Annotated in this window: 50 protein-coding genes; 5 read left to right on the top strand and 45 right to left on the bottom strand. The window is 42.9% G+C overall.

What is annotated here, in order from left to right; genetic code table 11:
* Positions 1–383: 383 nt before the first annotated feature.
* The 21 genes from OCT63_RS17260 to OCT63_RS17160 all read right to left on the bottom strand — a co-directional run bounded on the left by OCT63_RS17260 (position 384) and on the right by OCT63_RS17160 (position 23,852).
* Positions 384–3,566: a type III restriction-modification system endonuclease gene (locus OCT63_RS17260; RefSeq protein ID WP_269984158.1), complete on the bottom strand. Its 3,183-nt coding sequence runs from the start codon at positions 3,564–3,566 to the stop codon at positions 384–386.
* A 10-nt stretch (positions 3,567–3,576) separates the two neighbouring features.
* A complete protein-coding gene (locus tag OCT63_RS17255) occupies positions 3,577–5,460 on the bottom strand; it encodes a site-specific DNA-methyltransferase (RefSeq protein WP_269984157.1) in 1,884 nt (627 codons plus the stop codon).
* 88 nt (positions 5,461–5,548) lie between these two features.
* Entirely contained in the window at positions 5,549–6,475 is a 927-nt protein-coding gene (locus OCT63_RS17250; RefSeq protein WP_269984156.1) for a DUF4391 domain-containing protein, read from the bottom strand.
* 10 nt (positions 6,476–6,485) lie between these two features.
* Complete coding sequence (locus OCT63_RS17245; protein ID WP_269984155.1) at positions 6,486–9,800, bottom strand: helicase-related protein; 3,315 nt, start codon at positions 9,798–9,800, stop codon at positions 6,486–6,488.
* 5 nt (positions 9,801–9,805) lie between these two features.
* Positions 9,806–10,042 (bottom strand): HTH-like domain-containing protein, encoded by a 237-nt coding sequence (locus OCT63_RS17240; protein WP_050878465.1) that lies wholly within the window; start codon positions 10,040–10,042, stop codon positions 9,806–9,808.
* 642 nt (positions 10,043–10,684) lie between these two features.
* Positions 10,685–11,071, bottom strand: coding sequence for a hypothetical protein (locus tag OCT63_RS17235; RefSeq protein ID WP_269984154.1), 387 nt, complete (start codon positions 11,069–11,071; stop codon positions 10,685–10,687).
* 60 nt (positions 11,072–11,131) lie between these two features.
* Positions 11,132–11,839 carry a hypothetical protein gene (locus OCT63_RS17230; RefSeq protein ID WP_269984153.1) on the bottom strand — a complete coding sequence of 236 codons (708 nt, stop codon included), beginning with the start codon at positions 11,837–11,839 and terminating at the stop codon, positions 11,132–11,134.
* Positions 11,840–11,891: 52 nt separating this feature from the next.
* On the bottom strand, positions 11,892–12,419 hold the full coding sequence (locus OCT63_RS17225) for a hypothetical protein (protein ID WP_269984152.1): 528 nt from the start codon (positions 12,417–12,419) through the stop codon (positions 11,892–11,894).
* A 548-nt stretch (positions 12,420–12,967) separates the two neighbouring features.
* Positions 12,968–13,231 carry a hypothetical protein gene (locus OCT63_RS17220; protein WP_269984151.1) on the bottom strand — a complete coding sequence of 88 codons (264 nt, stop codon included), beginning with the start codon at positions 13,229–13,231 and terminating at the stop codon, positions 12,968–12,970.
* A 13-nt stretch (positions 13,232–13,244) separates the two neighbouring features.
* Positions 13,245–14,762, bottom strand: a complete 1,518-nt coding sequence (locus tag OCT63_RS17215; protein WP_269984150.1) for an LPD25 domain-containing protein — start codon at positions 14,760–14,762, stop codon at positions 13,245–13,247.
* A gap of 564 nt (positions 14,763–15,326) precedes the next feature.
* Positions 15,327–15,563, bottom strand: a complete 237-nt coding sequence (locus OCT63_RS17210) for a hypothetical protein (RefSeq protein ID WP_269984149.1) — start codon at positions 15,561–15,563, stop codon at positions 15,327–15,329.
* A 25-nt stretch (positions 15,564–15,588) separates the two neighbouring features.
* Complete coding sequence (locus OCT63_RS17205; RefSeq protein ID WP_269984148.1) at positions 15,589–16,248, bottom strand: hypothetical protein; 660 nt, start codon at positions 16,246–16,248, stop codon at positions 15,589–15,591.
* On the bottom strand, positions 16,220–16,654 hold the full coding sequence (locus tag OCT63_RS17200; RefSeq protein WP_269984147.1) for a hypothetical protein: 435 nt from the start codon (positions 16,652–16,654) through the stop codon (positions 16,220–16,222). The genes OCT63_RS17205 and OCT63_RS17200 overlap by 29 nt, the downstream gene beginning before the upstream one ends.
* A gap of 59 nt (positions 16,655–16,713) precedes the next feature.
* On the bottom strand, positions 16,714–17,976 hold the full coding sequence (locus tag OCT63_RS17195) for a hypothetical protein (RefSeq protein WP_269984146.1): 1,263 nt from the start codon (positions 17,974–17,976) through the stop codon (positions 16,714–16,716).
* A gap of 649 nt (positions 17,977–18,625) precedes the next feature.
* The gene (locus OCT63_RS17190) at positions 18,626–19,546 is read right to left on the bottom strand and encodes a hypothetical protein (RefSeq protein ID WP_269984145.1); all 921 of its coding nucleotides are present in this window, start codon (positions 19,544–19,546) and stop codon (positions 18,626–18,628) included.
* A 3-nt stretch (positions 19,547–19,549) separates the two neighbouring features.
* Positions 19,550–20,161, bottom strand: coding sequence for a 5'-deoxynucleotidase (yfbR, locus tag OCT63_RS17185; RefSeq protein WP_269984144.1), 612 nt, complete (start codon positions 20,159–20,161; stop codon positions 19,550–19,552).
* Complete coding sequence (locus OCT63_RS17180) at positions 20,158–20,661, bottom strand: hypothetical protein (RefSeq protein WP_269984143.1); 504 nt, start codon at positions 20,659–20,661, stop codon at positions 20,158–20,160. Before OCT63_RS17180 ends, yfbR begins: the two co-directional genes overlap by 4 nt.
* 520 nt (positions 20,662–21,181) lie before the next feature.
* Positions 21,182–21,565, bottom strand: coding sequence for a hypothetical protein (locus tag OCT63_RS17175; protein WP_269984142.1), 384 nt, complete (start codon positions 21,563–21,565; stop codon positions 21,182–21,184).
* 544 nt (positions 21,566–22,109) lie between these two features.
* Positions 22,110–22,367 carry a hypothetical protein gene (locus OCT63_RS17170; RefSeq protein ID WP_269984141.1) on the bottom strand — a complete coding sequence of 86 codons (258 nt, stop codon included), beginning with the start codon at positions 22,365–22,367 and terminating at the stop codon, positions 22,110–22,112.
* 575 nt (positions 22,368–22,942) lie between these two features.
* Entirely contained in the window at positions 22,943–23,647 is a 705-nt protein-coding gene (locus OCT63_RS17165) for a hypothetical protein (protein ID WP_269984140.1), read from the bottom strand.
* Positions 23,640–23,852 carry a hypothetical protein gene (locus OCT63_RS17160; RefSeq protein WP_269984139.1) on the bottom strand — a complete coding sequence of 71 codons (213 nt, stop codon included), beginning with the start codon at positions 23,850–23,852 and terminating at the stop codon, positions 23,640–23,642. Before OCT63_RS17160 ends, OCT63_RS17165 begins: the two co-directional genes overlap by 8 nt.
* Before the next feature lie 607 nt (positions 23,853–24,459).
* Here OCT63_RS17160 and OCT63_RS17155 point away from each other — a divergent pair.
* Positions 24,460–24,816 carry a hypothetical protein gene (locus OCT63_RS17155; RefSeq protein ID WP_269984138.1) on the top strand — a complete coding sequence of 119 codons (357 nt, stop codon included), beginning with the start codon at positions 24,460–24,462 and terminating at the stop codon, positions 24,814–24,816.
* Positions 24,817–24,872: 56 nt separating this feature from the next.
* Here the strand turns inward: OCT63_RS17155 and OCT63_RS17150 are convergent, their stop codons facing one another.
* The 13 genes from OCT63_RS17150 to OCT63_RS17090 form a co-directional block, all read right to left on the bottom strand.
* Entirely contained in the window at positions 24,873–25,178 is a 306-nt protein-coding gene (locus OCT63_RS17150) for a hypothetical protein (protein ID WP_269984137.1), read from the bottom strand.
* A gap of 45 nt (positions 25,179–25,223) precedes the next feature.
* Entirely contained in the window at positions 25,224–25,595 is a 372-nt protein-coding gene (locus OCT63_RS17145) for a hypothetical protein (protein ID WP_269984136.1), read from the bottom strand.
* A gap of 24 nt (positions 25,596–25,619) precedes the next feature.
* On the bottom strand, positions 25,620–27,074 hold the full coding sequence (locus tag OCT63_RS17140) for a hypothetical protein (RefSeq protein ID WP_269984135.1): 1,455 nt from the start codon (positions 27,072–27,074) through the stop codon (positions 25,620–25,622).
* Between the two features lie 50 nt (positions 27,075–27,124).
* Positions 27,125–27,604 (bottom strand): hypothetical protein, encoded by a 480-nt coding sequence (locus OCT63_RS17135; protein ID WP_269984134.1) that lies wholly within the window; start codon positions 27,602–27,604, stop codon positions 27,125–27,127.
* Positions 27,586–27,912: a hypothetical protein gene (locus OCT63_RS17130; protein WP_269984133.1), complete on the bottom strand. Its 327-nt coding sequence runs from the start codon at positions 27,910–27,912 to the stop codon at positions 27,586–27,588. Before OCT63_RS17130 ends, OCT63_RS17135 begins: the two co-directional genes overlap by 19 nt.
* 560 nt (positions 27,913–28,472) lie before the next feature.
* Positions 28,473–28,835 (bottom strand): hypothetical protein, encoded by a 363-nt coding sequence (locus OCT63_RS17125; RefSeq protein WP_269984132.1) that lies wholly within the window; start codon positions 28,833–28,835, stop codon positions 28,473–28,475.
* Between the two features lie 15 nt (positions 28,836–28,850).
* The gene (locus OCT63_RS17120; protein WP_269984131.1) at positions 28,851–30,608 is read right to left on the bottom strand and encodes a DUF6884 domain-containing protein; all 1,758 of its coding nucleotides are present in this window, start codon (positions 30,606–30,608) and stop codon (positions 28,851–28,853) included.
* Positions 30,609–30,638: 30 nt separating this feature from the next.
* On the bottom strand, positions 30,639–31,355 hold the full coding sequence (locus OCT63_RS17115) for a hypothetical protein (RefSeq protein ID WP_269984130.1): 717 nt from the start codon (positions 31,353–31,355) through the stop codon (positions 30,639–30,641).
* Between the two features lie 553 nt (positions 31,356–31,908).
* Positions 31,909–32,193 carry a hypothetical protein gene (locus OCT63_RS17110; RefSeq protein ID WP_269984129.1) on the bottom strand — a complete coding sequence of 95 codons (285 nt, stop codon included), beginning with the start codon at positions 32,191–32,193 and terminating at the stop codon, positions 31,909–31,911.
* A 561-nt stretch (positions 32,194–32,754) separates the two neighbouring features.
* Positions 32,755–33,255 (bottom strand): hypothetical protein, encoded by a 501-nt coding sequence (locus tag OCT63_RS17105; RefSeq protein ID WP_269984128.1) that lies wholly within the window; start codon positions 33,253–33,255, stop codon positions 32,755–32,757.
* Between the two features lie 10 nt (positions 33,256–33,265).
* Positions 33,266–35,125, bottom strand: coding sequence for a DNA cytosine methyltransferase (locus OCT63_RS17100; protein WP_269984127.1), 1,860 nt, complete (start codon positions 35,123–35,125; stop codon positions 33,266–33,268).
* A 225-nt stretch (positions 35,126–35,350) separates the two neighbouring features.
* Positions 35,351–35,599 (bottom strand): hypothetical protein, encoded by a 249-nt coding sequence (locus OCT63_RS17095; protein WP_269984126.1) that lies wholly within the window; start codon positions 35,597–35,599, stop codon positions 35,351–35,353.
* 565 nt (positions 35,600–36,164) lie between these two features.
* Complete coding sequence (locus OCT63_RS17090) at positions 36,165–37,316, bottom strand: hypothetical protein (protein ID WP_269984125.1); 1,152 nt, start codon at positions 37,314–37,316, stop codon at positions 36,165–36,167.
* A 182-nt stretch (positions 37,317–37,498) separates the two neighbouring features.
* Here OCT63_RS17090 and OCT63_RS17085 point away from each other — a divergent pair, with 182 nt between their 5' ends.
* Entirely contained in the window at positions 37,499–38,056 is a 558-nt protein-coding gene (locus OCT63_RS17085) for a hypothetical protein (protein ID WP_269984124.1), read from the top strand.
* Between the two features lie 80 nt (positions 38,057–38,136).
* On the opposite strand, the gene OCT63_RS17080 is transcribed toward OCT63_RS17085, so the two are convergent.
* The 4 genes from OCT63_RS17080 to OCT63_RS17065 form a co-directional block, all read right to left on the bottom strand.
* The gene (locus OCT63_RS17080) at positions 38,137–38,685 is read right to left on the bottom strand and encodes a hypothetical protein (RefSeq protein ID WP_269984123.1); all 549 of its coding nucleotides are present in this window, start codon (positions 38,683–38,685) and stop codon (positions 38,137–38,139) included.
* A gap of 521 nt (positions 38,686–39,206) precedes the next feature.
* Entirely contained in the window at positions 39,207–40,622 is a 1,416-nt protein-coding gene (locus tag OCT63_RS17075) for an Eco57I restriction-modification methylase domain-containing protein (RefSeq protein ID WP_269984122.1), read from the bottom strand.
* A gap of 28 nt (positions 40,623–40,650) precedes the next feature.
* Positions 40,651–41,295, bottom strand: coding sequence for a hypothetical protein (locus OCT63_RS17070; RefSeq protein WP_269984121.1), 645 nt, complete (start codon positions 41,293–41,295; stop codon positions 40,651–40,653).
* A gap of 1 nt (position 41,296) precedes the next feature.
* Positions 41,297–41,800 carry a hypothetical protein gene (locus OCT63_RS17065; protein WP_269984120.1) on the bottom strand — a complete coding sequence of 168 codons (504 nt, stop codon included), beginning with the start codon at positions 41,798–41,800 and terminating at the stop codon, positions 41,297–41,299.
* 594 nt (positions 41,801–42,394) lie between these two features.
* On the opposite strand from OCT63_RS17065, the gene OCT63_RS17060 reads away from it, so the two are divergent.
* From OCT63_RS17060 to OCT63_RS17050, 3 genes are all read left to right on the top strand, one after another.
* Positions 42,395–42,664, top strand: a complete 270-nt coding sequence (locus OCT63_RS17060; RefSeq protein ID WP_269984119.1) for a hypothetical protein — start codon at positions 42,395–42,397, stop codon at positions 42,662–42,664.
* Positions 42,661–42,795 carry a hypothetical protein gene (locus OCT63_RS17055; protein ID WP_269984118.1) on the top strand — a complete coding sequence of 45 codons (135 nt, stop codon included), beginning with the start codon at positions 42,661–42,663 and terminating at the stop codon, positions 42,793–42,795. Before OCT63_RS17060 ends, OCT63_RS17055 begins: the two co-directional genes overlap by 4 nt.
* Positions 42,796–42,894: 99 nt before the next feature.
* Positions 42,895–43,299, top strand: a complete 405-nt coding sequence (locus tag OCT63_RS17050; RefSeq protein ID WP_269984117.1) for a hypothetical protein — start codon at positions 42,895–42,897, stop codon at positions 43,297–43,299.
* Positions 43,300–43,383: 84 nt separating this feature from the next.
* Here OCT63_RS17050 and OCT63_RS17045 read toward each other — a convergent pair whose 3' ends face one another.
* The 7 genes from OCT63_RS17045 to OCT63_RS17015 form a co-directional block, all read right to left on the bottom strand.
* Positions 43,384–44,028, bottom strand: coding sequence for a hypothetical protein (locus OCT63_RS17045; protein WP_269984116.1), 645 nt, complete (start codon positions 44,026–44,028; stop codon positions 43,384–43,386).
* Between the two features lie 611 nt (positions 44,029–44,639).
* The gene (locus OCT63_RS17040; RefSeq protein WP_269984115.1) at positions 44,640–44,849 is read right to left on the bottom strand and encodes a hypothetical protein; all 210 of its coding nucleotides are present in this window, start codon (positions 44,847–44,849) and stop codon (positions 44,640–44,642) included.
* A gap of 94 nt (positions 44,850–44,943) precedes the next feature.
* Entirely contained in the window at positions 44,944–45,198 is a 255-nt protein-coding gene (locus OCT63_RS17035; protein ID WP_269984114.1) for a hypothetical protein, read from the bottom strand.
* A 13-nt stretch (positions 45,199–45,211) separates the two neighbouring features.
* The gene (locus OCT63_RS17030; RefSeq protein WP_269984113.1) at positions 45,212–45,898 is read right to left on the bottom strand and encodes a hypothetical protein; all 687 of its coding nucleotides are present in this window, start codon (positions 45,896–45,898) and stop codon (positions 45,212–45,214) included.
* Between the two features lie 510 nt (positions 45,899–46,408).
* On the bottom strand, positions 46,409–48,400 hold the full coding sequence (locus OCT63_RS17025; RefSeq protein ID WP_269984112.1) for a replication initiator protein RctB domain-containing protein: 1,992 nt from the start codon (positions 48,398–48,400) through the stop codon (positions 46,409–46,411).
* 2,374 nt (positions 48,401–50,774) lie between these two features.
* Positions 50,775–51,086 carry a hypothetical protein gene (locus OCT63_RS17020; RefSeq protein WP_269984111.1) on the bottom strand — a complete coding sequence of 104 codons (312 nt, stop codon included), beginning with the start codon at positions 51,084–51,086 and terminating at the stop codon, positions 50,775–50,777.
* Between the two features lie 3 nt (positions 51,087–51,089).
* The gene (locus tag OCT63_RS17015; RefSeq protein ID WP_269984110.1) at positions 51,090–52,250 is read right to left on the bottom strand and encodes a DGQHR domain-containing protein; all 1,161 of its coding nucleotides are present in this window, start codon (positions 52,248–52,250) and stop codon (positions 51,090–51,092) included.
* Positions 52,251–52,355: the final 105 nt, after the last annotated feature.

Below are 52,355 nucleotides of genomic sequence, written 5' to 3'. Positions count from 1 at the left end.
AAGCCGTCTCGTGGGAAGCGTTGAAAAGCTCCTGCTTGGCGAAGCCAATTCCTCTTGGCCACCAGAGATTCTGCACTTCCCTGTGACAATGCGCTCCATCATTGGCTGTGCAAGAGTAATAGAGTCTCATACTGAGTATTAAAGTGTAATACTAGGGGATAAAATATCATACTCAAAAGGCAGCGAAATTTGATCTAGCTGCCTTTAGTTTTTGGTCTATGACCTGTACACGTAGCTCATTTCTGGACAATTATTGCTTAGACTACATACTCTAACTTGCTATTTTATATGCGCTTAAAGTGATTTTTTATTCAATATTTTTATCTAATTGAAGAAAGTAAGAGATTGTCAGCCAGTGACAACCTCTTTGGCAGGCTTGTACGTTACTCTTCTAGATAAGTTGAAAAAGTATTATAAGAATCTGCCTTAACAAACTTAGCTGGATTAGCAATAGCATTACCATCTATATCTTTCGACAATGCTTCAAAGTGGGCGATACCGCAATTGATTTTGGCTTGTTCAGACGCTCTCAAATCATCAGAGAAGATACTAGATTTAGTTTCTACCACAAAGTAAAGCTGATCACCCATACCATCTTCTTTGTCAATTAGAACCGCCCAATCGGGGTTGTAACTGCCTAGAGGCGTATCGATCTTGAACCACCCAGGTAATTTCGCATACAACTTTACATCAGATGATGTTTCAAGTTTTTCAGCAAATTCAAACTCAGTATCAGAGTCACAAATGATATAGTCGTAAACTGACTTGTTCGCTTCGACCATATTCTTAAGATAGCCCGTGAGCTCCTCTTCTTGGAACAGCTCTTGTGCATAGTAATCTTCATCACCAATGCGGTGATAAGAGATTCCATCAACAATTGCAAGACGCATTTGTTTACGGATTACTTCACCTGCAAGCTCAATAAATCTTTGAGGATTATTTTTGAATGCTTCAAGCTTATCCCCTAGCCCTAGTAGGATTTGAACGACTGTCTTACGTGTTAGATTCGTATGAGATTCTAAGTACGTCACTACATCAGGCAATTGGAAATTTCTATTTCGGTAATATTGAATTTTTGACTCTTCATCAAAAGTTTCAAGCTCTGCTTCCGTTACTGCTACTTTGACCTTTTTGTATTCAAACTTAGCACTTGCTACGGCAACTGACGCTCGAATCTCATTGATACATTTATCAACCAATTCGCCAACACTAAAATCTACACGATAAGTTGTTTTGTACTTAATGCGATCCCAAAGAGCTTTAAAATCATCTCCTAGTACAACTTGTTTACCGTTATCCTCACGCAGTGATGCTGTCTTCTTCTCTTCGTGTTTTTTGATACTCAAACCTTTAGAAACTTTAGTTAAAGTAGCTAAAATTGCATCAGTATGTTCTTTAACACTTTCAGGAAGACTTACAGAGTTTTCAGCCAGATCGAGTTTTAGAGAATCCTGAATCTTACCTTTCTTGTCGATATAACCTTTATCAGCAAGATGTTGGTAGATTTCTTCTGATTTTTTAGCTCCAAGGAACTCTTTCTTATCGAGTTCATCAGAGACAACGATATTCGCAAATTGGTGCTTTTCAACTGCACCAAACTTGATACCTTCTTCTTTCTCAATCTCTTTTTGAAGTTCAGTTACAAACTGTTCGTATGATTCGTTCGCCATTACAGTAAGAGTATTCACCTCAAAACCGTAAGGCACACGCTCACCAGACTGATCTACAGCAAGGCGCAAACCACGACCAATCTCTTGACGTTTTTTCATCACTGAATTGGTTTCGTTTAACGTACAGATCTGGAATACGTTAGGGTTATCCCAACCTTCTTTTAGAGCAGAGTGACTAAAGATAAATCGTAGCTTTTCATCAATAGAAAGCAGTTTCTCTTTGTCTTTCATAATAAGGTTATATGCAGACTCATCAGCAGCAGTTTTACCACCTTCACCTTTTGCTGAAAGTTTTGATTCTGCAAATTGAGGATTACCAGAAGCATCTTTCTTCTTGTCTTGAGCAAAGTAGCCGTTGTGGACAGAGCTTGCGAGTTCTTTTAGGGCTTGTTCGTTCAAAACAGACTTACCAGAACTATCTTTATTCCATATAGAAGGGTAAAGAAGACGGTATTTTGGCTTTCTTAGTTGCTGCGTAAACTCTTCTTCAAACCACTGAGCAAACTTACCCTGTGTAGGTATGCCCTCTTTGGTATAACCTCGATAGTTCGCTACTTTGTCGATAAAGAACAAACTTAGAACTTTGATCCCTTTCTGGCTCATCACTTTTGAATAATCCATAGGATCAACACCAGTAGTTACTTTCTTGAAAAATTTGAGTTCTTTTTCAAGGTGCTCTTCTACCGTTTTAGAGATCTGTAAACGCTTATAAGTGTCTAGGTCAACTTCACCAATTGACTGTCCAAGCTCAATGATGTCATCACGGCTAGTGAAGTCGATGTATTCATTGCCTTCTTCACAATAAATATCATTGATCACATAACCTTCATAAACTGAACGTCCACCAGCCACTTCAAATAAGTCAGTACCACTCTTAACAGTGATACTCTTACGTGGTTGCAACTTACCCGTTTTAGTTTGTGCATCAATCTCAACCTTTGCTGTGATAGGTGATTTTTTATTGTCAACACTAATCAGCTTGATATACGCTTGGTTGTGGTTGTCTTGAACTTCTAGTGAAGCAACTTCAATCTGTTTTACCAATTTACGCTCATAAGCGTCAATTGAGTCCAGTTTATACAGCATATTAAAGCTTTCTGTGAGAGTCGCTGAGTAGCGGAAAGTACACAGTGGGTTCAAGCTTTCAATTGCCTTTTTTCGATTTACTGTAGATGCTACCGACTGAGGTTCATCAATCAAAACAACTGGATTGGTTGCCTGAATAAACTCAATAGGTTTCATACCGTTCAGTCGATCATCAGTACGGTGAATCAGGTTAGCTTTCGTTTCTTTTTCTGGATCAGTGAAAGACTTACTGAAAGCATCAATGTTGATAACCATTATTTGTATATAATCATTCGTAGCAAAGTTTCTGACTTGCTCACGCTTCGATGAATCATAGACAAAGTAATCATACTGAACGTTCTTGTACTCTTTTCTGAAATGCTCTTCTGTCATTTGAAGGGATTTATAAACACCCTCTTTGATTGCGACAGACGGTACAACGATGATGAACTTAGTAAGTCCATATCGTTGATTTAGCTCAAAAGCACTTCTCAGGTACACGTATGTTTTACCCGTACCTGTTTCCATCTCGATAGTAAAATCAAGACTAGGTAATGCTTGTTTTGACGTTTCAGTTTGCGGTAAACCATTAATGAGCTGAACGTTTCGTGTGTTTTCGTAAAGCTCTTCTGGCAATAAGCTAAGAGCATTAGCCACACCAATATCATTGTTCTTTGCAAATAATCCTAACTGCTCATTGCTCAACGCATTTTGTGAAACAGAAAAGTTCGATTGAAATGTTTCCTGTCCCTCAAATACACCAACAACTGTGTTAATCGCATCATTTTGGTGAGCTAAGTCAGGGTTAAACTTTATCTTCATTTCAGACATAATTTATCCCTTAAATGCTCTTAACATCATCAATAGCTGCTTGTTTCAAGATTTGGATAGCATTAGTCTTAACTCGATCATCTGCAAAACCTTCATCTTTGAATACTACTTGTGTCGTTTCAGGGTCGTATTCTTCTTTAAGCTTGGCGATTCCTTCAACAGTGTCGGTCGTAATTTCATCATCTAAACAAACAAATAATGCACCTGCACCAACAACAAACACGTTCTTTCCGCTAACAACTTCGGTTTCAACTGGTGTAGTTAGGTCATATCCGTATTTTAGGAAAATCTCATACAATACATCTTCACTTGAACGCCCGTCTTTGATTGACTTAGTGGCTTGTTGAAGCACTTGCTCTAAGTTTTCAAAATCAGCGTCCCAAGGTTTGATATTTGTTGTATCCAGAGTCATTACTTTTACACCTAGGTCAACATCATTATCTGGGTTATCTTGTGCCAATTTAGCAGCGGCTTTTTTTATTCGTGCAATACTTACTTCTGAAATTGTTTTAAAACCAGCACGAAAAGCCTCAGATTTTTCAGTACAAGGCTCTGGAAGCTGAACCATTATAAACTTCCTTTTACCATTATCATTTATATTTGAAACCATTGTAGCGTGTGCTGTCGTTGCCGAGCCTGCAAAAAAATCAAGCACAATATCTTGAGGTGAAGTAGCTATTTGTATACATCTATTGATTAAACCAACTGGTTTTGGAGTATCGAAAGCTTTACCATCAAAAAGTTCTTTAATGGTTAAAGATGCTTTTTTATTACCTTCAATTCCTGACCAAAGATTCGATGCTTGCTTCAATCGGCCTTCGAGATAGAACTTCTGATAAGGTTTCCATTCACCGTTACTAGATTTTTTCCATTGGATTCTATTTTCCGAAATTAGTTGGAAATATGAATCTTCACCACAACGCCATCTACTTTCATACCCAGTAGGCCCTACTGGATAAACAGTATTTCCATCAGGATCTTGGATACCATAGTGCATTGTAGGTCGATCTTCCTTACGATCTTCTCCCCCTGTTTTTCTCAAAGTTCTAGTCAAGAATTTCCCATACTCATCTTGTTGATCGTAGATTTTTTCATCTTCAGCCGAAAAAGGAAGACCTTTCAAAGCTGCAAATGAAGACTTTGAGTAAACCAAAACATAATCAATTTCATTTACAAGTATATCGTAACCTTGACCACTAGGAGTCCCTGTTGGACGTGAAACTATCCCTCTTCGGTTATCTGAACCAAAAATCTCATCGCAAACTTCTAATAAGTTTGCTAGCTCATTATCATCAATACTTATAAAAATCACTCCATCATCTCTTAGCAGATTTCGAGCTAGTTTTAACCGAGGGTAAATCATATTTAACCACGATGAGTGATACCGTCCTGATGCATCTGAATTTGTACTAATCTTATTTCCAGAAGAGTCAACTTGACCTGAGATTTCTAAATAATTTTTGATGTTATCGTGAAAATTATCTTTATATACAAAGTCTTTACCCGTGTTGTATGGCGGGTCGATATAGATCATTTTAACTTTTTTGTGGTAAGACTTTTGAAGTAGCTTCAATACCTCAAGGTTGTCACCCTCAATGAACAAGTTCTCGGTCGTATCCCAATTGACACTTTCATCTTTGCAAGGACGAAGCGTACCTGTAGATGGAGTTTGAGCGATTTGTCGAGCTTTAGTTTTACCATTCCAAGTAAAGTTGTAGCGTTCTTCTGAATCGTCAATCTCTTCTCCTAACACTGCTCTTAGTGCTTCAAAGTCGATTTTGCCCTCAGAAAACACATCAGGGAAAAGCTGTTTTAGTTGGTCGATGTTTTGGTTAGTAATGTCTAAGCTTTTTGCTTCTGGACTACTGCCCGTGATTTTTTCCATTTCACTCATTATGATAATTACCTATTTACAGTTGGGGATGATGCTAATCTGCTCTTCCACCTGAAATTTTCTTCAATCTTATGCGAATCAGCTCTTCTTATGCCAACTGAGAAGTGATTGCTGAAATCGCTTGTTTAACTTTTCTTGCTTGTACGTTAAGGCGCATTTTCTCATTCATTTGCACCTCTTTCTTTAACTTGTTTCTAATATTGGTCAACTCAGCCTCAAGAGAAGCTAACTCTTTCAAGAGATGAGATTTTTCTTCATTACTCATCTCATTAAACGTTTCGTGTGAAATGGAATCATCAGAGTGATCTACATTTTCCTCTTGTGATGAACCAAATTCACTTTTTGCTACGTTGCTGATTCGGCTGCTTTTGGTTGAATATGAGCCTGAAATGTAACTCGCCTCTAATGCGAGTAACATTGAGATGAAATCCTGATACAGCTCGTAATAGTTAACGCTTGATACATTTTTGAGCGTAAAGTCGTTCAAGAACTCTTTTTCATTGCGCTTCAAGCTGACAACTGAAAACCATTGGCTATTGTAGTAATGTTCAATAACCAGTTTTGAACTATCAGACTGATTGATTCGCTTATCCGCTAGACTGATCGCTAACTGTCCATCTAGCTCAATCATTAATATAACGGGATAAGGGATTAAGGTATGAAATAGCTTCGCCACCTTATTGATTAGAGAAAGCTTTAACTTACCAAGATTTGAATCGTCAGCTTTTAAAGTGACTTTGAGTACCGCTACCTCGGTGTACTCAACCATTTCAGTAACATACGTAGGAATGTTCAACGTCTCACGCTTAAGCGTGTTAACCCACTCTACTGATTGAACAACTTCATTGACCAACTTTTTGTCGCTTGATGATAAATCGTTGTTCTCTAGGATCATCTTTTTGGTGATTCGAGTACCAAGATACGTTGAATCAGGCAAAGCTAAATGTTCATATACAACGTCAAACAGGTCTTCGCTATTTGTATCAATTGAGTCAAAATCAATAACATTACTCATTGGTACGCCTCTACAGAATGACCATATAACTAACTACTTCAAAATCATTCACGTTTTGAGAGCTAGAAGCTGATAGAACAGTACCACCACGGCTAAATAGACTTGTTGCACCAATTTCTTCACTCTTTCCTGCAATGTTCTCTACCGCTTTGCTAAGAAGATTCTGGTAATAGTTCATCTTCATTCCCTTTTGAGTTCTCTTCTCAAACACCTGATATGCTTGAGAAGAATGTTCAATATCTTTGAACTCAGAGCCTAGTTTCTTGCATAGATCGAGTATCTGTTTTGACTGACTGAATGAAAGTAATACTTCCTCTTCGTCAGATACATAAACGAGGTAATAAGGCGCAAGTGAATAGCTCTCTTCTACCTGTACTTTGCCTTTAATGTCTTTCAAGCAGAAAATCACCCCTGATTGAATTTCGTCTTTCAAACCTGAAAATTGACTTGATTCTGATTCAAATGAATCTTTACTGATAATGACAGGGGAAAACAAACCGTAAGGTGTTTGTTCTAAGGTTTCGGTATTACTTTTTGACTTGTCACTTAAGAAGCTTGATAAGTCCATTCTGAAATCATTCAGTGTAAGATCGGTTATAGAAACCCCACCTGATATTTCTTCAAGATCCACAACAGCATTTTGCAGTTGTTCAAGCTGTTTTCTTCGGTACTCTAAATCGTTCATTCCTTTGTTAACTTTCGGATCTTGCTCTATGACGTTTTCTTCACCCGTAGCTGAAATATCGAGCAGTACCATACGCCCACTGACTCTTGCTTCAAGGTTGATATATTCGTCTAGCTCCATATTGGGCCAGAAGTTAACAAGTTGAATGGTATCGTTGGTTGAACCTAAACGGTCTATTCGTCCGAATCGTTGAATGATACGAACGGGATTCCAGTGAATATCGTAGTTAATAAGATAATCACAATCCTGTAGGTTTTGGCCTTCTGAGATACAGTCAGTAGCAATGAGAATGTCTACTTCTTCTTTAAAATCAGGATAGACCTTATCTCGCTCTTTAGAGCGTGGGGAGAAATGAGTCAGCAAACTGTTCAGGTCAGTTTTGAACTTCTTACCATCAGTACCACGTAAGGTCGTATCCGTTCGTTGCCCTGTAATAAGAGCTGAATGCAGCCCCAATTGCTTTGAAGCCCAATCAGACAAATTCTTGTATAGATATTCTGCTGTATCAGCGAAAGCCGTAAAGATAATCACTTTCTTGTTATTACCATTAAACGGGTTTTGGCACTTATCAAGATAAGCCTGTTTTAGCATATCTAGCTTCGCATCTCGTACTGCGTCAATGCTTTTCGAAACTCTAACAATTTCTTGGAGAAAAACTCTGTCTGCTTCGAGGTCTTGAGCAAACCTCACTAGGTCTAAGTCTTGAATCCTTACTTTTGTTTTATTGCCAATTAGGTAAGGTGCAAGCTCTGGTGATTCAAACTCAAGATCATCAATCTCTTCAATCGGTGGCGCAACAAACTCTTCTGTTAGATCACTTGTCAAAATTGGTTTGATATTGGCGTTAAAGTTATGAATTTTTGATAGTAATCCTTCGACTTGAGCCAAAACCTTTTCTGACGTAAGAGCAAACGAGTGAATAGAACTTTCCATTCGTTTAAGTAAGTTAATACGAATAAGATGGATCAGACTCTCTTCACGATCCACTTGCTTGAATACACTCTTACCGCCCTTAACCTCTTGGTCATAACGTCTAGCGTATTCGGCTTTCTTATCCATTCGCACGTATTTCATTGGTGAGTAAAACGCCAGAGAAAGCCTACGAATGGTCTTGTTCACTTCTTCCAATGGTGGAAACTGATCTTGTAGGTCGATTGATGATTTTAAGTTAATTGGTAAGAGTCGTGTCGGGAACTTACCAATATCTTCTGTACCATAATACTTCTCGATATGCTTACGAGAACGAGCTATTGTATAAATATCCAGTAGTTTAAAATAATCGAAGTTCATCGAGTCCAAAAGGTCTTTAGAAGTTCGTACATCTGGATCTTGTTCAGCCCAACGAGAAAAGCGTGATTGAGCTTGTCTTAACGTACTTTCGATGCTGTTAATACCGTGATCGATTAACGCTTGGTCATTCGCTTCTGTAATGAATGCGACTTGGTTTTTCATATCGTTCAAACGGTTATTTACGGGTGTAGCAGAAAGCATCAATACCTTCGTTTTAACCCCTGCTTGAATAATATCTTCTAGTAGGCGTTGGTAGCGGTTACGTCCATCTTTCTTTGGATTGTTGTTGCGGAAGTTGTGTGACTCATCGATCACAACGAGGTCATAGTTGCCCCAATTGATAGTCTCTAGATTGATATCACCTGAAAATCCGCTGTTTCGGCTCATATCAGTGTGATTCAACACATCATAGTTGAAACGATCATTTGCTAATAAATTACGTTTATCGTTCTGAGTATAAATAAGCCAGTTATCACGTAGCTTTTTAGGACAAAGCACAAGAACCTTGTCATTACGAAGTTCGTAGTATTTGATTACAGCTAGAGCTTCAAACGTCTTACCTAAACCGACACTATCAGCAATGATACAGCCGTTAAAATGCTCTAGCTTGTCGATTGCACCAAGTACACCATCACGTTGAAACTTATACAGTTTGTTCCAAACGATTGTATCTTTAAAACCCGTTTTGGTTTTTAAGATACTCTCTTCTTGTAGATCGCCTACAAAGTCTTTAAAAATATTATATAACGTGATGAAGTAGATGAACTGAGGTGTATTATCTGCGGTAAGCTTTGATAGTTCGGATTTTAATTGCTCTTTAGCATCAACTACTTGTCCTTTGCTGCTCCATACTCGGTTAAAGAATCCAAGTAGCTCTTTCGCTTGGTCAGAGTTAGCAAGGCTTATCATATCAAAGCCATTTGTCTCAGTTAGACCAATGCCTTGACCGTTGAACTGAGCACCATTTATAGCTATTGAATCCGAAGCTGACGAAACGTGTGTGATGTGTTGGTGAACTGCACCTGCTTGTTGCACCAATCGAACCGAAGCTTTCTCTTCCAACCAAAGAGCAAATTCTTTCGCAATCGCTTTTTGATTTAACTGATTTCTAAACTTATTTTCTAACTCTGAACCATTGAGCGATCCGAATGGTGATGCCACACCTAGCGAGTCAAAGCCTTTTGCTTGTGAGAAGAGAATTCGAGCTGAATCGACTTTGCTCAAAGACTCTTTCAAATGGTCAAAAGCATAGATAGAGAAAAGTCCCGTTAATACAGAGAGCTTATCATTCAGTTGAATCGTATCAGATAGCGTATCAGAAACTTTCGTTGTTACATTATCAATGAGCATAGCGATTAGATTTTCTCCGTAACAAGACCAGCAGCTTTTAGGCGAGTCGTTAGGTTTCTCATCTTGCTGAACTCTGTTCCATAGCTCGGCTTCAGACCCAATTCTTCACAAAACTCTCTCGCTGTGATGTTGCCCAATTCATCAGCATATTTAATCGACTGTAAGTGCAATTCAGCCATAAAACCGTTCCGTGGAGCTGAGGAGAGTGCTTGCTTGATTTTCTCTCTAATCACTTTGTTCATAATGTACCCAACACTATTCATACTATTTGCGAGAGATTTTAGCAAAATTAGCTAAAATAGCTAACTAGAAATGGGGATCGGGTGAACTTACTATATTGAATAATTATGTGTATTTGCTGAGGGGAGTTATCTAATGAGACTAGCTAATAATGGGGCATAAATGAGACAGGAATTACCCAAACATCACCTCTAACAGTATGAAACTTTATTACTCAGTTTCAGCTCCATTTTAGTCGTGGTGCTCATTTCAGTATGATACTTTGTTTTCTGAGGCGCTGTTCATCAATACAAAATCAATAAGTTAGATACCTGTGAGTATGCGACTTTATTACTCGTGTACATTGGCACCGGGAATGCTGCTGGTGGACAAACAGCCTTGAGCTAACAAATTCTCTTCCAATAGGGGCACTGCACAGCCGCGTGACAAGCGTCTTTTTGCTTGGCGCGGGGGTTTGCCCTATTGGCTTCATTATTGCGAGGTACGAGCACATCAGCTCTACGTGAGGCACGAGCGTTAGAGCGAGCAAAGGTAATCGTGGGCAGGGGTGGGCCTCGGCGTGCGTAGGAAATGCAATGGCCTGATAAGGGAGAGTTAGGGGTGGTGCCTACAAAAGTAGACACCAATGGCGAAAAGAGGACGGGTTAAAGAGGCGTCACGGTGCACCGAGTACACTTGACCTTGTCAAGGAAGCTGTGCCACACATTGGCAAGCAGATAATCACGCAAGCGTTCTGCGCTCTGGCGCGTTTTGGTGTGCATCGTCACAACAGACCCACTCTCACTGATCCCTTGAACTTGGTAATGGGCCGCTCTCACGTAGACACTGTGCTGGTTTTCCATCTCTGAACATTGAAAGTAAGGAATGCGCTCTGCATCAATGATATTGTTTTGAACCCATTCAGCCAAAGCATTCCCCTCTTCGCTCAACGTTAAGATGTGGGCATGGTGAAGGGTCTTTGACCCAAACAAGCCATTGGACTTGCCAAGCACAATGTTAATGCCGGTGCTGTGCTGTGCTGTGCGATGCACACAGAATCAATGGTATTGCCTTCAAAGCTGTCAGCGTTTGGCTTGAGCTTGAGAGAGTCTTTATAGAGCATGAAGAGCCCCCTTTTGTTCGAATGCGTTCACCCCTGTTTCTAGGAAATTGATAAGCTTATTAACGTCATCAAAGTTGAACGATAAGTTAGGTCCACCTGACTTGGTGCACATAAAATCCGAGCTGATATCCATAGCCAGAAGAGCAATGTAGGAAATACTTTCTGGTCTATAGCTCACGCTGTAGGTACCCGTCACTCCGTCAGGCATGAATACAATGCGTTTGATGTCGGCGACAAACTGATTCTGATTATCACTGTTGGCAACACCATCAAACAGTTCGATTGAAAACTGATGCGCTGGGTTGTATTGATTAACCATTGCGATGATGGACTCAAGATCATCAATCTTGATGGCTCGTAGCACTTTTTGAAAATCTGGCGTGTGCGCAAAGAGGTTCATAAAATGGGTTGCGCTGACTGATGGGTGGATGCGTCTCATTGTGTCATCCATGTAATTCCAACCTTCAAGCCAATCAAAGCGGCCATAGTCGCGCCACCCATCTGGCGTGTCCTCGTTAATAAGTTCAAGCAACTGGTCGAGCGTTTTGGGAATCGACTCTTCGTAATTCCCTTCATCGTCGTAATAGTGCACGTCGAGCTTTTTATGCAGATCATGGATACCTGTCGCCTTGATTCCTTCACAATCTTCGATCGAGACTTGATGCACGCATTCAAGCCAATTTTCTAATGTCTTCATGATTTTGCCCCCAAGCAAAAGTGGGCTAAGTCACCTTAGCCCGGTGGATAGATTAACGCTTACTGCTCGCAAGTAATTGACTGTGTAGCTGCATGCCACCCTTGAGTCGAAACGGCAGTTCTGCGGCTGCCGTAGTAACTGGATAAGTGCTTGGCTTAGCGCTGATGCAACGTTTTAGGATTTCATGGCTCTCTTTTAAGCTAACGAGCTTCAGTTGGATGGCTTGAAACAATAGCGTTGTGAATTTCATTTTTGTGGTTTTCAAGTGACCATTTCCACTCTGGTAGCTATCGGTTAACTCATTGGCAATGTTCAGGATGAAGCTCTTGCGCGACTCGCTTTTTGAAATCGACCCCAGGCTCACTGGAAGCTCTTTCATTGCACCCATTTTTGCCTGAAACTTCAGTTTTGGGTCAACGTCGAGCATATCGAGGACAAGGTGTGCTTGTCTGATAGTTCGCTCTATGCACCCATGGTCTCGAAACAAGTCTTCCAACTTATCGATGTCTTTCAGGTGATTGCGGCGTTTAAGCACACTCATTGCGCGTTGCCCAATCTGTTTACAATTCTCTAAGTTCATAATGGCCCCCAAGCCTCGTTTTGTTGGTAACCCACTGTTTCCCAACTGTTTTAAGTATAGCAAAACGCAGAATTAATACCATATATTAGCACCCAATATAGTTAAATATATCTCTTGCATTCTCGCGGACAAAAGCGACAAAATCGGGCTCGAAAGAGGGCCGCTCTTAGCTTTCCCAAGGCGAAGCCGTCTCGGGAAAAGCGTTGAAAAGCTCTTAAGCGAAGGCGAAGCCGCTCAACCTCTTGGCCACCAGCTGTTCTGCACTTCCCTGTGACAATGCGCTTCACCGTTGGCACTGGGAATGCGGCTGGTGGTCAAACAGCCTTGAGCTAACAAATTCTTTTCCAATGGGAAGCTCTGCTAAGCCCGTGACAACCGTCTTTTTGGTTGGCGCAAGGCTTTGCACCCCATTGGCTTCATTTGGCGAGGTACGAGCACCATACCTCTTAGTGAGGCACGAACTGTAGAGGTCGCGAAGGTAAAGCATGGGAGGGTGGGCCTCGGTATGCTTAGGAAATGCAATGGCCTGATAATGGAGAGTTGTCACCCTATACAGGGTGACTAATGATTAATCGAGCGTTCACTTTACTGATGATCGGCTTTTCCTTTTTTTTATCGTCCTTACGATAACGAGTGACGTCCATCACTACGGAAAAACTCGCAAAGTGGTTCCCCTTGGTCAGCAGCATAATTTTGTTATTTGAAAACATACGTTCCGCAGCTTCAATGCTTTTCTCTAAGCAAGGATCCAGCTCTATCGAGTCTCGATTAACGTGGTTACCGTCTTCATTAAAGAAAGTGGCGATCATCATGGTCTTATTCCTTTTAGTGCACGGTTGCGCTCATGTTCGATGCAAAATAGACGTTAAACACCGCACTTCTGTAACGCACGACCCCAACACCATCGACCATTTTTACCTCGTCCATTAAAAACAGGTTCGTAAACTTTAACAATGCTGCTCCGGTCAGCTCTTGCGGCTCTTCAGGGGTTTCAGTGTTTGTAAACACAACATTAAGCGCCGCTTCAGCCCAGCGTTTAAGGGTGGCGTCTTGCGCTTCTTTTCTGTCCATCATAGCTTGCATTGTGCTGGTTTTTTCATGTGCTTTCGGTTGTTCGTCAGATTGCGAGGGTTGATTATCCTGAGTCTCTTTTGAAAGGCTCGGTGTAGGTGGTGTAATCGTCGCTTCTTTGAATTGTCCGCCGATAGCAGCAATAAACGCCTTAGCATCATCTATAGATTTGAAATGAAACCCTGGGATCGCATCGTCGCGGTTATATTTGGAGTAGTGGCCATTGTAACACTTGGCAATGCCATGCACTCGGCCAAAGCCCTCACGGTCTAATCGCTGTTCAAGATTGACAACGTGTATCGTATGGCCCTTTTTGCTGTGCTGCATCTGCTCGACGGGCTTCACGGCATATTGGAGCTGCTCTGTTGTCTCAACGTCTGCCTGTTGCTCGGTAACTGGTTCAACACCTAGAGGCTTGTAGTTTGGGATGGCCATCTCACCGAAAGGAACGCGACACGCTTTTTCATCGCGTGTGTTTGAAGTGTAAAACGAGATTTTCTTAATCTTCAGGCCAAAACGGATGTAATCTGTTTCGGTAAGATAATTGCCAGCACCCATGCTATAGTTCTCTCTGTGCTCAGTTGACGTTTCTTTATCTGCGAGGTGCTTAGTATCTTCGTGGTTTTTAGCTGCTTTGCGCATTTCAGGGAACAGATTGCGGGTATGCTTAGACCACGCTAATACAATCACGCGGTCTGTTTGAGACTCATAATAATCGCTGTAAGGGTCTGAATGGTCAGACATCGACGTAAAGTAAGCGACGATCACCCCTTTCGCATCTTCAGGTATGTTCAGCGATTTTTTGAACTCTTCCGCCTCTTGGCGTCGCTTCGCCCTCGCGGCCTCTTTCCTCGCATAGGCGGCTTTCTCTTCTGCAATTTTGCGTTTTTCATCTTCTTCCACAGCAGCACGAAATTCATTGTGGTTGTCCGCATTATCAATCGAAGACAAATCAATATTTTCGATAAAGCCGTATTGCATTTTTTCTTCGGACGATAAACGCTCTTGCTGCGCAATGAGCATTTTTTTCAGCTCTTTGATTCGCTTTTCGATGCCCTTGTCATGGTCATCCGAGCGACCAACACAAAGGTGATCCTCAAATGAGTGGCCATTATCAAAGCCAATCAAGATATCGGTTTTTGCGCCACCAAGGCGCTCTGAAGCAGCTACTTTATATGCGATGGTTTCGAACTCAGCGACGGAATAGGTTTTATCAATTTCAAAGGATTTGCTTTCTGAATATCGAACTGTGACAGAAATTGGTTTAATCATGATACGTGCCCCCAAGCATGTGTAATATCAAACTGTTTGTATAAGTATATGCCAATTCACATTAAAATACCATAAACTAGCAATTAAAAAGTTCAATTAAATCAGTTGACTACCAACTGGACAAAGGAGACACAATAGGGCTCAAAAGAGGGTTGCCTGAGCTTCTCCAAGGCGAAGCCGTCTCGTGGGGAAGCGTTGAAAAATCTCTTAGTTTGGCGAAGCCAATTCCTCTTGGCCACCAGCTGACCAGCACTTCCCTGTGACAATGCGCTCCACCGTTGGCACTGGGAATGCAGCTGGTGGACAAACAGCCTTGAGCTAACGAATTCTTTTCCAATGGGGAAATCTGCTAAGCCCGTGACAACCGTTTTTTGGTTGGCGCGAGGATTTGCACCCCATTGGCTTCATTTGGCGAGGTACGAGCACCACACCTCTTAGCGAGGCACGAGCTGTAGAGGTTGCAAAGGTAAAGCATGGGCGGGTGGGCCTCGGTATGCTTAGGAAATGCAATGGCCTGATAACTGGAGAGCACTTGCCGATGATATATACCATCGACAAGGAAAATCAGCTTGCTCCTACAATCACTAATGGTTGCTGTGGCTTAACCCCCATGGGCTCGCAATCAAATCTTGATCCGAAGTAACTCAAGTCATTTGCACCGACTTTCTCCAGTACCTCTGACTCGGTCGCGTCATATGAGAAAAGTGTCTCTGTTGAGCCGTAATGGGCTTTATCTGTCATTGACTTGAAAATCGGGCGATTGAATGAATCGATACCCACAAATTGAACTTTTTTCATCATGTATTTCCTTCTAACATTGTGACAATCAAAAGCGATGATGGTCTAGAAATGCTTGTTTGTTTGAATCAACCTCCAGGCACTTGATGTTGTATTGGGCAAAAAAATCGCCCCATTCAGCCTGTGCTTCTGGATACTTCTCTTTATAGGCTCGCGAGTTCTTTCTGCTTTTTGATATCTGTTTCGCTCGTATCTCAACAAGGATCTTGACTGCATTGTCAGTAACTTTGTCACCGTTACAAACACTAGCCATAACATCAGCACCGAAATTGGTAGAACAAGCACTCTCATATAGCGCTTGATCTTCAATCCAATCCCGTAGAGCTCCTAAGCTAGTATCCCAAGCTGATTTGAGCTGCAGTCTCTTCTCCTCCCAGGTTAAACCACCATACATTTGCCGCTGATTTTGCTGCCTTGCTTGATGCTCTTCCTCTCTCTTTCGAGCCTTTTCCATCGCTTTTTGACGGTTAATGCCTTCGAGTAAACCAATATCACCTGTCTTTTTTAAACAGTCCACACCGACTACTGATACACGCCCCTCAGCTGACTTTACAAAATACCGGTTCTTTAGCATTGTTCCGCAATGTTCGCAGAAAAATGTAGGATTCCCCGGCTGCGCTTTAACAATGGTGAATGGAGCGCTACCCAGACCACTGAGTTCAAAGGTGTGTTGCGGTTTCTTGTCCATTTTCACTTCCTGTGTGTCTTTGGGTAAAAACATCAATGAGCGCCTTATTGGCGTGAATAAAGCGTGTATACATGTCAAAGTCATAATGATGTTTTGAAAGTAAGTTTTTCTTTTCTTCGTAAAAGGCAATATTCTCCCTTGCCGCTTTGACGGTTGGATCACGTAGCTGTGCAAACTTGGCCGTCAGCGCCTCTGCATTAGCCTGAAATTCTGACTCATCAATGAACCCAGCCAGCACCTTTAACTTTTGAGACTCAATACCGCGCATATGTAATAGCTCGTTTTCGTAAGCGCCTTTAAAAGTCATATATACGTCGTTGTGTTTGGCATAGTAGAAAAGTTCTAAAACAGGGAAATGTTTGGCAAGCATCTGCGCAAGTCGCGTAAAGTTCTTAATATTATTCATCTTAGAGATCTCCGAGTGAGCCCCTCCATCATCGGAGGGGCAAAGGCTTGGGGAGCCTGTTAAGCTTTTTGGATGTGGATCATCGTGGTTTTTACTGATGTACCCGACTCTTTGAACTCTTCTTCATCTAACTTTTCAATGCTGGCACCGACACTTGCAAGGAACTCTTTAAACGCTACCTGTTTTTTCTGGCTACCTATCAGCCAAGATTGACTCGCGAACGCCACCATCTCGCCGCCTGTCGCTAGATGATCCGTGTACATTTTCATAATGTGGTCTACGTCTTGATTATCTGTGAATGGTGGGTTAGCAATAATGCGGTCAAATTGTTGTGGCGGAAAAGCCATAAAGTCAGCTTGAATCGGGTCATACCCCTTATCACGTAGTGTTGCGATATTATCAGGATGAATCTCAACCAACGTCCCATTTGGCGAGATTTCAGAGGCTAAGTCCGCTAAGTTACCCGCTCCCGCTGATGGCTCAAACCATGTATGTTGAGGCTCAAGGTTGAGCTTTCGAATGGCTCTCTGACCAAGATTTGTAGGCGTCCAAAACATTTGAAACTGTTTCTTATCGTTGATCACTTCACCTTGCACTAGTGTCGCTTGAATAGTGGCCGCGCACTTCCCTTTGAAAACAAAGGTGCATTTTTTGTAGACGCCACCAGCTTTGAAAAGCAATGATTTGATCTGTGGGTAATACTCTAGCTGCTCTTTTGGCATGTGCAGCGTGTCGCCGTCTGCCGTAAACAAAGCTAACTCATCAAGCGCTGTTTTGCTTTCTGTCTTCTCTGGAGCTCCGTTTGTGGGTTCATCCCCCTTTGACCCTACTTCAGCTAGCTTCCCGTTGAACTTAAGATAGAAATATTGCTGATGAGCATAACGAAGGACGCGGGCTTGCTCTGAGGAAATTTTGTGGCGAACGCGATCATAGCCAATAGAGTCTAAAAATCCGTACAAGTCTTCTTTATAGATACCAGGTAGATTGAATTTCTTGTCTTCGCGTTCTAGCCAAATGAAGAACGGCACCTCATTGAACGGTGTTGAACCTGTTGTACAGCTCAATGTGAATACTTGACGCTCAAGACTTAAGTCAATGGGAGCGGAAACAATCGCAACGGTCGACATGCTCTCTTTGATTGAAGTCGCTCGGCAACCTTGTTTAAAAGTGTGTGTGCGGTAGCGATCTTTTGTACTATCGCCTTTTGTATCCGCAGTTGAACCGCAGTCATAAATCAATTCGGCAATCACATCCGCTGCGCGGATCTGCTTCATAACTTGATTAAACTCACTTCTGTTTTCTATTGGAAAATGAATACCCATAGCATTGCCCCCAAGCAATTGAAATAATGGTGAAGATTTCCTCACCGCACATAGTAATTATATAAAAAAACCAATTTATTACCATAAACTAGCACAAATTAAACACAATTATAGTTGTTGACTTTGGTGCGGACAAAGGCAGCACAATAGGGCTTGAAAGAGGGTTGCTCTTAGCTTGCTCCAGGCGAAGCCGTCTCGGGAGTAAGCGTTGAAAAGCGCTTAGCTTGGCGAAGCCAATTCCTCTTGACCACCAGCTGACCTGCACTTCCCTGTGACAACGCGCTCCACCGTTGGCACTGGGAATGCGGCTGGTGGACAAACAGCCTTGAGCAAACAGATTCTTTTCCAATGGGGAGCTCTGCTAAGCCCGTGACAACCGTCTTTTTGGTTGGCGCGAGGCTTTGCACCCCATTGGCTTCATTACGCGAGGTACGAGCTCATAGAGCCCTTCGTGAGATACGAGCGTTAGGGCTCTGCAAAGGTAAAGCATGGGCGGGTGGGCCTCGGTATGCTTAGGAAATGCAATGGCCTGATAACTGGAGAGCGCGATATCTACACCTTAATATCGTCGGGTTGAGAGACAAAAAAAGCCCGGAGCATTTGCTACGGGCTTTACCATTGTGGATGGGAATGTAAGCTTATTCAAACATCAAGCAGTCACAACCGGTATCGTATTTCGAAGTTTATAGATAGCGCGATACTGTTCAAGCAAGCCATCGAACCATTCAGAGAAATACGCAAGAGGAACGTTGAGTTTCAATTCGTCGCTGATCAACCAAACAAGTTCCTCGAACTCCAATTTTTTAGCCAGCTTGTGGACAGCCAATACATTGACCAACGCTTGATTATTCGGCATGTCATCATTCAAGACTACGTCGCCGAGTAAGTACGTCCAAACGGGGCAATCTAGTGCGTATTCACCGTCTTCACCTTTCGTCAAATTAGCCGTGTTAGCAGCAATGAATGTCATCATGTCATCAAAAGCAGCCCTTACTTCTTGGCGCTGTGGTTGAGTGACTCTGTGGTGTTGGTAAAGGAGTGGTATTAACTTTGTCACACCCTGCTCTAGCAGAGCTTTCTCAAACGCATCAATTTCGGGCACTGACCCCAGTTCCTGATCTTTGAATGTTCCGCCTTTGAAATTCTCAATGGCAAATTCAATGATCTCGTCCGTGAACTTGATCAGCTCCGTCTCATCTTCGCCAGGTTCGACATTCAGAGAGCGGTGGGTATGATATTCGCCAACGAACACGTATCCGCTGCTATGACGCTCTTCTACGACCTTGTGACCAAATTCGACCTCACCGATTCGAAATTCAAGATCAAATTCATCCTCACCATTCGTATTATTGTCGATAGCTTCATCTAAACCAGCCACGTAATACTCTTTAGACTCAAGGCTATTTAACCAATCAAGGATAGCTGGGCTAAAGCCATTATTGGTTGCGAATTCAATGATGGCTTGTTTGTTATGTGTCGCTCGGTTTTCGTTATCCAAAACGTTTAACAAACATTCGGCACCTTGCGAGAGGTAGTTCGATTTTTTAATAAGGGCGTGAAGAGCATCCATGGTTTATTCATCCTCTATCAGGTTATCTAATGATTGGTTACAAAGTTCAAAGTTAAGCTCAAAGAACTTCTCCACTTCAGGCAGCTTGGAGCGTGTCATATCAAGCTTTTTGCTCAATTTTGTAAACGCTTTTAAAAACTCGTCTGTATTACTCGCTAGCTCACGAGTACAAAACAGATAAGCGCAAATGTCATCGGCAGCTTTAACGATCGCTTTCTCTAATGGCGGTTGGGCTTCATGCACGACTAGCCTCTCAAACCGTCCATGCAACTCAGGAATAACGGTTTTACTCACTCTCACTTCAACGTCATGCTCAATCTCTTTGATTGCAGTGGTAAGCGCTGGGTTGCTGTATTTCAAAGGACTCGGTATATCGCCGACTCCACAAGCCTCGCTCAGCTCATGAAACAGTGCCATCATGCCGATTTCATTAGGGCAGTATTCGCGGTTGAATAGCGCCACACCGTAGGATGCGATCGTGTGTGCAATCACCGCCACTTCAAACGAATGTTCTGCATCATTGTCGCGATTTTCTGAACTCATGAGTGACCAACGCTGGATATTTTTCTGGCGGAGCATCCAGGCGGGTAAAGAGTTGGGTTTGAAATTGTTCATGCCGCCACCTCATCTGTGCCATTGTCGCGCATTGGGTCGATGACAAAGCCATCACCATCCAATGATTGCGCGTTATACGCATCAAGCGCGGATTGAAGCATTTGGAACTCATAACCGGAGCCGATGAAGTCATTGCCAACAAATCCACAAATCACGTTATCTTGAATGCCAGTTTGAGACTCCCATTCACGACCAGTCCAGTAAGAAGCTTCTACAAAGAAAACCCCTGCACGGCGGATCCGAGCCTTAAAATTGCGTTCTTCGCGTTTGAGTTGCTCTGGGCAACGATCGTGATTAACCTTTGGACAGAACACATCCCCTGCAAGGTCTTCATATCGCCAAAACGTATCGCTATGAGCCTCCACTTTAATTTTGCCTTGAAGTACCGCAATCGCGAGCGCCTCACAGCCCTCAACGTCAAGCTTTGTAGATTGGTCTAGCTGCTTCGCTAATGACTTAATCGCCGTTTTAGATAGCGCATTTACTCGATTATTTTTCATACATGCCCCCAAGCATTATTGAGTGATTAACTAACTGTTTTTCAACTATTTAAGTATAGCAGAACCCCAATTAATTACCATAAATTAGCACGCAATAAACGTGATTAATTCTGTTGACTTTTGCACGGACAAAGGTGACACAATAGGGCTCAAAAGAGGGTGCTCTTAGCTTTTTTAGGCGAAGCCGTTAATAAAAAGCGTTGAAAAGTTTTAGCTAAGGCGAAGCCGACTTCATTTGCTCAATCGATTTCTGCAGGAGGGATGCCAGCGTGTGTTTGCTGGCTGTCACTACTGCTTCGATTGAGCAGCAGTCTTGAACGAAACAAACAGAAGTGCAACATCGGCGCACGGAGCATAATGATGGTTTCCATCATCTATGCTCTGTGCGCGTTGCGCGTACTTATGGCAGGAGGAACGAGTGCCATAAGCCAAAGGGTATAGCACGGGTGGGTGGGTCACAGTGTGCGAAGGGTTCCCCTTTTAACGGAGTGTCAGACACCTCCCTTTCGGGAGGTGCTGTTTACTGCTCAGTGGGTACCAGCTCATCACTGCGCTGTTCATAATTCTCGATCAGGCGTTCAAGTTTCTTCGGTGTGAATTGGTCATACGGGATGAGGTTGAACTCTTCCTTTACTTTCAAGCGAATAGAGCGCTGAGTTAAGTTAGGCTCACGAATCGCAACTTGCTCAACGGCTTGAAAAAATTGTACTTGTCGCGCCAAGCGCAAAGTAAGCACGTCATTTTGCTTTTTCTCCTGCCATTTATTGAAAATCACATATCCAATAATGGATGGAATGATTGCGGCAAGGAGTACACATACCCCCTCAATGGTCGAACCTAACACATTTGGGTCAAGAAGCAGTGATGCCAAATCTTTTGCTTTTGTTGCGTTCTCAATATCCATAAATCCTCCTAAGTAACTTATTGTATTTTATCAATTTCAACCATTTAATACCATAAATTAGCACCAAATAAACGCAATTAAACTTGTTGACTTTGGTACGGACAAAGGAGGCACAATAGGGCTCGAAAGAGGGTCGCTCTGAGCTTTCCCAAGGCGAAGCCGTCTCGTGGGAAGCGTTGAAAAGCTTTTGCTTGGCGAAGCCAAATCCTTTTGGCCACCAGTGATTCTGCACTTCCCTGTGACAATGCGTACCATCGTTGGCACTGGGAATGCAGTTGGTGGACAAACAGCCTTGAGCTAACAGAATCTTTTCCAATAGGAATACTGCACAGCCGCGTGACAAGCGTCTTTTTGCTTGGCGCGAGGGTTTGCCCTATTGGCTTCATTATGGCGAGGTACGAGCATCACAGCTCTACGTGAGGCACGAGCGTTAGAGCGAGCAAAGGTAATCGTGGGCAGGGGTGGGCCTCGGCGTGCGTAGGAAATGCAATGGCCTGATAAGGGAGAGTTATCGCTGAGCAGCTTGGCTGCCCAGCGCGTTGTCTTAGTCGTAGATACAAAGTACTCCTGGGTTGTGCCACTCAGCATGCAGGCCGTGCTTATCCAGTACCTTGGTGATCTTATCGTTAATGAACGGGGCAAAACTAAAACATGGGTAGTATTCAGCCCATGTCTCAGTGTCGTTAGACTCTGCTGACACTTCGAAGTACCCACCCCACTCATTGCGAAGAACCGGTGCGCCCATGGCTTTCAGCTCATCAAAAGCCTTCTGTGATTTCTTTGTGTGTTTTAAATTACTCATACATGCCCCCAAGCATTGATTTCGTGGTTAACACTTTGTTTTCCAACTGTTTTAATTATAGCACCCCACAGAATAATTACCATATGTTAGCACCAATTAATAGTGAATTATAATGCTTGCATTTCAGCGGACAAAGTAGTCACAATAGGGCTCGAGAGAGGGTCGCACTTAGCTTTCCCAAGGCGAAGCCGTCTCGGGGGAAGCGTTAAAAAGCTCTTAGCTTGGCGAAGCCAATTCCTTTTGGCCACCAGCGGCTCTGCACTTCCCCGTGACAATGCGCTCCACCGTTGGCACTGGGAATGCTGATGGTGGTCAAACAGCCTTGAGCTAACGAATTCTTTTCCAATGGGGAAATCTGCTAAGCCCGTGACAACCGTCTTTTTGGTTGGCGCAAGGCTTTGCACCCCATTGGCTTCATTATGCGAGGTACGAGCTTCAGCTCAGCGTGAGGTACGAACGGTTGAGCGGGCAAAGGTAAAGCATGGGCGGGTGGGCCTCGGTATGCTTAGGAAACGCAGTGGCCTGATAACTGGAGAGCACCATTGGTCGGGCTACGTGCCCAACCAATTCGGTCCTTATCCCTGCAATTCGTAGTACTCAAACTCTGGGTCGTTTGAAACCACTTCAGAAGTGTTGATTCGAAATGTTGATAATCGAGACTTGTTGCATCTTAAGATCATTCCTTTTGGATTCACTTCATATTCATCCAAATTATCGCTAACAAAAAGATCTGATAGCACCCCCCTCTGGAAAAACTCGGGTGGTTTGGTACCTAGCATTTGCTTGAAGATCTCGTTTGTGCGCGGCTGCAGTTGGTCTGTCAACGCAACTTGCGCCATCTTGTAATTAACGAACGCGTGTAAAAGCTCGTGATATTTGAATCGGCCTGTTTGATGCTCCCAGGGGTTTTCAATGGCCGTGTGTTTATACAAAAGATCGAGTAAGTTTGAGCATTCTTCCACACCAAATGTGCGCAACAAACCACCTTTCTCTTTGGCGGTCAATTTAAGGCCCGTCTTTGCAACAAACCAATCCAGAAAAGCAACAGCTTCTGGTAGGTCGTTGTTATATTGTTCCCACTTTTTAATAAAGTCCTTTGAGGCTTTATTCTCAATCACTTTAAGCGCTCCAGGATTCAAGCCAATTGTGGTATCCCAAGGCTTTGCAATCTGACGAACAAAGGAAATACTGCCGAGTGTGTTCAGCATCTTATATGCTATGATCAGCCAAGTTTTTAATTCATTGGCTTCCTTCTGCGTCATCGCTTCATATTTACTCATGAGCATGCTCTCCATTGTTTTCATTTCGACTGACTTTAGACTTCCCTAAATGGAAAAATGGAACAATGAAAGCTGTGATCACCAACATCATTAAGCCTGTGTGGAAAGCGACAAAAGCGAAATCAACACTCACTAGTCCGAAAAACTCCGCAAACAACGGCAACCACATTACAGCCAAGCTGTATAAAAATAATTTCTTTGTCATACATGCCCCCAAGCATTTAAATCGTTGGTAACCCATTGTTTCCCAACTGTTTTAATTATAGTAAAACCCCTCACTAATTACCATAAATTAGCACTAAATAAATGCAATTATATCGTTTGACTTTGGCGCGGACAAAGTGGACACAATAGGGCTCGAAAGAGGGTTGCTCTTAGCTTTCCCAAGGCGAAGCCGTCTCGGGGGAAGCGTTAAAAAGCTCTTGGCTTGGCGAAGCCAAATCCTTCTGGCCACCAGAGTTTCTGCAGTTTCCTGTGACAATGCGCCCTATCGTTGGCACTGGAAATGCGGCTGGTGGACAGTCAGCCTTGAGCGAAGCAAATTTCTTTTCCAATGGGGAGCCCTGCAAAGCCCGTGACAACCGTCTTTTGGGTTGGCGCGAGGCTTTGCACCCCATTGGCATCATCAAGCGAGGTACGAGCATATAGAGCCCTTCGTGAGGTACGAGCGTTAGGGATCTGCAAAGGTAATAGCATGGGAGGGTGGGCCTCGGAATGCGTAGGAAATGCAATGGCCTGATAACTGGAGAGTTGAACAATTCATAATCAGTGATTATAGTGCTGTATGAATTCACAGCATTGGATAAGGGAATATGAATACTCAGGAAACACCAAGTGCACAACAAATGATTATGTCTGCCGCTTCATGGGCCATTGGGGTGGTTTTAGGCTTGCCCTTACTTATTTGTGAAATATCAGGCCTTACTTTTTCACAATTAGTGGATCTTATTGGCAGCCAAATGTACTCATTGATCCCACTGGTACCCCTTTGGTTTTCGACCTTAGATCCTGTTAGAAGCATTCTTCTCGCTTTACCAACCATAGCCATGGCTGCTGCTCTCCCACTGATCAACATATTTTACGTGGATGCCATATCGCATGGTGTTGAAGTTGTTTTAATCCTGGTGTCCCTGCTTGCAACTTACTTACTTTATCGAAAGTTTGAGTAAGCCATTTAAAAAGGAGCCTTCAAGGCTCCTTTTTTGACACTAACAAGCTTGAATTATCAAGGAAAAGCCACCGGTTCTGATTGTAGGCAAAACTTAATTGCATAAAATCTTAAGCTATCTGACGGCTTACCAATTGCTACCCACTCATGATAATCAATGGTCAGTTGAACTTCTGCATGCTCCATTATGCCTTTGGCTGTCTGAACAGACATATTGTTCGAAGAAGTTTTGCCGTTACCAAGTTCAGTAATTAAGTTATCAATAGTACTTTTCCCAAAAGCTTTATCTAGCTCCTCTCTCTTGGCCTCGAACCAATGCGCGTTGTGCGACGCTGAAGCCTTAATAGTTGCAATTTGTTTCACGCTTTCACCTCTTAACTATTGTCAGATATACCCTGGACCTCGGAACTAAAGGTTCGAAATACTCTTAAGGGTCATATTTCGCACTTCATCCGGGCATAAGACTGTGAGGCGGTCACCTATATCAATAGAAGGCTTTTCCCGTGGAACTATTAAATAAACATTAAGACGCTCGTTGTATTTTCTATGCAGTTTAAGATAACACTCAACACCGTTCTTCATTACAGTGGGCTTAAATTTTGAAGCTAATTTAAAGCTAGGATTAAGCAAAAGTGAATGAATATCTTTTTTTGGATCATCTGAATATACATCGACATATTGAGTTCCTGTTGAATAATGATTAACAATTTCACCCACTAGAACAAAGGGACTCTCTGGTGGCTCACAATGCGCTTGGGCAGCGTAGTATCTAGTTATCATGATTTTTTAACTCCAACCTGTCTATTAATCGATATCAATACCGATGAAGGAATTTTGGTTAATCAAGATGTAGTAGTAGCCATTAGCGCAACCTTTGTACTCCTTACTGAAATACCCGCACATATCACCAAGGGAGGTTGTTTCGACGCTTGCGGATCCATCATAGCCTTGAAAGGAAAAACGAGAGCTGCTGTATTTCTCCATCTTAGCGACGGAGTCTTGAATCGCTTTGCCTTCGTACCCTGCTGCTTTCGCGACGGTCTCAACCGAGATAACTTGGCCATCAATACGAGTACCTGAAGTGATGTTGTTCTTGTAAGGGCAGACAAGCGGGTCTGAATAGCGACAAGTATCAATGAAGTGATTACTAAACGTCGACTTCATAGCTAGTCGATTGAATTTTGCCGTAGTCTTAATGTCGTTTTTCCAAGCGACCATTTGGCGCTGCTCGTCGGTTTCGCTCTCTAGAATACGTATAGAGACAATTTTGCGTGCTGACGTGCTGAAGTACTCACCATTCTTGCCCCGTGTGATGATTGCTAGATTGCCGTTGTAGAGAAAGAATTTTGCTTCCTTGCCGTCGCTATCTAGCGCCTTATAAGTCAGCTTGTCGGTCAACACCTGCTTCATACGAACTGCAAAAGATGTTTGGCCATCGTTATCAGGCGCAAATCTCTCTTCATCAAAAGCACGTTCATACGTTTGCGCCTTCATGAAAAAATCCCCGGTTACCCCATTTTTCTGCATGGCAAAAGTTGTTGGGTGCGAAGTCTTCATGTTATTTAACCCTGACGCGCCTAACTTAATGATCTTCAAAAGAGTGGTATCACTTGGTAGTTTTCCGGCGAGTTCAGTCAGTGTTTGACCGTTTCGTAAAGCGCTATGAATTGCTACGAACATCTTCATCGCTTCTTCATTAAGAGCACTGCTGCCAAGAGACTCGTGACACACAAACAGGCTGTAAACCATGATTTCTACGAGGCTGTGTCCGTTTACGCTGCGGTAACGCTCAGAGAAGTTGGGGTTCTGCACGATTTCAATCCCATTCAACTCATCATTATCACGCGCCACATAGCGAACGTTGGCGTCAAACGTTCTGTAGAGCGCATCATAGGCATCGACCAGTACGTCATAATCCGTCGAACCTTCAGCTTTCAGCTCTAAAAGCCAATCAATGACATCGGTTGATTCAGAGTCCGGGTCAAAGATACCGAAGCAAAGGGGATTAAATGCACGATTTTGTGGGCTCAACGACGTCATAAATAGCCATTTCAATAGACGCTCGACGTTGCCTTTTTTGATGGTCTGGTATCGGTCAAGGCTATCATTGAACTGCATCAACATAGCACTAATGGCTGTTGCATCCATGTTGTATCCACCGATATTGACAAGCCAACGGTCAAGCATGCGTTGATCGGTTGCGTGTTTAGTAATGCCGCACAGCTCCAATGCTGTACCAATCTTCTGTAAAATTCCCATGATATTGCCCCCAAGCAATTGATTAATGGTTTGGTGCCGATGTTGGCGTGTTACTTAATTCGAAAAACTAAATCCCCGTCTTGTTCAATGTTCATGACTCCCTCAAACACATTGAGCGCTTTAATCTGAGCTTTGGCCTCTTCTTTAAACCAGTTCATGCCCTCCACTTCAGATAAGCTGCCTACTCGAATGTACAGATCTGAAATGACATCCGGGTTGAGTCGTAGGTGAATAACTAAATCTACCTTTGAGGGGGAGTCAATACGCACGTAGGTGGGCTCATCCGCTTCGCCACCTTTTAGGTAGTCACTAGTGATGACTTTAAACATGTGCCTTGTACGCTCAAAGACGTCAGCTTTGTGAAGGTCAATGGCAGCTTGCTCCACATCAAAGCCTGCATTCTCCATGTATTGAAAGGCCATATTCTCAAGTTCTATCCCTTCGTCAGTGCCCTCAAAATCATCAAGCACTAGATTAGCCTTATAGACCACTGCAAACAGGGCAAGCGCATTTAAGACATGTAATTGCATTGGCATTGATCCTCTAAATTAAGTACTCGTTTCAGATAATCGTATTTTGCAGGAACAAACCGAATGGTCCCTCGCTCAACACTGTCAGCTAGTCCAGGATTAATATCTTTGGTTGACTCAGCCCAGGCCATTAGCACTTGCTTTTCAAGCTCATGAATTTGAGAAATGTACCCTTCGACAACCTCTTTAACGTCTTCAGAATTCAAAGCGCAAATATCAAGCTGTCTAAATTCAGCTTTCTTCTTCATCAAGCGAATAAAAACAGGCTTTACCGCATCAATGAAACTCGGGATTGTTCTATCTCGCATCGGTCCAATTCCTTATGCCTTCCCACTTAGATAAGTATACCACTTCCGCCATTAATTACCATAAACTAGCATCAAATAAATGCAGTTATAGTGTTTGACTTTGGCGCGGACAAAGGAGGCACAATAGGGCTCGAAAGAGGGTTGCTTTTAGCTTTCCCAAGGCGAAGCCGTCTCGGGAGAAAGCGTTGAAAAGATCTTAGCTTGGCGAAGCCAATGCCTCTTGGCCACCAGCGGTTCTGCACTTCCCCGTGACAATGCGCTTCATCGTTGGCACTGGGAATGCGGCTGGTGGACAAACAGCCTTGAGCTAACAAATTCTTTCCCAATAGGAATACTGCATAGCCGCGTGACAAGCGTCTTTTTGCTTGGCGCGAGGGTTTGCCCTATTGGCTTCATTATTGCGAGGTACGAGCATTACAGCTCTACGTGAGGTACGAGCGTTAGAGCGAGCAAAGGTAATCGTGGGCAGGGGTGGGCCTCGGCGTGCGTAGGAAATGCAATGGCCTGATAAGGGAGAGCGACTCACAGAATAACTTCTGTGAGTAAAATGGATGGTGAGTCTATAGAGAATGATCGGTGTCGGGGAACAATTTGCCGACAAGTAGTTTACCTTGACGCTCTAGCTCTACATGAATCGCATTAAATGGGGGCCTTGAAATCTTGTGGTAGGTTGGACTTGAAGAAACGCTCTTCGAAATACCAGTGATCTCTTGCATTGGTTTCTTTGGCGAAAACGCAATGTAGTTTTCACACTCAGAGAGATAGAGCTGCAAAGTAAAACCAATTCCACCATAGATTTCACTCAGAAGAATGATCGCCCGGTTGTTCAGCGTGAACACACCGCTGCGAATGGTGACTCCTGGCGGTTTGGCTTTAGGTACATACTTTTTTTCATGTGGCACAGTAACTGGGTTGAATTTCATGATCTTCCTTTTCATTTAGGCGGCTCGGCTATCTAACAAGAGCGGCAGTTGAACGGGTATTTTTTCACCTTCTACCACAATTCCACTCTTACTGGGTTTGGGAGTTAAGTTGGTTTCTTGGATCGCTCTGAATCGACATTCTTCTGGTTCGAATTTGACCAGATCATCGACCCAATATCGAAATGCTAACGGGTTGATTCGTTTCTGCACCTCAAAGAGCGCTTCACGAACAGCTCTATGACCTAACATTTGCCACATGTGCTTCACCGCTTCTTCGCAATCATCTTCATCTGGCATAGGCATCTGAAGCATCGTGTGGTCTGAAAGTAAAGCGTTATACAGGCCGTAAAACTCAATGACGGCTTCTGCATTGAGTTTGTCTATCAGCAAATCATAGAGCTCGTCTGAAACAAGGGGGGAGTGGTCAGCTTGGTAGAACTCATCTTGATAGGAATAAGCTTGATATTGCTTTGATGAAGGCATGTGTTTCTCGACATGTGCATTGGTCAGCTCAGCAGCAACAACACTCCCATATCTCTTACTTGTCTTATGGCCAAACAGCGCAGCAGTACGCGCACAATCAAGCGAGACGTCAACATCATACATTCGAGCAAGGGTCAGGCGTGGTTTAAGCTTGTAGGAATCCGTGTATTCACTCATTGCAAAGAAATGTACTTTTTGAATCAGGGCCGCATTCTTCTTCGGGTTCTTTAAGGCTAGAAGTGCATTGATATCAGCGAGCGGCAGTTCAAAATCAATGGTGCTGTTTTTGAGGCATGGGATCCCTAAGCGGACTTTTGGGCTGTAACCCAACACGGCCCATGTATCGAGTGCCTGCTTTCGGATATCGTCACAGCGATGAATAGGAACGATGACCTCTACTAAATGACTCCATTTCAAGATTCTCTTCTTGTGACGCTTCACAATGTCGATGGCATTCTGAGGGTGAAACGGGTCATCTGGAACGACGATACTGATGTTTTTGAGTTGCTTACGAGGCAAGGAATTAATGATCTTTTCATACTCATCGAATACCCACATATCATCAATTTCATGACCTTTATTCACTAACGTGATCAGCCCGTTATCGATGAATAGCTTAACGTTCTTTGTGGCTTCAATAAGGGCGGCCATTAGGTCTGTTGATTTACTTGTATTCACGCGTGCAAGCGTGGTTCCTAAGTCCTGGCCACCAGCAAGGTAACCAAGCTCAGAACGGTTCGCGATACCGCTACGAAACCAAACAGGCTCTTTGTGCGAGTCTTTCGTGGCGCTTAACAAGCATCGCTTTAGTCGTCCTTTAAGATCACCGATTCCAATCGCCTTTTCCGACATGTAGCGGTAGTCAAACTTATTGAAGAACTCACTACTACGCTTTCGCTTATCTTTCTCAGTTTTGGCACCTCCTTGAATAATCGCCTCAAACGCCGCCAAGTAATCGTTAAACAAACAGACATATATGTCTCGGTCATCGTTATAGAACGGCTTCAATGCCTGATTAAACGCACGACGATGGCGGTCAGCGTATGCCTGCATGTCTGCTTGGCATTTACGTGAGTGCATTTTTCTATCATACGGCTCAATTACCTTATCCGCATGAACAAGCCCAAGTTCCGCGCTTAAGATGAAGATCTCAAACACCTGAGTCGGTGATTCATGATTCGCTCTGAGAAGCTTAAACAGCTCGCCTTCGTACATATCAAATGCACGGCAAGCATGAGCTTTCTTCGACCCCGAACACGGGATGATAAGTAATGGTTTCTTAATCAACATACTTTATTGCCCCCAAGCATATGTCTTGTATTAAATTTCGCCCTGTACCAAAGCGATTTGATAGTTCCCTTCCAAATGGTCATCCTCATTGATGACCGCCATCTGATGGTCAATTAGGTTTTCTAACTCTTGTTCCGTCAGCCCACCGACGTATTTCGCCTTTTCGGTTTGATCTGCATGAGCAAGCTGAGTTGGCAACAATGGGCATTCGGTAAAGTCCATCCGGGCAGTCAAATACAGAGCCATCGCCACCAGTGCAGCACGCTTGGTTTCAAAGATTTTCATGACTTGAGCGTCATCAATGTCGGTGTGGTAATCTCGGATATAGAACTTCAATTCCCAACAGATAGGATTGTTTACTGTCAAGAGCAGCTGAACGCTGCGACGAAAAGCGACCGTTTGTTTTTTTTCTGGAATGATCAGTTCCCCATAAAGCTCTTCATCGATATCTTCCCAACCATAGGGATCGTAATGGCTCCAAACACTGGAGCTAATGTCAGGTAAGTCGGTGCAAGGTTCAACGGACAGCATTGGCATGTGGTATTTGCTACTGAGTAGATCTCCATCAGCTTCCGGTTTGCTAATCCCCACAATATTGCCCCCACAATGACGCGCAACAATAGAGCCAATGTCATCCATGAATGACATGAACTTTTCCTCTGTTTCAAGCTCACCAAACAGCTCTGGATTAATCAGTAACCCAGCAACAATTTCAGCCAGCTCGTATGGGTAAATTTTCTTTGTCATAACAACCCCTTATCAACTAAACCTGAACCATAAATATAGCAGAAATTGCAATTATTTACCATAAACTAGCACCTCACAGGTGTAATTATAGTTGTTGAATTTGGCGCGGACAAAGGAGGCACAATAGGGCTCGAAAGAGGGGAGCTCTTAGCTTTCCCAAGGCGAAGCCGTCTCGTGGGAATGCGTTAAAAAGCTCTTAGCTTGGCGAAGCCAAATCCTTTTGGCCCCCAGCGACTCTGCACTTCCCTGTGACAATGCGCTCCACCGTTGGCACTGGGAATGCGGGTGGTGGCCAAACAGCCTTGAGCTAACAAACTCTTCTCCAATAGGAGTGCTGCATAGCCGCGTGACAAGCGTCTTTTTGCTTGGCGCGGGGGTTTGCCCTATTGGTTTCATTATTGCGAGGTACGAGCACATCAGCTCTACGTGAGGCACGAACGGTAGAGCGAGCAAAGGTAATCGTGGGCAGGGGTGGGCCTCGGCGTGCGTAGGAAATGCAATGGCCTGATAAGGGAGAGCATCTCAACAGGGTAAACACCTGTTGAGAATCAGTTTAAGAGAAAGGCTTTATATTTAAACGCTCTTTCTCGTCAAATGGTAAGTGTGTGTATTGTGTTAGATCGTATTGACGCATTACTGAATGACCGTCAAATCGGTCAACCAGCACAACTCCATCGACTAAGCGGCTTCTATCTTCAAAGTACGCCAACTTTTGCTCGCCGACTTGTCCAATTAGGCTTACTTTGATCTCTTGCTCGCCATTGTACGTTCGACCTGTTTTATGAGTGAGTGTTTCTGTCACTTCAGCGACCAAATCATCTGCTGTAAACTTTACCATTTCCTGTTCCCCTTCCCTTTGTTTAACTCCGTCCATCATAGCAGAAACAGACATTTATTACCATAAATTAGCACCAAACAAACACAAGTATAGTTGTTGACTGTGGCACGGACAAAGGCGACACAATAGGGCTCAAAAGAGGGTCGCTCTTAGCTCCCCCAGGCGAAGCCGTCGGGGGGAAGCGTTGAAACGCCTTTAGCTTGGCGAAGCCAAATCCTTCTGGCCACCAACGGCTCTGCACTTCCCTGTGACAATGCGCTTCATCGTTGGCACTGGGAGTGCTGCAGGTGGACAAACAGCCTTGAGCTAACAAATTCTTTTCCAATAGGATCACTGCATAGCCGCGTGACAAGCGTCTTTTTGCTTGGCGCGTGGGTTTGCCCTATTGGCTTCATTATTGCGAGGTACGAGCACCACAGCTCTACGTGAGGCACGAACATTAGAGCGAGCAAAGGTAATCGTGGGCAGGGGTGGGCCTCGGCGTGCGTAGGAAATGCAATGGCCTGATAAGGGAGAGTCGTTTAAGAGCTGGTAAACAGCCCTTAAACGATAAATAAGTAATTAAATCGTAGTGCCGGTTTCCTGTTTAACAACTTGCCCAAGAGTGATCCCGTCATCAAGTTCAGGACACTGGCTGTCGAAAATCTTCGCCAGCTCTGAGTTAACACTAAGTACGATCGATAATTCGCGAGATTGAGTTAGGTTGACACCGATAAGCTGTGACTGAGCATCAAAAAGCTCGATAACACCAGACTTAGACACCGCGATACATTCATAACGCTGCTCCCAGTCGAGCTCGGCACCAAATAGCGTCCCTGCTTTGATTTTTCCCTCAATGTTAAGGAACTCCAAAGCTAATTTAAATTCGGGGCTATCCGCTAAACGCTTTGCTTCCATATTAGATTTTTTACACTTTGCTGGACCACATAAGAAGACAGGCACATTACCGCAAAACACCGCGCTGTGGTGACCGTTTATCATCTCCATCGAAGGTGCATAAGACGACGGGCGAATTGTTGAATTTTTAAGATGTTCAGTTAACATTGATTTTGCTGTTGTCATGTCATGTTCCTTATGCAGCAATGCTGTAGTTCGTATTGATGTTTTGCGCAAAGTAATGATTGAGGCACTTCCCAATCCACTCGCCCACCCAAGAAAACGCGGTATAGATGACCGATTGCCCTAGCCCCTCGTGCGCCAATGTCTTGTTGCACCCTTCTACAAATCGTTCAGGGATCTGCTTAACTCTTGCGTGCTCTTTAGTAGTAAAGAGACGCACTAACTTTGAGTTCAGCGCATTTTTTAAGTAGGGCTCAGAGCCGCGAGCCCGCGCATAGCCCTTACCAATTACGCCGACTTTTTGTGCCATTTCATCCAACCACTGAAGGCGGAAACCCTTGCCTGCTTCGATGTCTCTTTTTTCCTTCTCGACTAAGTGCGTATAAGGCTTATAGCTAGGATCATCGAGTGGAACTGGCTCTAGAATGTCTTTTAAATGACGACCTTCGTAAGTGAGTTCATAATCATTCGGTTGGTGTTCATCAGGGGTGATGTCCATCGATTCGCAAAACCCAATGCAGCACAGGCGCTTACGGTGTTCCAGAGCTCCAAAATCTTGCCCTTTTAGGCTCGTCAACACCACCTGATAGCCAAAGACATGCTGTAACGTATCTTTGATCACTGCGTATGACATCGTGTTTTTGTAGGGTTCAACGTTTTCAAACTGTGTGATTAAGCAGTTGGTGACGTTCTGCCAGTTAAGCCAATCTAGAAAACAGGCCCCAGTGACGGTATGCATTTCTGCGGACTTGTTACCGTTCTTACTAACGCCCGAAATCGAACTTCCCTCACAAGGGATACCTGCTGTGTTGATTGTGCTACGGATTGCCCCGTTTGACATGTCCACGTTTTGAATCGGCATACAGATAGCGAACTGCTCTTCTTTATGACTCGTTTCCCAAATTGGATTGTTCGCGAGGCTAACATTGAAATACTTTTCGTTGATTTCCACAGCGACTTTGTGGAACGGGTGAAGGTTGGCTCGCTTCAGCCCTTGCGAAATACTTGCACACAGCACACCGAAGCCATGGAAGACGCCGGTTACATACACAGGTTTATTTTGTTTGTGCTCTTTAAGGACTCTCTCTGAACGCTCTTTGATGGCTCTTTCCTTCCAATTGGACACGACATCAACAACATTGTAGAAAACGTTATTGCCTTGAGTCGAAACATGTAAACCAATGTCTTTGCTGATGCCACGGGAGATAAAGGCTTTGTGCTCATCATCGTGTAGGTAACCCATGTTCTCAAAGCTCAAGCGCAGTGCCGCAAGTAACGACTCATTGATCTTCGCCTGAGATAGGTCGATGATGGCTGGTCGAGTGGTTTTGCATGCAGCAAATCCAAGGTAATAGTCATAATTTGCTTCGATGGAGCCAGAGAGTTTGACAACCTCCGCCTTTGGAGCTGATTTCTGAAGTCCAAAAAGTGCAACAGGATCTGAGCAGTCTATCCCTTTAGATAGGTGTACGTGCTTAGCGTCAAAATCATAGTGCAATTGAGTAAGAGGCTGTTTTGATTCGACGCATTGCAAGAGTCGGTTTTCACGCTCTTCTATCTCTGCCTCGGTGTGCATTTCCATGATAAGGATCTCACCATCTCGGACATACGCTTTTGCGCGATCGCCGAATACCGCAAGGTCATCGTGTTTAAGGTCGATAACGGGTCTTAAGTTACCGTTTCTTTTGCCGTTTGTAACAGTTCGACCACCGAGCTTGTCTAAAACAAGCTTGATCTGTTTCTTCGCCGTATCAGACTGTAAGCTAAAAGACGCCCCACCGACGAAGCCAGCATTTTTTAAATACTGACCGTCAAAATACACTCTCAACTTATTGCGATGCATCGACACCGCCTTTTCTAAAACCTTAATCATAATCGCCCCCAAGCAATTGAATACTAACAACCTATGTATAATTATAAGCCTTTAAGCAATAAAATACCATAAACTAGCAACTGAAATATCTAAATAAATTCATTGACTTAGCGCCGCACAAAGGAGGCACAATAGGGCTCAAAGAGGGTGCTCTTAGCTTGCCCAGGCGAAGCCGTTTTGGCAAGCGTTGAAACGCTTTTCACCGAGGCGCAGCCGAGCTCATTACTATGGCCACCAGCAGCTCTGCAGTTTCCTGTGACAATGCGCTTCACCGTTGGCACTGGAAATGCGCTGGTGGACAAACAGCCTTGAGCTAATAGATTCTTTTCCAATGGGAAGCTCTGCAAAGCCCGTGACAACCGTGTCTTTGGTTGGCGCGAGGCTTTGCACCCCATTGGCATCATCAAGCGAGGTACGAGCATATAGAGCCCTTCGTGAGGTGCGAGCGTTAGGGATCTGCAAAGGTGATAGCATGGGAGGGTGGGCCTCGGAATGCGTAGGAAATGCAATGGCCTGATAACTGGAGAGAAAAACGGCGAAGCTTAACAAGCTCCGCCGTGAGTTGAGGCTCTGTCATTTAAGTTGAGCTGACACTCTTGTTTGTATCACGCCTGCCCGAGAATCCCATTACAAGGTAAAAAACCAACACAAACAACGAGATCATTTCATTACCGAACGTGTATTGTGCAAACTCACCTCTCGTGTGTGTTGCCATAATAGCAAATGGTATTCCAAAACCACCCAAAACAATATACGCCGACACCAATAATGGCTTTTCACATTTGTACCCATAATGGTGTCTAATAATCAGCATTAAAGAGCTCATAGCCACACCAACTACAACGGCCACAAAATATATCGGAGCTCGAAATTCAGTGACAAAGTCGTGAAGCTCACCTGAAAGTAAACTAGTACTGGCAGTAATGAATAATGCATAAATAAATATCATGTTCCCTCTCTTATGTCTGAATAGACCGATTCGCATATAACGTAAGTGTTCTGGTGGCTCTCCCTTAACAGCCACCAGCCTAATTAGTGATCAATGAACAGGTTGATTGACTGGTGATTCTTTGTGATCAAGTAAAAGAGGTGCTGGAGCGACCTTCTCAATTTCGCTATTAGTGATAAACACCATTGCTGGTAGCCATTCACCAGCCCCGTTGCCATCCCAGACAGACCCTTTATCAAGCAGGACCGAAACTTGCGACCCTAGGCCGAGCTGCTTCATTTTTTGTTTCGCGGCAGTAACTGCGCCTTTTGAAACCGGTTCAGGGTTCTCCAGGGTTAGAATGTCAGAGAACTCATCTCGATAAGCATTGATGATTCTGTCGCACGCTGATTCCACACCAAGAGTGATAAAGTCGATGCAAAGACCGCCTTCAGAGAATTGAAGCTCAATCACTGACTCTCCATTGTTCCCCTTGGTTGCACTGTAACGCTCAGAGAGGTTGAGCCCTTCCATTGCAACCGCATTAATTTCAGTTGGACGGTACACAACAACGTATCGGAAAGTCTTTGGGTTGTAGCGGATTGAAGAAATGGAATCAATAAATGAGTTACCTGTGGGCTTCATTTTGTGCGTCTTAGAATAGACTTTGATTTCATGCGAAATAGGACGTTGTAATTCATGAAGTGCTTTTTCGAAATGTTCGATGTTGGCATTGTTCATTAATGTCAAAATGGTGTGGAACTCAAAAGTCGCCTCTTCTATGGATTTCTGAATTCCAGCAAAGTGCTCTTGCTCCTTTGCATAGTGCTCCAATGCAAACTCACGGGCTTGACCAACAAGCGTATTAAATATCGCAGCTGGCTCACGATTCAAACTTACCGATGTTTTGAACGACGCCATCTCAGGTAACCCACGATTGTGGCTCAAATGGTAGTACTCTTTCGAAGTAGAAACCGAAAGAGTGATTTTCGATTGGGTTGATTCAGAATACATCACATCGATCTTCGCCCCTTCTGCAAAGACAACAGTAAACAGGATGTTTCCATTCAGTGCTCGTGATTCTGTGCACAACGTAAGCCCAAAACAATTGAAGACAGATTTAACGTATTCTGCCTTTTCTTCAAACGTTCTCATCGCCTCAAAGTGACGTTTAAAGTCTGCCTTTTCCGGTATATCCACGATATTCAGTGTGCGACTTACTTCTTGATTTAAAGCCGACTTTTGTTGAGTGGTTAATTTCATGTTTGCCCCCAAGCAAATAATGAGTGTGTGTTTAATCTGTTACTAGATTCGAGATACAAGCATAACACACACCCAAAGAAATTACCATAAACTAGCATCTATCTTTATATTTCCTTGCTATTGTTTATAAATGAATAATCTAATATATTAACATTTCACACCAACTAGATTTAGGGAACGATATGTTAAATAAGCAAAACACTGAAGTGTCAAAGATTAAATACGGCCTCTGGTCTATGCGAATCGTATTTATTGTGCCTGTTCTCGTTTGTTTTTCCGCGTGGGCTGTGCTGCAAATTTGGAGTGGGCTGGTAGCGCATGAAGTTGAATTGTTGATTGGTCAAGATCAAGTGCTCCTCCAGAAATTTTCCGAATACGGCTTCCCTTACTCTTTGGCTGATTTAGATAGGCTCATTGTGCTAGGTCATAATGTATCCATGATTGAAGCGGAGGCTTCAATGACTGATGCCCAATTGGCGAAATTGGCTCACAATTTAGCAACAGAGCAAAATGCGCTGATGTCTCTATTGAGCGAGTCTGTAGACCATTACAACTTGATGATTCGCTCGGGCATATGGATCATTTTGATATCAGCTTTATGCATTATGTTCAGAGGATTATCCAAGAAATACAGTTTTCGTAGATTGGGAGAAATTGCGGAAAGTCCGGTCGCCGTTTTCACCATTTTGTTCGTGATCGAGCGGCTGATTACATTACATAACCTTTCACTCGTAGTTTAATGGTAAATCCCAACAAGTAAGACGGCGTTTGTCTGACTTGTTGGGATTTGACTAAGCGCAGCGCAGTAGACGTTTACTAATTAGAACTCAGATTCTGGTAATCGCTCAAACATCGCACTAAACCCCATCAAGCTAAACTCTTCAACGTAACTTTGTTGATTAGACACATACCCGACACTGAACGCCTTTCCAGCCTTAAATTTCGCGATTAACGGTTCAATCTGGTGCTTAGCAGTAATTTTCACCACGTTGGAGTTTTCTTCCAATCCAAACCAAAGAACTGGTTTATATTCTTGACCGTCGAAACTATGCCAAATAGGGAGTCGGCCAAACCTCAATTGTTTATCGCTAAATGGATCCGGTTGGTTCTGAGCCAAAGTATGGGTAGGTGGCAGCATTAGCTTCACACGGTCCCCATAAACCCCCTTGAGCACAAATAGAACTGCACCCCCTTTACTTTTCAGCTTCAAAGAAGGCAGTGATACATACGTCCCATGCAGGCTATTTTTCCAAATCGTTTCGGAGATGCTGATTTGAGAAGTGTTATTAGAGCCATTCGCGTGGGCTGGGGAAATTGAGAGCCCAAGGCTCAGTGCAGCAAAAATCAAAGGGGTGATAAAGCGTTTCATCAAAGTCACCTAACTCGTAAGTCCATTTGTTAGAGGCGGGTTTTATTGTCTTAGGGGAGGAAGGGTAGAGCCCGATCTCGGAAACGGGCTCTACGTTAGTCTATTCGGCCAAGGCAGACCAAATAGCCAGGCTACCTGAATGTACGGCAGGCACCCCCGCCCAATTATAAGTCTGAGCAAACTTGCTACGTTCTAGAAAATTACAACAGCAGCGTTTAACGTCCGTTGGGTTCTCAAGCCAAGCAGACTCGCCATTCTTGTGCTTCGATAGCACGGCGAACAACCTAAGAAGAAAACACCTTAAGGTGGGTAACTAATCCACCAGCATCAACTTATTGAAGTTGCTAATAGATGGTATCGCGACAAAGAAAAATGTCAATGAATGGGGTGCGGGATAGTGAGTTGAGGAAGGGTAGAGCCTGATCTTGAAATGCAGGCTCTACGTTAGTCTATTCGGCTTAGGACGACCAAATTAATCTGTTATTTTTCATGTCAGAGCTCCACTTAGAATTTCTTAACTCTTATAGTTTTGGAAAACGCAGTTGATTCAGGTCACCAACGTTGACCTGCGTAGTTCCAGACACAGCGCGAATAACGGCTTGAGCTTCTTCTGAGCGCATAAACTCTATGAGCTTGATACCTTCTTCCTTTGAAAGTGCTTTCCAGTCTCTATGAAGCACCTGAACGTGATTATCGACGGCTACTACATCCTGCTTAACCGTCTCACGACTCAGGAAAGCTGGGAGCAACCTCTGGGGAGCTACGCCCTGATTCGCGGTGATGCGCTTAAGTACGACATAACCACCTTCTTCGGGTAAAGACAGTAGCTGTCGCTTTGATACCGGTACCGTTCTTGGCTTGGCATGTTCCGCCCAAGTCCACTCCCCTTCCTTGCTGAAATCTTTTGAATAAATCGCGGTAGCTTCGAACTCTCCATGTAACCGATTGAGCTCTAGCTTACCTGTAGAAAGCGTGAGCCCCATTGAATCAAGCGTTCGTTCGCGACGGCGGTTACGTACGATCAGTTCGACGTCCTGAGCGCACCTCGGGAAACACCAACTGTCCTCTGATAAGATCTCACTCGATGGAAGTATTAAATCAAATTCCGGTTTTGAGTCAGGGTCTTCGGCCACCGTTACCCTTACGCGTGAGCTCTGGCTAGCCTTCTTGAAGTAAAACAACCCCGTCTCTTGAAGAACATTCTTAAAGCAGCTGCGATCCCTGTACAAAACGGCATGTTCAAGACTCATGTTTTGAATTAGCCATTGACGAAATGATCGAAAATATTGACCACTACAAAAGCTACGCGGAAGCACCACAAGAAGGTGCCCGTCTTCTTGCAACCACTGGCTAGCCAGCACAACGAACGCAGCATATTGATTGGGCACTTTGACGTTGAATTGAGAAAGTGTCATCGCAAGCTCAGATTTGCTCGATAGCTTCTGGTAAGGCGGGTTTGAGACAACAAACTTGGGCCTCTCGTCTACTCCAGGCCATTCTCCGGTAGTCATGAGCTGTTCAACATTAGCCGTAAAGTCCCCTAACCAATGGCTCTTAACTGGGTGTTGAGCTTGCTCGCGAAAAAATGCCCAGGCTGATTGATAGTCTTCCTTAAGCCTTTCATCAATTTCAAAACCAAGTACTTCAATTGGACTAGGAGCTTGCTGATAACAATGAGCGGCTAGACAGGAGGATAAGATACCCAGACCTGCCCCAGGGTCCCCAATCACTTTCTCATTGGTAGGAATAGCAGTGTCAGGAATAAGACCGACAAGTTGCTTCGCGAGCATGCTGGGTGTGAACACTTGCCCTAAAGCCTTCTTTTTCGCACTGCTAGTCTGAGAGGCCCAATGAGAATTGCGACGGCTAATTTGCTCGATCACCGAATCAAAACCATCGGCTGGTGGCGTTGCAAAATCCAGTTCGTAGTTCAGCATACTTCAACTCCCTCCATTGTTTATTGGCTTAAACCCATCCTGGCTTCATTCCTTCCCACACTATGGTTGAACCTGTTTCGTTCGCGACCTCCACAGCAATTTCGTGTGCATCTACTGCGCTTAAGCAATCACTGACATCGTCAAAACCGTAGTCTTCAGCGGAGCCTTCGAAATGGAGTGAATACAATTCGGAGTTACCGTCCATTTCATGGATGATGACCTTACCTTTTTCATTTTCGGTACCAGTCTGCTTTGCTCGTAACAGAGTGATTTGATCATCCCATGGAAGCGGCTTTTCAGCTTTGGCAGCACTAAGAAATGTTTCTAGACGGCCTTCACTTTTCGCGGTCAACAAATCGTCTAGTCGCACTGTGTCTTCCTCACCGTTTTCAAAGCTCTTCACTGTAAACTGACCATCGGGATCAACACGGCCAAATTCGCTACCTTGGCGGATAAATGCCGTCGCGTCCCATCGCTTATCATATGGAACAACAGCTTCAGCGAGTGCTTGCTCTATTTCGATATTGGCTTCGCTGCATTCATAAAACGTCAAGTCGACAAAACGGATACCGCTCACTTCCTGTTTAGCCTTCTCGTTATACTCAAAAAGCGTTGAGTGAGTTTCAAAGTCACTTTCTAAGATACGTAGTGTTACGCTTGTTCTATCTGACATATTAAGCCCCCCCTTCCTTTTGCAATTTGAATGCATTAATGCACTCACCAATCCATGCATTGGTACAGATATGCTTAATCTCGGTTGCAGTAATGAACACCGCAGACCCTCCAAAGGCATCAGGCTCATCCGAAGAGCAGGTATGCGCCACATCAAGATACACGTAGTCTTCAATAGAGAAATGTTTTAGCAGGATTTGAATAAAGGCAGCAGCAACGTCGATATCTATGTATTCGTCGCTCGAAATAAGCAGTCCATCTACCGCAAGATTCAGTAAAAAGTAACTAGTCACTTCACCTGGCGCGTATCTGTCCGCGTCATTAAGCAATACCAGTGTCGAGGCATAATCGAAAACCTCTTTACTGTATGAACAATCGTTCTCTTCAAATGGCTTTTTGAAGTCAAGTGACTCCAGTTTCATGCAGTTGTAAATATCTAAAGCTAGTTGGCTTTGCTCGCAATCTAGCTTCAAGTGTTGTGCTGTTTTAGTGTAGTAATTAGCCATGTTCACCTCTGTAATAGTGGTTATCTTTCATACATTAAGTATAGCGACAAACCCAATTAATTACCATAAACTAGCACTAAATATTTATATTTATATCTGTTGACAATGCGCGGGACAAAGCCATCAAAATATGCCCTTAAAAAGGGGGGGGTTAGCTTTTTCTCGGCGAAGCCGTAAAGGAAAAGCGTTGAGAATGCTCTTGTGGCGGCCACCAGCAATACTGCCACTAAGATATCAATGCGCTTCATCGTTGGTAGCTTATTGGCAGCTGGTGGACAACATCATTATTGCGTGATGCACAGGATTAATTGAATTGCCAGTTATCACTTTTGTTTTGTCGAACGTAAAGTCTTTTGCATTAAGCGCTTTCAGCCTTTCTTCATCCACTGTTCTAAACGTCAATGCTTGATATAGCTCATGAGTAGTCTCAAGTATTGAAGTCTATCATTAGCATTTTAAGACTCACACATTAAACGTTTAAACATACTTCAATAAAAAACAAAAAACACCCCAAAACATACCATAAACTAGCATTAATTTGAACAAATTGCGTGCGCGTGTATAATGAACTCTGTAGTATATGAGGGATGTTTTATGACAGATGCACAAATTTTAGCTCGATATGAGCGAACTCAAAAAATGCACATAAATCGCCTAGTAATCGCCTTAGCTGATCGTGAGTTTTTTGGTACATCAGCAATCCAACGAGTATGCAGAATTGGCTACAATAATGCCCTTCATATCGCTGAGCGTGCTGTTAATGAAGGTCTACTTCATCGAGTACTAGATTATCAGTTCGCAATCACTGATGAAGGAAAAGAAATACAACTCAGAATCAGTAACCTATTAGAGGAAATAACGTGACTGAATATGAAGAAAAAATGCTTGAAGAAAGCAAAAAACAGAGCGAACACTTGGAGACAATTAAATACCTCGTCGGTGGTCTATGGGTATTTGTGATAGCAGTATCTGTTACCGTTTTATTCGTGGTCTAGAAAGTCTGACCTTACATAAGGTCAACGCATCAATCGAAACGCATCGGGATCTAAGCAGAGTCCTTGTTAGTACCGGAATAAGAGAAGGAATGAAATTAAGTGTCAAAGCCAAAAATGCTAACTGTTTCGCTCTTAGTATTGCTGACAAGCCACGGCCTTACTTTTTGGGCTGGCCAATACTCAAATAGACCGGCAACTGACAACGTCTCTCTTCAATTTGAAAGTTTAAAGCCAAGCAAGAATCAGGCGGACAATGCCTGTTACCTATCATATATGCGCGAAGCAGAGAATGTTCCAAACAAAAGCATTCAACTTGTCGATGTAAAAGGCAAGTGGGTTGATGTGAGTTCTTCTTTCTTATGCGCGATTAAAGGATGGCATCAATTGAAGCATGATAGCGGTTTGATAGAGCAAACTTCTGAAGAGACATTTTTTGTTCTAAAAGAAGAGTTTGTAATCAAACCTATTTCTGAAGCAGAGTTTAAAAAAATGTATGCTCAATAATTTCAAAATCATCAATTCAAGAATTTCTTTTGAAGGGGGCAGCAGCCCCTATCCTAGTTAACACCCCGAGCTGCCCCTCTCCACTTAGAATTGACTTGACGGCAAAGTCATTGGGCTAGCCGTAACTTTAGCCTCCCCCGTTTGCATTTTCTTAAATAGACGTAGCCAATACTCCATATCTTGCTCTCCCATGACAACAAACACAGTAGGCACCTCTAACGAATTCAATTTAATGCTCAATCCTGTGCGCTCAGCTGCCATGCTATCCCTGCGAGCATTCTCTACGCCCGTGGCATAAAATTGTGACGTATCCCTGGAGTGCATGTGCAGGGGCTCGTATATTGGAGTTGATATTTCGTCTATATCTTTGAAATCGAATACGTACGGTGAGAAGGTGTGCTGACGATTTACTGCAATGCGTTGAGAAGCAATATCGACCGCAATAGCCGATCCTTTGTTCCAGTACCAATAATCCACCTTGCCGAGCTCTCTATTCAGGCCATCAAACTTTTCTTTAATATCCTTCTTGGCACGCACATAGAGGAAATGGACAAAGAAATATGAAAAACCTGATGCCATGAGAATGGTAAGTAGGTAAAAGAAAAGGCCATGAAGACCAAATGAACTTGTCATAGTCAATGATGCGATAGCGGAAATGATGAGTATTGGTATTATTCGGTAACTGCACACGAACCAAATAAACAGTTCTTTCTTCGATGGGTTATTCATGTCGATCCCTCGTCTACAATCGAAATTTACGCTGTACTTCTTCTCAGGGTACTGGAATGTACCTGAAAGAGCTTAAGCCATGATTTTTGGCAAATTGCTTTGCTGCATGCTTATTAGTGAATGGGTAAACCCCTACACTCTTTAGAGTCTCAAGTGCCTCGTTGACTGATGCTACGAGCCAAACATTATCAACAACAGGAGCTGTTCCTCTGATCTCCGTGTGAGTTACATGACCATGTTCATCAACGGAAGAAACAACTATTCTCTTAACATAATTCAGCTCAACCGCAATAACCGTTGCATCCGGTTTATCAGAACTTGGGTTCAGCGTGGCTGGTGGTAAGAAGATAACGCATAGATCCTTAACTTATTTAGTAAAACAACCAATAACAACTGAAAATACAGTGCTCTATGGTTAAACAGTAAACCAAAAGTAACACACATTATCTTTGAGGGACGGGATGGTTACGTTGATATGAGATATTGATAGTGAAGCGGAAAGCATTGCGGCCCTTATGAAGGTGGGCCGCAGACTTCGTCCCAGAAGAATGGCAATCCAAACTGATCTACGCGTTCCGGGACAATATAGTTAGGTGCGGAGAATTGCACTTTTACAAGGTGACAAGGCCGCCGAGAAACATCATTAGGCATCCGGCAATTAGGAATGCACTTCTTAAGGTAATTTCTCCTAATATTGGATGGATCAGTTTTCTATTTTGCTCATCAAGTAAAAAGCTGGCTGCTACCAGCATTGACCCCAATATAAGAGCTGCGAAGCCGGTAAAAGTTTGTAGAATAAGTAGTGACTCTTCATTTTTCATAATACCTGAATCCTTAAATTTGGCCAATTCTAGGTTATTGGTGGCCATTTGGTCATTGTTGTTGTCTTAAAATTCTGTGTTCAGAACGTTTTTACTAACTAACAATGAAGCGGTCAGCTTTACTGACAACAACAGGAACTCCGGCGAAACTATCAGTCTGAGTAACCCCTTTTCGTTCACATTCTTTGAGAAACTCTTGGTGAATAAATACTGGAACTTCAATTTTTTGGGGACTGTTATTAGTCCGAAGATTGAAATAGAAAAGCTCTTTTTCAAATAGCGAAGTAACACCGTTTTCAAGAGTTGGTGCATTGTTTAGTAACCAGTAAGCGAGCAATTTCTTAAACATGATTCACTTCCCCTTACGAGTGTCCATTATGTGTTTTTGCGATTTCGCTCTCGAACCCAGCAATGCTTGAAAAGTCATCGATCGCACTGTCTAACTTCTCTTGGGAGCCGTAGAATAATTTGTAGCTGCCTTCAGGTGTATGGAGCTTGATATACCATAAGTATTGATCGAGAGAGCCGTAAGAGATTTGATTTATCGATGAAGGTTCAATAAATACGCCCAACGATTCTAAATGCAACATAGGCTTTTCAGTCGTTGGTAATTGGTATGTGTATCCAACCCCGCTCGTTGCTTCTGCATACTCATTTGAACATAAGCTATAAAACTTCTTGCCTGGTTCATTACCTAAAACATTGTCGACCGCAGTTTCAAGAGCTCTATCTATTCTAGAATCACAATAGTTAAGACGTTTTAGCTCCAGTTCTTTTCTGCATTGCTTAAACTCGTATCCCGTCTTATGGGTAAAATCGAGAACGTCATAAGCGACTTCACCTAGTGATGAACTTATTAGTGACCCTGTTCTTATTTCGTGGATATCCAATAAAGAAACAAGCTCTTCGCAATTGATTTCAATTCCCGCATCATCATTGCTCTTAACCTCTTCAAACACTTTAAATTTGTCGGTTGAGTCAGAACAACCAGACACTAACAAAGCAAAAGTGCAAAGTATCAACGTTGTTTCATTCGAATATTTGTTCATGGATTTAGCCCTTCAATTCAACTAACTATAATTCACACTCTATTGATTGATCAGTGACCTTTGCGCACTGATCATTAGCCAAGAACTTATATAGTTCCTCGGAGGACATTTGATCGATATCACCAAGTGTTAAAACGAAGGTGTTTTCTTCTTTATCCTGGAATATTAAGAAACAAGCCCCAAAGCCTAAAACAACCGCTAAAGTATGTGTAATTATCTTCTTCATCATCAAGACCCTCAGTAATAATCACTCAAATATAAGTCAAACCCAAATTAAAAACAACATGCCCGTTATACATAATCAACAGGGAATCATTTCAGGAAAGAGCTGCTGGTACAGTATTAAGTTGGTAAAAAAAGGTGTTTGCTTGGTTCAATACCTATTGCATCGATTTTTTAGTACTTGGGTGGAAGGGAAAGAGAACAGCACATTAGCAAAGACCACACCAATATACTGATTTATAGGAGCATAAGAGCCGCTAATTGACCATCAACTAGCGACTCAACACTTTAACCATACGTTTCGGCAATGGACGCACCGAGTTCGTCATACTTACGGTCCATCCAATTAACAACACCATTCTTACGATAGTTCTTAACAACATCCATGAATTCTTGAAGACTAAGCTTGATACCCAGTTGCTCATGAAGATAGTCTTTAAACTCAAAGAATCGTTCACGATCAACTTCCATCTCACCATACGTAATAAACTTGAGCTCAGAGCGAACGACTAGCAATGAGGCCAAAGCCGTATCGTAATCGACATTTGTCATTACTTCGAAGATCTGCGCCAAACGCTCAATATGTGTATCACTGTCATAAGCACATAAATGGTACTGCCCTTCATTGATTATGAATTTCTTATAGATAGGAGAGCGTACCGTCGAATCAGTCATGAATTCATTCTTAAGTCTGCTTAGGAAAAGTTTGACCTGATTCTCTTTCTTAATTTCCTCTACGTTTTTGGGTTCGACGTGTAAAGGGTTAGGAAGCGTCGGTGCATTATTAAAGCCAGGCTCGGAATTATACGTAGCCCCGGAGCGAGTGATCATCTCTTCCTCATCGGCAACAACGTAGATCAAGTCTTCCCCATCTGGATTGGTGCTAAAACGTAGATAGTAACCACACAAGTTATAATCATAATCCAAGTACTCAACGAGCGTATCTGACTTTGATAAGCGATAGTTTTTGTCGAGATCTTTAACCAACTCTTTTTTTAGCTGAAGTGGTGTACCGATGTAATGCATAGCGTCCTTCACTGACTCTAAGAGCAAACTTTCCTTGTATACTCTTTGCTTCCTGAACGTTAGGTAAAGCAAGAAAGTCAAAGCGTTGCCGAGTGCAACCTTGGACGGAATACCAAAGAGATACTTAAAGTCAGGGATGGTTTTCGCAATTGCATCATTGAGCTGGATAAAGAACAAACAAGGGACAGTTGTTACTTTACCTTCATCATCAAATTTTGGCGCTACAGTGCTATTTGACTCAAGACCAACAAAATACTGAAAATCTTTCTGGTTAAAGATTGTTGTCTTCTCGTCAAAATAGGTCCCAATCAGATCTGTTTTGTTGTAGATAGTGTCTCTGAGCGCAAGAATGCTGCGGTATACGCGTGCGCGAACGGGCCCATTATCTTTTATGCCAAGAACGAAAAGGATATCAACCATAGTGATTGGTACCGCTTTTTCTTGGAACGCGACTTCATACTGACCTGTATTGAGCATTTTTGCATTGAAAGCAATCGCAAGATTCAGAATAGCGGCAAGGACCTGAAAAGAGAATTGAGTAGCAACTTGTCGGTGTGCTCGTGCTTCCAACATATATTTTGCGACGACTTTAACCCCGCGCTTTTGAGTAAATTCTTGCTGACTAAAATCTTTTCCTGTAATGCGTTTTGGAGCAAGCGATATTAACTCAGCTGGGATCAAGTCCTCATGAAAGTACAGAGAAGTAAAGTTGCCAGTTTCTTTGTCTTTACCTGGCAGGTAACGCTTAGCGTCTACATCATCCGAAGTTAGTGAATTCTGGCCAAGTAACGTTTTTACACTCGTGCGAGTGTCTGCGTTGTTACCTCTGGTCTCTTCATGGGTAAGTTTATTATTATTCGAGGTTTGTGTGATTTCAGATACTGTGCTGAACCTGTAGACTGTTATGTTTTTGTCCACTTCTCCACGAAAGGTAGCAATGACAGGCTTAAGGATACCGGCTTTGACTAATGCAGAGATGTAACCGCGAATACTGGCTTTAGGAATCTTGTGAAGCGAATGAAGTTCCTCTGAAATGACAGCATTGGAAACGATCTTATTGTTCGATAGCGAAGAGGCCAAGATATGCTGCGCGACAATGAGTTGTCGTGCGTTAAGTTTGATACCAGTTTGATGATCTAATTTTAGTAGTGATCCAACTTCTTTCTCGTAGCCATTGAAGAAAAAGAAAGACTTCTTTCGTTTCGTAGCAACTTCACTTGGGTCGAGGAATTCTGTTAGTTCGATCTCTTCCACTTGTCATTTCCATCATTGTTCATTCCGACTGTTTGAATACTAACATTGATCATCCAATTGTCCAGTTAGAAGATCGAGTACAACTCCTATTTTGAACCTGCTTAACCTCCTAATAATTATATTAGTGATCTTATTAATGATTTCTTTATTGATAGAGAGTGATTAGATCTGATACGCACTGATGAAGCGCGACTTTTAGACAGTCTTAGTTAAACGATCGAACATATGGTGTAAACGATGGAATTTGGTTCCAGAACGTCACTAAATTAAGGGCTTGAGCTAAGAATGATACGATCAAACATATGGAAGAAACGATGAACCAGAGCCATGTATAGTTTTGCCTGTGATCATATGATCGAACATATCAAAGCATATGTTTAATCATATGCTTTGATACGATCAGACATTTGCTGTGATTTGATCAAACATTTGCCGCGATATGATCAAACATTTAAAAACAACAGCTTATCCACAAAGAAAGTTCCATATCCACAAGTTGCAAAGGTAACGATCAAACATATGGTTTTTATGTTGCGCTGAATTTTTCGCTTGATATTCAATGGCTTGGATTTTTTTGCATCGGTTATTTCAAATATAACCAACATTGTGATCGATGTCACAATGGTACCTCGGTGTTGACTGGAGCTGAGCTGGTGGAATTGATCCAACTATTATCGATCCCTTCAAATGTTCGATCGTATGCCTTAGCCCGTTTTCATCAATGTATTGGAGATTGCGGTTATTTTAAATGATTGTTTTATATGGATATATCTCGATTGCCAAATGACTGATCGTTTAAATCCATCAATGTATAATCCGACTTTTAGGCCAGAATCTTTAAACGTTATGTTGTTGCTAAACGAACTGAGATGCCATCAATGCAAGGACAAGTCGCCAAAAATCTAACTTATTGAATATTAATGGATATTTAATTGAATTATATGTTTGATCGTTTGATTGTGTGCTGTATCCATCGCTGTAAGCTCCGTTCAATAACTTCTCAGATTTAAACGTATACGCATGAATGTGTGGCCATTCGGGTATAGGCCATATGTTTGATCATATCATCGACATTCATCAGTCATGGATGTAACTTTCGAACTGTAATTTTTAAGTGACTGAAATATAAGTGTATTCCAGATAAACCAAATGTTCGATCGTTTCAAAACCATCAGAATCCATCACTGTAGGGTTCCGTACTTTAGGCCCCTTAGTTTAAACATATGGCTTCCCCAGTGTCTTACGAGGCATGAATACGTTAGCCTGAAGGAGCTTTTTAGCTAGGAAGAGCAAATGTTTGATCATATTGTTTTGTGAACATGCATGGCTGCGAGATAAAAACCAATTTATTATAACTATATGAAAATATTGAACTAAATTAGTGACTCAAATGTTCGATCGTTCCATGATGCCCTTATTTCATCACTGTAAGCTCGGTCATTCGTATCTGTGAATTAAACGTATACACAATGGCGCTAGTGCATATCAGGAAGCTGCTGGCCCGAAGGGTTCGGAACGCAGGTGACCATACCTTCAAATGTCTGATCGTATCACTCTTAAAGCGACTCTATGGATGTAGGATTTGTTGGAAAAATCTTAACTTACTGAAAATTAACAATATTGCTATTTGTTCATATGTTTGATCGTTTGGCTTTAGGTCATTTCCATCACTGTAAGCTGTGTTTGTTAGCACTCTATTTTTAAACATATGCCTTCGGAAACGAACAATATAGCTCAATGGTGAGCAGGCTTAGCAGTAAGCCAATGCGGTCTTGTAGGAGGAATTCAATGAATTAGCTGCTTTTTTATCCATTTTTGCGATTTTCACTGGGGCATACCCAATTGATGTTCCCCACTGCCTTCGCTCGGTCAATATTGAATGTATGAAAAGTAGGCGAGCCAGGAATGCGAAAAAGGTTCATGTTCCATCACTGTTAAGCCCGTTTGTTAGGAGTTGAGATTTAAACGTTAGGTTTGGGGGCCAAGACCTTCGTTGGAATTTTTGTCTAAGACATTGATTTAAAGTAGGAAAATGCCGATTGTCAGCAGAGGTATAGGTTGTTAACCCCATTTCACTTCATTGGAAATTCCATCAATGTTAGACCTGTCTATTACCTTCGAAAAATTGAACGTCTAAAATACGACCACTTCGTTTCCATCAATGCAATGAACGTCTATTGGGCGTGGAAATTTAAACGTATTGTCGATTCGCTTTTGATGCCCTTATACAGCTTCATCAATGTTTGTGGTGTTTGTTACACCCCAAATATTAAACGTATCGCTCTCGATTATGCCATTTGCAAAGAAATGAAGCAGTTAGTCCATCACTGCAGACAATGACTGTTAGGTCACAGTTCTTAAACATATCACTCCCCTACGTTTGGCTGGCAATCTTTAGTGATATTGTGTATTGGTCACTACAGTTCTCAAAATCATCATCATCGAAAGCTTCTTTCATATTGCGCCAGTCATCAAATTGCTGGTCTGTGATCACTTTCGATGTCATAGAGTGCTCAGCCTCTAAGCCATGAGCTGCCAAGTATGAGCTTATGTGGGTCAACAGCATAGGCTCGATAGTCAGAATCTCAATCTTATCTTTGTGTTCAGCCAGCAAAGACTCAATTGAAATTCGAACCATAACCATCGCTTCCGGGCAACGATGCGCCTTTAAATCAATTGTATTCATATGCTAACCGTCCAATGCCACACTTGGGTAAACTTTTAGGTGTCGACATAAAGCTCGTGCACACGATTTCTCGCTGCCCTTGATCATGTTGAACTTTGTTTTACCTGCTAGCTGCTCCTTTATAACAACTTTACTGGTGATCCAAAATTTGTCCGTTTTATTGTCTAAAGGCAATGTGGTTAACCCGTTGAGCACACCCCAATCGATAGCTCTACCGGTTTCGTTAGCCTCTTCTATAAGAGAGCGAATGACCCATGCAACCGCCGTCCAGTAGATGGCACGGTTATACATATGAATCTCGCGACCCTTCTTTATTAGGTCAGTCGAATACATAGAGAAAAACTGTTTCAAGAACGGCTCACAAATTTGGAATAGTTCATCAGGGTATTCGGGATTTTTTTTAAGCACAGCGTTCACTTCTTTGGGTGTTGTGCCTATGCATACGCAAATGAAGCTCTGTAATGCGCTCAGGTCCATCAATTCCGACTTTTTAAGCTTTCCGTTAGAGCTAATGATGTTACGCAGCTTGCCGATGCCAGGTAATTCAATCTGAACGAATTTCTCTTTAAGCATACGGGAGAGAGGGTCGTGATTATCAAAGTACAGATTCTGTGAAGCGCTGGGCTTCTTTAGATAACGGTGGTAATCACTAAACAGTTGTTTAAGTGTCTCTGCTTTGGGCTCTAGCGTCTGTGTATTCGTCACAATGAGCTTGACCCCTATTGTGTGCTCCGCGATGTATGGAAGCTCATCTAGGAGCGTTTGGAACAGGTTCAAGCGGTTTTGACCGTCGGCTACTAATCGGTCTTCATTAGGGGCTAGTTCCGCGGTGACCATGTTTTTATGACCAACCTTAATTGCCTGCCTGTTGGTTAACCCACTTACAAAGATAGTCACGCTTGGTAGAACAGTATCTTTACGGCCTCGGAAATACTCAATTAGCCCTCCTGCCCTCCCCTTTTCAAGATCACGTTGTCGTTTTTCATAAGCGTCGATAATCAACGAGCTTTGCTCTGGTAAGAAGTGAGAGGCAAATTCTAATCCCGTCATAGTTGTCTCAAACACTTCAACACCGCGTGTGCAAATCCCTTCGTTACCAACGAACAGAACAAGTGGCAATACTGAGCTACTTGGAGACAGAATAGGTGTGTACATATTTGACATCTTATACCCTTAATATTTTTGGTTTGGATATAGATTAATACCATAAACTAGCACTGTCAATATCTAATATGTAAAAAAATAGATGCCAATTTTATTGTTATAAAT

The sequence above is a fragment of the Vibrio sp. RW genome, from assembly GCF_027587105.1.
GTDB lineage: Bacteria > Pseudomonadota > Gammaproteobacteria > Enterobacterales > Vibrionaceae > Vibrio > Vibrio toranzoniae.
This window is presented reverse-complemented; position numbering and strand designations above follow the sequence as displayed.

Excerpts from the sequence above, each read along its gene's own strand:
- OCT63_RS17255 (WP_269984157.1), bottom strand. The coding sequence starts at position 5,460 with ATGAGTGAAATGGAAAAAATCACGGGCAGTAGTCCAGAAGCAAAAAGC.
- OCT63_RS17065 (WP_269984120.1), bottom strand. The coding sequence starts at position 41,800 with ATGGCTAATTACTACACTAAAACAGCACAACACTTGAAGCTAGATTGC.
- OCT63_RS17155 (WP_269984138.1), top strand. The coding sequence starts at position 24,460 with ATGAATACTCAGGAAACACCAAGTGCACAACAAATGATTATGTCTGCC.
- OCT63_RS17210 (WP_269984149.1), bottom strand. The coding sequence starts at position 15,563 with ATGATGAAAAAAGTTCAATTTGTGGGTATCGATTCATTCAATCGCCCG.
- OCT63_RS17225 (WP_269984152.1), bottom strand. The coding sequence starts at position 12,419 with ATGAACTTAGAGAATTGTAAACAGATTGGGCAACGCGCAATGAGTGTG.
- OCT63_RS17190 (WP_269984145.1), bottom strand. The coding sequence starts at position 19,546 with ATGGATGCTCTTCACGCCCTTATTAAAAAATCGAACTACCTCTCGCAA.
- OCT63_RS17220 (WP_269984151.1), bottom strand. The coding sequence starts at position 13,231 with ATGATGATCGCCACTTTCTTTAATGAAGACGGTAACCACGTTAATCGA.
- OCT63_RS17095 (WP_269984126.1), bottom strand. The coding sequence starts at position 35,599 with ATGCTATCACCTTTGCAGATCCCTAACGCTCGCACCTCACGAAGGGCT.
- OCT63_RS17180 (WP_269984143.1), bottom strand. The coding sequence starts at position 20,661 with ATGAAAAATAATCGAGTAAATGCGCTATCTAAAACGGCGATTAAGTCA.
- OCT63_RS17245 (WP_269984155.1), bottom strand. The coding sequence starts at position 9,800 with ATGCTCATTGATAATGTAACAACGAAAGTTTCTGATACGCTATCTGAT.
- yfbR (WP_269984144.1), bottom strand. The coding sequence starts at position 20,161 with ATGAACAATTTCAAACCCAACTCTTTACCCGCCTGGATGCTCCGCCAG.
- OCT63_RS17215 (WP_269984150.1), bottom strand. The coding sequence starts at position 14,762 with ATGATTAAACCAATTTCTGTCACAGTTCGATATTCAGAAAGCAAATCC.
- OCT63_RS17230 (WP_269984153.1), bottom strand. The coding sequence starts at position 11,839 with ATGAAGACATTAGAAAATTGGCTTGAATGCGTGCATCAAGTCTCGATC.
- OCT63_RS17045 (WP_269984116.1), bottom strand. The coding sequence starts at position 44,028 with ATGAATAACCCATCGAAGAAAGAACTGTTTATTTGGTTCGTGTGCAGT.
- OCT63_RS17090 (WP_269984125.1), bottom strand. The coding sequence starts at position 37,316 with ATGAAATTAACCACTCAACAAAAGTCGGCTTTAAATCAAGAAGTAAGT.
- OCT63_RS17015 (WP_269984110.1), bottom strand. The coding sequence starts at position 52,250 with ATGTCAAATATGTACACACCTATTCTGTCTCCAAGTAGCTCAGTATTG.
- OCT63_RS17040 (WP_269984115.1), bottom strand. The coding sequence starts at position 44,849 with ATGAAAAATGAAGAGTCACTACTTATTCTACAAACTTTTACCGGCTTC.
- OCT63_RS17105 (WP_269984128.1), bottom strand. The coding sequence starts at position 33,255 with ATGACAACAGCAAAATCAATGTTAACTGAACATCTTAAAAATTCAACA.
- OCT63_RS17160 (WP_269984139.1), bottom strand. The coding sequence starts at position 23,852 with ATGACAAAGAAATTATTTTTATACAGCTTGGCTGTAATGTGGTTGCCG.
- OCT63_RS17250 (WP_269984156.1), bottom strand. The coding sequence starts at position 6,475 with ATGAGTAATGTTATTGATTTTGACTCAATTGATACAAATAGCGAAGAC.
- OCT63_RS17080 (WP_269984123.1), bottom strand. The coding sequence starts at position 38,685 with ATGAAACGCTTTATCACCCCTTTGATTTTTGCTGCACTGAGCCTTGGG.
- OCT63_RS17035 (WP_269984114.1), bottom strand. The coding sequence starts at position 45,198 with ATGTTTAAGAAATTGCTCGCTTACTGGTTACTAAACAATGCACCAACT.
- OCT63_RS17165 (WP_269984140.1), bottom strand. The coding sequence starts at position 23,647 with ATGAGTAAATATGAAGCGATGACGCAGAAGGAAGCCAATGAATTAAAA.
- OCT63_RS17135 (WP_269984134.1), bottom strand. The coding sequence starts at position 27,604 with ATGCAATTACATGTCTTAAATGCGCTTGCCCTGTTTGCAGTGGTCTAT.
- OCT63_RS17205 (WP_269984148.1), bottom strand. The coding sequence starts at position 16,248 with ATGGACAAGAAACCGCAACACACCTTTGAACTCAGTGGTCTGGGTAGC.
- OCT63_RS17125 (WP_269984132.1), bottom strand. The coding sequence starts at position 28,835 with ATGAAATTCAACCCAGTTACTGTGCCACATGAAAAAAAGTATGTACCT.
- OCT63_RS17175 (WP_269984142.1), bottom strand. The coding sequence starts at position 21,565 with ATGGATATTGAGAACGCAACAAAAGCAAAAGATTTGGCATCACTGCTT.
- OCT63_RS17145 (WP_269984136.1), bottom strand. The coding sequence starts at position 25,595 with ATGATAACTAGATACTACGCTGCCCAAGCGCATTGTGAGCCACCAGAG.
- OCT63_RS17130 (WP_269984133.1), bottom strand. The coding sequence starts at position 27,912 with ATGCGAGATAGAACAATCCCGAGTTTCATTGATGCGGTAAAGCCTGTT.
- OCT63_RS17110 (WP_269984129.1), bottom strand. The coding sequence starts at position 32,193 with ATGGTAAAGTTTACAGCAGATGATTTGGTCGCTGAAGTGACAGAAACA.
- OCT63_RS17195 (WP_269984146.1), bottom strand. The coding sequence starts at position 17,976 with ATGGGTATTCATTTTCCAATAGAAAACAGAAGTGAGTTTAATCAAGTT.
- OCT63_RS17140 (WP_269984135.1), bottom strand. The coding sequence starts at position 27,074 with ATGGGAATTTTACAGAAGATTGGTACAGCATTGGAGCTGTGCGGCATT.
- OCT63_RS17115 (WP_269984130.1), bottom strand. The coding sequence starts at position 31,355 with ATGACAAAGAAAATTTACCCATACGAGCTGGCTGAAATTGTTGCTGGG.
- OCT63_RS17100 (WP_269984127.1), bottom strand. The coding sequence starts at position 35,125 with ATGATTAAGGTTTTAGAAAAGGCGGTGTCGATGCATCGCAATAAGTTG.
- OCT63_RS17240 (WP_050878465.1), bottom strand. The coding sequence starts at position 10,042 with ATGAACAAAGTGATTAGAGAGAAAATCAAGCAAGCACTCTCCTCAGCT.
- OCT63_RS17260 (WP_269984158.1), bottom strand. The coding sequence starts at position 3,566 with ATGTCTGAAATGAAGATAAAGTTTAACCCTGACTTAGCTCACCAAAAT.
- OCT63_RS17170 (WP_269984141.1), bottom strand. The coding sequence starts at position 22,367 with ATGAGTAATTTAAAACACACAAAGAAATCACAGAAGGCTTTTGATGAG.
- OCT63_RS17030 (WP_269984113.1), bottom strand. The coding sequence starts at position 45,898 with ATGAACAAATATTCGAATGAAACAACGTTGATACTTTGCACTTTTGCT.
- OCT63_RS17070 (WP_269984121.1), bottom strand. The coding sequence starts at position 41,295 with ATGTCAGATAGAACAAGCGTAACACTACGTATCTTAGAAAGTGACTTT.
- OCT63_RS17200 (WP_269984147.1), bottom strand. The coding sequence starts at position 16,654 with ATGAATAATATTAAGAACTTTACGCGACTTGCGCAGATGCTTGCCAAA.
- OCT63_RS17075 (WP_269984122.1), bottom strand. The coding sequence starts at position 40,622 with ATGCTGAACTACGAACTGGATTTTGCAACGCCACCAGCCGATGGTTTT.
- OCT63_RS17060 (WP_269984119.1), top strand. The coding sequence starts at position 42,395 with ATGACAGATGCACAAATTTTAGCTCGATATGAGCGAACTCAAAAAATG.
- OCT63_RS17120 (WP_269984131.1), bottom strand. The coding sequence starts at position 30,608 with ATGTTGATTAAGAAACCATTACTTATCATCCCGTGTTCGGGGTCGAAG.
- OCT63_RS17085 (WP_269984124.1), top strand. The coding sequence starts at position 37,499 with ATGTTAAATAAGCAAAACACTGAAGTGTCAAAGATTAAATACGGCCTC.
- OCT63_RS17020 (WP_269984111.1), bottom strand. The coding sequence starts at position 51,086 with ATGAATACAATTGATTTAAAGGCGCATCGTTGCCCGGAAGCGATGGTT.